This is a genomic window from Geobacillus sp. G4, assembly GCF_040327975.1.
GTDB classification, from domain to species: domain Bacteria; phylum Bacillota; class Bacilli; order Bacillales; family Anoxybacillaceae; genus Geobacillus; species Geobacillus thermoleovorans.
Genome location: NZ_JBEPJY010000009.1, coordinates 1 through 54,899, shown reverse-complemented (window position 1 = coordinate 54,899; position 54,899 = coordinate 1). Strand labels below are relative to the sequence as shown.

Annotated in this window: 61 protein-coding genes, 8 tRNA genes, 1 rRNA gene, 1 pseudogene and 1 riboswitch (1 of these 72 running past the window's edge); of the genes and pseudogenes, 58 read left to right on the top strand and 13 right to left on the bottom strand. The window is 54.1% G+C overall.

Annotation, left to right across the window (positions count from 1 at the left end):
• Positions 1-1,604, top strand: partial view of a DNA topoisomerase III gene (locus ABS784_RS12115; RefSeq protein ID WP_352512599.1) — the 3' portion only. The gene continues 553 nt to the left of window position 1, outside the view; the window shows 1,604 of its 2,157 coding nt (coding positions 554-2,157); its start codon lies beyond the left edge, outside the window; it ends in the stop codon at positions 1,602-1,604.
• Between the two features lie 74 nt (positions 1,605-1,678).
• Here ABS784_RS12115 and ABS784_RS12110 read toward each other — a convergent pair whose 3' ends face one another.
• Together ABS784_RS12110 and ABS784_RS12105 are read right to left on the bottom strand one after the other, a co-directional pair.
• On the bottom strand, positions 1,679-2,122 hold the full coding sequence (locus tag ABS784_RS12110; protein WP_014195907.1) for a GNAT family N-acetyltransferase: 444 nt from the start codon (positions 2,120-2,122) through the stop codon (positions 1,679-1,681).
• Between the two features lie 122 nt (positions 2,123-2,244).
• Complete coding sequence (locus ABS784_RS12105; RefSeq protein WP_025039122.1) at positions 2,245-3,126, bottom strand: glycerophosphodiester phosphodiesterase family protein; 882 nt, start codon at positions 3,124-3,126, stop codon at positions 2,245-2,247.
• A 176-nt stretch (positions 3,127-3,302) separates the two neighbouring features.
• On the opposite strand from ABS784_RS12105, the gene ABS784_RS12100 reads away from it, so the two are divergent.
• From ABS784_RS12100 to cobO, 21 genes and pseudogenes are all read left to right on the top strand, one after another.
• A tRNA-Gln gene (locus ABS784_RS12100) sits at positions 3,303-3,374 on the top strand.
• A 257-nt stretch (positions 3,375-3,631) separates the two neighbouring features.
• Positions 3,632-4,117: a ribonuclease E activity regulator RraA gene (gene rraA, locus ABS784_RS12095; protein WP_008880144.1), complete on the top strand. Its 486-nt coding sequence runs from the start codon at positions 3,632-3,634 to the stop codon at positions 4,115-4,117.
• 51 nt (positions 4,118-4,168) lie between these two features.
• Positions 4,169-4,423: a hypothetical protein gene (locus ABS784_RS12090; RefSeq protein ID WP_008880145.1), complete on the top strand. Its 255-nt coding sequence runs from the start codon at positions 4,169-4,171 to the stop codon at positions 4,421-4,423.
• The gene (locus ABS784_RS12085) at positions 4,413-4,793 is read left to right on the top strand and encodes a retropepsin-like aspartic protease (protein ID WP_008880146.1); all 381 of its coding nucleotides are present in this window, start codon (positions 4,413-4,415) and stop codon (positions 4,791-4,793) included. The genes ABS784_RS12090 and ABS784_RS12085 overlap by 11 nt, the downstream gene beginning before the upstream one ends.
• A gap of 17 nt (positions 4,794-4,810) precedes the next feature.
• Positions 4,811-4,951 (top strand): annotated as a pseudogene (locus ABS784_RS17360) (RraA family protein); the annotation flags it as partial.
• Positions 4,952-5,011: 60 nt separating this feature from the next.
• Positions 5,012-5,203, top strand: a riboswitch (cobalamin riboswitch).
• Positions 5,204-5,386: 183 nt separating this feature from the next.
• Positions 5,387-5,761, top strand: coding sequence for a (2Fe-2S) ferredoxin domain-containing protein (locus tag ABS784_RS12075; protein WP_025039121.1), 375 nt, complete (start codon positions 5,387-5,389; stop codon positions 5,759-5,761).
• Between the two features lie 2 nt (positions 5,762-5,763).
• Complete coding sequence (locus tag ABS784_RS12070) at positions 5,764-6,471, top strand: HoxN/HupN/NixA family nickel/cobalt transporter (RefSeq protein ID WP_236612559.1); 708 nt, start codon at positions 5,764-5,766, stop codon at positions 6,469-6,471.
• Between the two features lies 1 nt (position 6,472).
• Positions 6,473-8,260, top strand: coding sequence for a precorrin-3B C(17)-methyltransferase (cobJ, locus tag ABS784_RS12065; RefSeq protein ID WP_352512595.1), 1,788 nt, complete (start codon positions 6,473-6,475; stop codon positions 8,258-8,260).
• A gap of 212 nt (positions 8,261-8,472) precedes the next feature.
• Entirely contained in the window at positions 8,473-9,300 is an 828-nt protein-coding gene (locus tag ABS784_RS12060; protein WP_008880154.1) for a sirohydrochlorin chelatase, read from the top strand.
• 15 nt (positions 9,301-9,315) lie between these two features.
• Entirely contained in the window at positions 9,316-10,092 is a 777-nt protein-coding gene (gene cobK, locus ABS784_RS12055; RefSeq protein WP_008880155.1) for a precorrin-6A reductase, read from the top strand.
• Positions 10,093-10,150: 58 nt separating this feature from the next.
• Entirely contained in the window at positions 10,151-10,798 is a 648-nt protein-coding gene (locus ABS784_RS12050; RefSeq protein WP_014195898.1) for a precorrin-8X methylmutase, read from the top strand.
• Positions 10,799-10,804: 6 nt separating this feature from the next.
• Positions 10,805-11,923, top strand: a complete 1,119-nt coding sequence (locus ABS784_RS12045; protein ID WP_014195897.1) for a cobalt-precorrin-5B (C(1))-methyltransferase — start codon at positions 10,805-10,807, stop codon at positions 11,921-11,923.
• Positions 11,889-13,094 carry a bifunctional cobalt-precorrin-7 (C(5))-methyltransferase/cobalt-precorrin-6B (C(15))-methyltransferase gene (locus ABS784_RS12040; RefSeq protein WP_020754788.1) on the top strand — a complete coding sequence of 402 codons (1,206 nt, stop codon included), beginning with the start codon at positions 11,889-11,891 and terminating at the stop codon, positions 13,092-13,094. The genes ABS784_RS12045 and ABS784_RS12040 overlap by 35 nt, the downstream gene beginning before the upstream one ends.
• Positions 13,091-13,792, top strand: coding sequence for a precorrin-2 C(20)-methyltransferase (gene cobI, locus ABS784_RS12035; protein ID WP_008880159.1), 702 nt, complete (start codon positions 13,091-13,093; stop codon positions 13,790-13,792). The genes ABS784_RS12040 and cobI overlap by 4 nt, the downstream gene beginning before the upstream one ends.
• Positions 13,789-14,562 carry a precorrin-4 C(11)-methyltransferase gene (gene cobM, locus ABS784_RS12030; RefSeq protein WP_011231288.1) on the top strand — a complete coding sequence of 258 codons (774 nt, stop codon included), beginning with the start codon at positions 13,789-13,791 and terminating at the stop codon, positions 14,560-14,562. The genes cobI and cobM overlap by 4 nt, the downstream gene beginning before the upstream one ends.
• 1 nt (position 14,563) lies before the next feature.
• Positions 14,564-15,763 carry a cobalt-precorrin 5A hydrolase gene (locus tag ABS784_RS12025; protein ID WP_352512592.1) on the top strand — a complete coding sequence of 400 codons (1,200 nt, stop codon included), beginning with the start codon at positions 14,564-14,566 and terminating at the stop codon, positions 15,761-15,763.
• Positions 15,709-17,073 (top strand): cobyrinic acid a,c-diamide synthase CobB, encoded by a 1,365-nt coding sequence (locus ABS784_RS12020; protein WP_015374898.1) that lies wholly within the window; start codon positions 15,709-15,711, stop codon positions 17,071-17,073. The genes ABS784_RS12025 and ABS784_RS12020 overlap by 55 nt, the downstream gene beginning before the upstream one ends.
• Positions 17,066-18,577, top strand: a complete 1,512-nt coding sequence (locus tag ABS784_RS12015) for a cobyric acid synthase (RefSeq protein WP_015374897.1) — start codon at positions 17,066-17,068, stop codon at positions 18,575-18,577. The genes ABS784_RS12020 and ABS784_RS12015 overlap by 8 nt, the downstream gene beginning before the upstream one ends.
• 367 nt (positions 18,578-18,944) lie before the next feature.
• Entirely contained in the window at positions 18,945-20,003 is a 1,059-nt protein-coding gene (gene cobT, locus ABS784_RS12010) for a nicotinate-nucleotide--dimethylbenzimidazole phosphoribosyltransferase (protein ID WP_078172627.1), read from the top strand.
• The gene (cobA, locus tag ABS784_RS12005) at positions 20,000-20,770 is read left to right on the top strand and encodes a uroporphyrinogen-III C-methyltransferase (RefSeq protein ID WP_008880165.1); all 771 of its coding nucleotides are present in this window, start codon (positions 20,000-20,002) and stop codon (positions 20,768-20,770) included. Before cobT ends, cobA begins: the two co-directional genes overlap by 4 nt.
• The gene (gene cobO, locus ABS784_RS12000) at positions 20,751-21,296 is read left to right on the top strand and encodes a cob(I)yrinic acid a,c-diamide adenosyltransferase (RefSeq protein ID WP_044731379.1); all 546 of its coding nucleotides are present in this window, start codon (positions 20,751-20,753) and stop codon (positions 21,294-21,296) included. Before cobA ends, cobO begins: the two co-directional genes overlap by 20 nt.
• Before the next feature lie 40 nt (positions 21,297-21,336).
• Here the strand turns inward: cobO and ABS784_RS11995 are convergent, their stop codons facing one another.
• The 3 genes from ABS784_RS11995 to metA form a co-directional block, all read right to left on the bottom strand.
• Entirely contained in the window at positions 21,337-21,486 is a 150-nt protein-coding gene (locus ABS784_RS11995) for a hypothetical protein (RefSeq protein ID WP_011231282.1), read from the bottom strand.
• A 185-nt stretch (positions 21,487-21,671) separates the two neighbouring features.
• Complete coding sequence (locus tag ABS784_RS11990; protein WP_011231280.1) at positions 21,672-21,770, bottom strand: YjcZ family sporulation protein; 99 nt, start codon at positions 21,768-21,770, stop codon at positions 21,672-21,674.
• Between the two features lie 172 nt (positions 21,771-21,942).
• Positions 21,943-22,851 (bottom strand): homoserine O-acetyltransferase MetA, encoded by a 909-nt coding sequence (gene metA / locus ABS784_RS11985; protein WP_014195890.1) that lies wholly within the window; start codon positions 22,849-22,851, stop codon positions 21,943-21,945.
• Between the two features lie 119 nt (positions 22,852-22,970).
• On the opposite strand from metA, the gene ABS784_RS11980 reads away from it, so the two are divergent.
• The 3 genes from ABS784_RS11980 to ABS784_RS11970 are packed head-to-tail and all read left to right on the top strand — an operon-like array spanning position 22,971 to position 25,187.
• Positions 22,971-23,486 carry a hypothetical protein gene (locus ABS784_RS11980; RefSeq protein WP_014195889.1) on the top strand — a complete coding sequence of 172 codons (516 nt, stop codon included), beginning with the start codon at positions 22,971-22,973 and terminating at the stop codon, positions 23,484-23,486.
• A gap of 60 nt (positions 23,487-23,546) precedes the next feature.
• A complete protein-coding gene (locus ABS784_RS11975) occupies positions 23,547-24,023 on the top strand; it encodes a glutathione peroxidase (RefSeq protein WP_014195888.1) in 477 nt (158 codons plus the stop codon).
• A gap of 18 nt (positions 24,024-24,041) precedes the next feature.
• Positions 24,042-25,187: a conserved virulence factor C family protein gene (locus ABS784_RS11970; protein ID WP_015374895.1), complete on the top strand. Its 1,146-nt coding sequence runs from the start codon at positions 24,042-24,044 to the stop codon at positions 25,185-25,187.
• A 53-nt stretch (positions 25,188-25,240) separates the two neighbouring features.
• On the opposite strand, the gene ABS784_RS11965 is transcribed toward ABS784_RS11970, so the two are convergent.
• A complete protein-coding gene (locus ABS784_RS11965) occupies positions 25,241-25,624 on the bottom strand; it encodes a DUF4183 domain-containing protein (protein ID WP_011231275.1) in 384 nt (127 codons plus the stop codon).
• Between the two features lie 441 nt (positions 25,625-26,065).
• Here ABS784_RS11965 and ABS784_RS11960 point away from each other — a divergent pair, with 441 nt between their 5' ends.
• The gene (locus tag ABS784_RS11960) at positions 26,066-26,449 is read left to right on the top strand and encodes a DUF4183 domain-containing protein (protein ID WP_015374894.1); all 384 of its coding nucleotides are present in this window, start codon (positions 26,066-26,068) and stop codon (positions 26,447-26,449) included.
• A gap of 93 nt (positions 26,450-26,542) precedes the next feature.
• Here ABS784_RS11960 and ABS784_RS11955 read toward each other — a convergent pair whose 3' ends face one another.
• A complete protein-coding gene (locus ABS784_RS11955) occupies positions 26,543-26,989 on the bottom strand; it encodes an NUDIX hydrolase (protein ID WP_011231274.1) in 447 nt (148 codons plus the stop codon).
• 250 nt (positions 26,990-27,239) lie between these two features.
• Between ABS784_RS11955 and ABS784_RS11950 the strand changes: the two genes are divergently transcribed.
• The 15 genes from ABS784_RS11950 (at position 27,240) to ABS784_RS11880 (ending at position 37,374) form a co-directional block, all read left to right on the top strand.
• The gene (locus ABS784_RS11950; protein ID WP_011231273.1) at positions 27,240-27,677 is read left to right on the top strand and encodes a BrxA/BrxB family bacilliredoxin; all 438 of its coding nucleotides are present in this window, start codon (positions 27,240-27,242) and stop codon (positions 27,675-27,677) included.
• A gap of 98 nt (positions 27,678-27,775) precedes the next feature.
• Positions 27,776-27,907, top strand: a complete 132-nt coding sequence (locus tag ABS784_RS11945; protein WP_011231272.1) for a YuzL family protein — start codon at positions 27,776-27,778, stop codon at positions 27,905-27,907.
• Between the two features lie 307 nt (positions 27,908-28,214).
• On the top strand, positions 28,215-29,399 hold the full coding sequence (locus tag ABS784_RS11940) for an LL-diaminopimelate aminotransferase (RefSeq protein ID WP_352512586.1): 1,185 nt from the start codon (positions 28,215-28,217) through the stop codon (positions 29,397-29,399).
• 21 nt (positions 29,400-29,420) lie between these two features.
• Entirely contained in the window at positions 29,421-29,999 is a 579-nt protein-coding gene (locus ABS784_RS11935; RefSeq protein ID WP_031213148.1) for a YpjP family protein, read from the top strand.
• A 91-nt stretch (positions 30,000-30,090) separates the two neighbouring features.
• Complete coding sequence (locus ABS784_RS11930) at positions 30,091-30,795, top strand: anthrax toxin lethal factor-related metalloendopeptidase (protein ID WP_011231269.1); 705 nt, start codon at positions 30,091-30,093, stop codon at positions 30,793-30,795.
• A 74-nt stretch (positions 30,796-30,869) separates the two neighbouring features.
• Complete coding sequence (thyA, locus tag ABS784_RS11925) at positions 30,870-31,664, top strand: thymidylate synthase (protein ID WP_011231268.1); 795 nt, start codon at positions 30,870-30,872, stop codon at positions 31,662-31,664.
• A gap of 13 nt (positions 31,665-31,677) precedes the next feature.
• Positions 31,678-32,172, top strand: coding sequence for a dihydrofolate reductase (locus tag ABS784_RS11920; protein ID WP_033006160.1), 495 nt, complete (start codon positions 31,678-31,680; stop codon positions 32,170-32,172).
• 179 nt (positions 32,173-32,351) lie between these two features.
• Complete coding sequence (locus ABS784_RS11915) at positions 32,352-32,795, top strand: YndM family protein (RefSeq protein ID WP_011231266.1); 444 nt, start codon at positions 32,352-32,354, stop codon at positions 32,793-32,795.
• 315 nt (positions 32,796-33,110) lie between these two features.
• Positions 33,111-34,382: a threonine ammonia-lyase IlvA gene (ilvA, locus tag ABS784_RS11910; RefSeq protein WP_011231265.1), complete on the top strand. Its 1,272-nt coding sequence runs from the start codon at positions 33,111-33,113 to the stop codon at positions 34,380-34,382.
• Between the two features lie 106 nt (positions 34,383-34,488).
• On the top strand, positions 34,489-34,740 hold the full coding sequence (locus ABS784_RS11905) for a YpmP family protein (protein WP_011231264.1): 252 nt from the start codon (positions 34,489-34,491) through the stop codon (positions 34,738-34,740).
• A gap of 175 nt (positions 34,741-34,915) precedes the next feature.
• Positions 34,916-35,014: a DegV family protein gene (locus ABS784_RS11900; protein ID WP_231584432.1), complete on the top strand. Its 99-nt coding sequence runs from the start codon at positions 34,916-34,918 to the stop codon at positions 35,012-35,014.
• Positions 35,015-35,018: 4 nt separating this feature from the next.
• The gene (locus tag ABS784_RS11895; protein WP_255209653.1) at positions 35,019-35,318 is read left to right on the top strand and encodes a DegV family protein; all 300 of its coding nucleotides are present in this window, start codon (positions 35,019-35,021) and stop codon (positions 35,316-35,318) included.
• A 54-nt stretch (positions 35,319-35,372) separates the two neighbouring features.
• Positions 35,373-35,945, top strand: coding sequence for an SCO family protein (locus ABS784_RS11890; RefSeq protein ID WP_044731378.1), 573 nt, complete (start codon positions 35,373-35,375; stop codon positions 35,943-35,945).
• A gap of 74 nt (positions 35,946-36,019) precedes the next feature.
• Positions 36,020-36,802: an SGNH/GDSL hydrolase family protein gene (locus ABS784_RS11885; protein ID WP_020279612.1), complete on the top strand. Its 783-nt coding sequence runs from the start codon at positions 36,020-36,022 to the stop codon at positions 36,800-36,802.
• Positions 36,799-37,374 carry a YpmS family protein gene (locus tag ABS784_RS11880; RefSeq protein ID WP_044731377.1) on the top strand — a complete coding sequence of 192 codons (576 nt, stop codon included), beginning with the start codon at positions 36,799-36,801 and terminating at the stop codon, positions 37,372-37,374. Before ABS784_RS11885 ends, ABS784_RS11880 begins: the two co-directional genes overlap by 4 nt.
• Before the next feature lie 74 nt (positions 37,375-37,448).
• On the opposite strand, the gene ABS784_RS11875 is transcribed toward ABS784_RS11880, so the two are convergent.
• A complete protein-coding gene (locus tag ABS784_RS11875; protein ID WP_020279614.1) occupies positions 37,449-38,813 on the bottom strand; it encodes an RsmF rRNA methyltransferase first C-terminal domain-containing protein in 1,365 nt (454 codons plus the stop codon).
• A gap of 28 nt (positions 38,814-38,841) precedes the next feature.
• Positions 38,842-39,435: a glycerol-3-phosphate 1-O-acyltransferase PlsY gene (plsY, locus tag ABS784_RS11870; protein WP_011231258.1), complete on the bottom strand. Its 594-nt coding sequence runs from the start codon at positions 39,433-39,435 to the stop codon at positions 38,842-38,844.
• A 175-nt stretch (positions 39,436-39,610) separates the two neighbouring features.
• On the opposite strand from plsY, the gene ABS784_RS11865 reads away from it, so the two are divergent.
• The 3 genes from ABS784_RS11865 (at position 39,611) to ABS784_RS11855 (ending at position 42,543) form a co-directional block, all read left to right on the top strand.
• On the top strand, positions 39,611-40,036 hold the full coding sequence (locus tag ABS784_RS11865) for an OsmC family protein (protein WP_011231257.1): 426 nt from the start codon (positions 39,611-39,613) through the stop codon (positions 40,034-40,036).
• A gap of 310 nt (positions 40,037-40,346) precedes the next feature.
• Positions 40,347-40,655, top strand: coding sequence for an ammonium transporter (locus tag ABS784_RS11860; RefSeq protein ID WP_020279617.1), 309 nt, complete (start codon positions 40,347-40,349; stop codon positions 40,653-40,655).
• Between the two features lie 265 nt (positions 40,656-40,920).
• Complete coding sequence (locus ABS784_RS11855; RefSeq protein ID WP_352512580.1) at positions 40,921-42,543, top strand: bifunctional metallophosphatase/5'-nucleotidase; 1,623 nt, start codon at positions 40,921-40,923, stop codon at positions 42,541-42,543.
• A 169-nt stretch (positions 42,544-42,712) separates the two neighbouring features.
• Here the strand turns inward: ABS784_RS11855 and pepT are convergent, their stop codons facing one another.
• Positions 42,713-43,948, bottom strand: coding sequence for a peptidase T (pepT, locus tag ABS784_RS11850; RefSeq protein WP_011231254.1), 1,236 nt, complete (start codon positions 43,946-43,948; stop codon positions 42,713-42,715).
• 302 nt (positions 43,949-44,250) lie between these two features.
• On the opposite strand from pepT, the gene ABS784_RS11845 reads away from it, so the two are divergent.
• On the top strand, positions 44,251-45,471 hold the full coding sequence (locus ABS784_RS11845) for a threonine synthase (RefSeq protein WP_352512578.1): 1,221 nt from the start codon (positions 44,251-44,253) through the stop codon (positions 45,469-45,471).
• A 93-nt stretch (positions 45,472-45,564) separates the two neighbouring features.
• Here ABS784_RS11845 and ABS784_RS11840 read toward each other — a convergent pair whose 3' ends face one another.
• Positions 45,565-46,182, bottom strand: coding sequence for a sulfite oxidase-like oxidoreductase (locus ABS784_RS11840; RefSeq protein WP_044731374.1), 618 nt, complete (start codon positions 46,180-46,182; stop codon positions 45,565-45,567).
• A 199-nt stretch (positions 46,183-46,381) separates the two neighbouring features.
• Here ABS784_RS11840 and ABS784_RS11835 point away from each other — a divergent pair, with 199 nt between their 5' ends.
• Positions 46,382-48,052, top strand: a complete 1,671-nt coding sequence (locus ABS784_RS11835; protein ID WP_015374881.1) for a DUF6044 family protein — start codon at positions 46,382-46,384, stop codon at positions 48,050-48,052.
• 44 nt (positions 48,053-48,096) lie between these two features.
• Here ABS784_RS11835 and ABS784_RS11830 read toward each other — a convergent pair whose 3' ends face one another.
• A complete protein-coding gene (locus ABS784_RS11830) occupies positions 48,097-48,729 on the bottom strand; it encodes a DUF2238 domain-containing protein (protein ID WP_042381123.1) in 633 nt (210 codons plus the stop codon).
• A gap of 310 nt (positions 48,730-49,039) precedes the next feature.
• On the opposite strand from ABS784_RS11830, the gene ABS784_RS11825 reads away from it, so the two are divergent.
• The 9 genes from ABS784_RS11825 to ABS784_RS11785 all read left to right on the top strand — a co-directional run bounded on the left by ABS784_RS11825 (position 49,040) and on the right by ABS784_RS11785 (position 50,355).
• Complete coding sequence (locus tag ABS784_RS11825; protein WP_021322622.1) at positions 49,040-49,129, top strand: putative holin-like toxin; 90 nt, start codon at positions 49,040-49,042, stop codon at positions 49,127-49,129.
• 342 nt (positions 49,130-49,471) lie between these two features.
• Positions 49,472-49,588: ribosomal RNA gene (gene rrf / locus ABS784_RS11820) — 5S ribosomal RNA — on the top strand.
• Positions 49,589-49,597: 9 nt separating this feature from the next.
• Positions 49,598-49,672: transfer RNA gene (locus tag ABS784_RS11815), tRNA-Val, on the top strand.
• 4 nt (positions 49,673-49,676) lie between these two features.
• Positions 49,677-49,748, top strand: a tRNA-Ala gene (locus tag ABS784_RS11810).
• 6 nt (positions 49,749-49,754) lie between these two features.
• A tRNA-Leu gene (locus tag ABS784_RS11805) sits at positions 49,755-49,837 on the top strand.
• Positions 49,838-49,854: 17 nt separating this feature from the next.
• Positions 49,855-49,947 (top strand) — tRNA-Ser (locus tag ABS784_RS11800).
• 151 nt (positions 49,948-50,098) lie between these two features.
• A tRNA-Thr gene (locus ABS784_RS11795) sits at positions 50,099-50,171 on the top strand.
• 10 nt (positions 50,172-50,181) lie between these two features.
• Positions 50,182-50,263: transfer RNA gene (locus ABS784_RS11790), tRNA-Tyr, on the top strand.
• Positions 50,264-50,281: 18 nt separating this feature from the next.
• Positions 50,282-50,355 (top strand) — tRNA-Ile (locus tag ABS784_RS11785).
• Positions 50,356-50,584: 229 nt separating this feature from the next.
• Here the strand turns inward: ABS784_RS11785 and ABS784_RS11780 are convergent.
• Positions 50,585-51,433, bottom strand: coding sequence for an MBL fold metallo-hydrolase (locus ABS784_RS11780; protein ID WP_042381124.1), 849 nt, complete (start codon positions 51,431-51,433; stop codon positions 50,585-50,587).
• Between the two features lie 146 nt (positions 51,434-51,579).
• Between ABS784_RS11780 and ABS784_RS11775 the strand changes: the two genes are divergently transcribed.
• The 3 genes from ABS784_RS11775 (at position 51,580) to ABS784_RS11765 (ending at position 54,563) form a co-directional block, all read left to right on the top strand.
• Positions 51,580-51,879: a phasin family protein gene (locus ABS784_RS11775; RefSeq protein ID WP_011231247.1), complete on the top strand. Its 300-nt coding sequence runs from the start codon at positions 51,580-51,582 to the stop codon at positions 51,877-51,879.
• 51 nt (positions 51,880-51,930) lie between these two features.
• Positions 51,931-53,607 (top strand): ABC1 kinase family protein, encoded by a 1,677-nt coding sequence (locus ABS784_RS11770; RefSeq protein ID WP_011231246.1) that lies wholly within the window; start codon positions 51,931-51,933, stop codon positions 53,605-53,607.
• Positions 53,608-53,972: 365 nt separating this feature from the next.
• Positions 53,973-54,563 carry a CBO0543 family protein gene (locus tag ABS784_RS11765; RefSeq protein ID WP_033012734.1) on the top strand — a complete coding sequence of 197 codons (591 nt, stop codon included), beginning with the start codon at positions 53,973-53,975 and terminating at the stop codon, positions 54,561-54,563.
• Positions 54,564-54,899 lie beyond the last annotated feature (336 nt).

The following is a 54,899-nucleotide window of genomic DNA, read 5'->3' as shown; positions in this document are numbered from 1 at the left end:
TGCTGAAGGAGCGCGGGATGAACGATGTGTTTTCCGTCGGGCGCGTGCAGACGCCGACATTGGCGCTGATCGTCCGGCGTGAACGGGAAATTGAGCAGTTCCGCCCTGAACCGTTTTGGGAAGTCGTCGCCTCGTTTGTCATTGGCGACAAGCGTTATGAAGGAAAATGGACGGATAAAAACGGCCAAACGCGCCTCAAGGACGAGGAGATGGCGAAAAAGATCGCTGCCTTTTGCCAAGGAAAACGAGCGGAAGTCGCCGACGTCCGCACGGAGCGGAAAACGTATCAGCCGCCGTTGTTGTTCAACTTATCGACGCTGCAGGCGACAGCGAACAAGTTGTACCGCTTCTCGCCGAAAAAGACGCTTGATGTGCTGCAATCGCTCTACCAAAAAGGGATCGTTTCGTACCCGCGTTCCGATTCGATGCATGTGACGAAAGGGGAAGCGGAAACGTTCCCTGCCATTTTGCAAAAGTTGTCATCGTTTCCAGCGTACGCGCCGTATTTTCCGCTGCCGCAGCCGTCGATTTTACAGAATAAGCGTTATGTAAACGAGAAAAAAGTCACCGACCACTACGCGATCATCCCGACTGAACAAGTTGTTGCCCCGGAGAAGCTGTCGGACGACGAGCGGAAGGTGTACGATTTAGTCGTCCGCCGCTTGATTGCCGCCCACCACCGGGCGGCGGTCATCGATTATACGACCGTCACGACGCTCGTTGACGGTCGGGCTCGCTTCGTTTCGAAAGGAAGGCAGGTCGTCGAGGAAGGATGGCGCGCGGTCATCCGCCCGCATGAGGAGGAGAAAGATGCTGCGCTGCCTCCCCTTGAGCGAGGGGAGGCGGGGAAAGCGGCCGCTGTAAAGGTGAAAGAAGGGAAGACCGAGCCGCCGAAACGGTATACAGAAGGCGAACTCATCACCTTGATGAAAACGGCGGGAAAATTTTTGGACGATGAGGAACTGGAAAAAGTGCTCGCCAAAACGGAAGGGCTTGGCACGGAAGCAACAAGGGCGGCGATCATTACCATGCTGAAAGAGCGGAAGTATATTGAAGTGAAAAAGAACCTCGTGTACGCGACCGACAAGGCGAAAGTGTTGATCGAGGCGCTTGGCGGCACGATCCTCGCCTCGCCGGAAATGACGGCGAAATGGGAGCAGCGCTTAAGCGAAATCGGCGAAGGGAGCGCCTCGCCCGCCGCCTTTATGGAACAGGTGAAAAAGTTGGCGCAAAAAGTGGTCGCTGACGCCATCGCCGCCGCGCCGAATTGGAATTTCAGAGGGGTTGACACCGCCTCAATCCAGCGGACAAGGAAGAAAAAAACGATGGGCGAGAAGCTTGGGCCGTGCCCGCTTTGCGGCGGGACCGTCATCGACAAAGGAACGTTGTACGGTTGCGACCAGTACGCGAAAACAAAATGCTCGTTTACGATTTCCAAACGCATTCTCGGCAAATCGATTTCGGCGGCCAATGTGAAAAAACTGCTTTCTCAAGGAAAAACGAATGTCATCAAAGGATTCAAAAAAGGCGAGAAAACGTTTGACGCCATACTCGTTTGGGATGAAAACGAGAAGAAATTATCGTTTCAGTTTCCGAAGCGATGACGAAAGCAACACGAGTGGGGGACGGGAGGTTTGTCGAAAAAGCGGACCGATGGCGGACCGCCTTTTTTTGCCCTTTACTCCGTTCGCGGCTCTTGAATCCGCTCCATCAACCGCTCCGGCTCGCTCGGCGCGGCAAAGCCGAACTGCCTGTACAGCCCGTGCGCGTCTTTGGTCGCGAGCATCACCTTGCGGACAGCGGCGACATCAGGATGGGCGAGCACGCATGATAACAGCCATTTCCCGAGACCTTGCCCACGGTATGCTTCATCGATGAACACGTCGCACAGATAGGCGAACGTCGCCCGGTCGGTGATGACGCGCGCCATGCCAATTTGCCTGTCGCCGTGAAAAAGGGAAAAGCAGAGCGAATGGTCAAGCGATTTGAGGATCGTTTCGCGGCTGCGCTCATTCGCCCAATACGAGCGGGCAAGGAAGTCAAACACGCGCTCAAGCTGGACGCGGCGGCGGTCCGTCGTCACGGTAAATGGGCCGTTTTCGTAATCGATGATCGTCCACATGATCTGGCCTCCTTTTTCTCAAATGATACACCGAATCGGGTCAAATGGGAACGATTTTCGTTTTTATTAACCATAATAACATTATGTAAACAATAAGCTCCCCCTGGCTCCCTGAAGGCCGGTCAATGGCGGGGCAGACGACGGCAGGCGGCAATGCGGCCAGGGCGGTCTGGATAATCGGTGAACAGGCCGTCAACGCCCATGGCGCATAGGCGAGCGAGATCGTGTGGTTCATTGACGGTATAGACGTGAACAATGAGCCCGCGGCCATGGGCGGCGCGCACCCACTCTTCGGTGACGGCCGAAAGCGGCAAGCCGATGCCATCGGCATAGACGGCGATTTGTTGCAGCAGCTCGTCGCGGCCGCTGTGCGCTTCCTTCTCGCCGACCAATTGAATGAGCCGAATGCCGTGCGGGATGAGCGGCCGGAGCGCTTGCAAGCTTTCCGGGTGGAACGATTGAAACATGACGCGGCGCTGTTGCAGGAAACCGTGTTTTTTCAATAGATGGACGACCGCCTCTTCGATGCCGGGCTGTTTCGTTTCGATGTACAACGGGGCTTCCACACGCTCCGCTTTCAGCATCTGAATCACCTCATCAAGCGTCGGGATGCGCTCGCCGGCAAAGCGTGGATGAAACCACGACCCGGCATCCAGCCGCCTCAGTTCAGCGAACGAAAAATCATTTACCCGCCACGGAGCACGGCGCGGGTAGACCGTTTCGGCATTTGTCGTCCGGGCGAGCGTCGCATCATGCAGAGCAACGAGCTTCCCGTCTTTGGCTGCGCGCACATCGACTTCGATATAGTCCGCCTGCATGCGGGCGGCAAGGCGGTAGGATGAGAGCGTATGCTCCGGCGCGTATCCGGACGCGCCGCGGTGGGCGATGACGGCGGTTTTCGGCTGGCTGGATGGCTGCCAGGCAGCCGCGGCCGCTAAGACGATCGGCAACGATAACAAAAACAATGTGCAAAGATAGAAGCGAAAAACCGTGATCCGGCGCATATACATCTCTCCCCTTCCAGTTATCATATCGGGAAAACAAGTGCGAGGGAAAAACGAGGTGATATAGTGGGGAAAGGATGCTTGTACCGATAGTTTCGCACATCAAGCAAAGGGATATTCAGTTTGATGCATAAAGTGCGTTATCATGCCGCATACTGTAAACGACAACAAAACGTTGGGCTATAGCCAAGCGGTAAGGCAACGGACTTTGACTCCGTGATGCGCTGGTTCGAATCCAGCTAGCCCAGCTGAACGTCTGGTCAAACCGGAGGGGCTTTGAGCAGGTGAAAACGGTCTCCGCTATATATCGGCGCGGGGCCGTTTTTTATGGTTTCAATGCGATCGGTGGAATACATCGAAGCGATTGACGGCCACACAATGGTTTGGTTCACATCGCCGCGTTCGTGTCAGTCGTTCGAATGAAAGATCGTCGACAAAAAACTGCTGAGGCAGAAGGATTTTGGCGAATGACGGCGAATGCAAAACATGAAAGGGGAGAGCGACAATGAAAACAGCCGATTTATGCGATCAATTTTTAGACGAGTTGCAAGTATGCGAGTTGCCGTTCCAATCGTACGGCGGAAAGCGGGCGTTTTCCGGGCCGATTGCGACGGTCGATGTGTTTGAAGACAACGTCCTTGTCCGAGAAGCGCTGGAGACGGTGCCGCCGGGGACGGTGCTCGTGGTCGATGGAAAAGGCTCGCGCCGCGTCGCGCTATTAGGCGACCGGCTGGCGCAAATCGCTTGCGAGAGGGGGCTTGCTGGCGTCATCATCCACGGCTGCATCCGCGATTCAGCGGAAATTGGCGCCATGCCGATTGGCGTGATGGCGATCGGCACATGCCCGGTGAAAAGCAAAAAAGAGGGAAAAGGCTCACGCGACGTTGCGCTCGAGTTTGGCGGCGTCCGCTGGGAGCCAGGGGCGTACGTGTACGCTGATGCGGACGGCGTTGTCGTCGCCAACAAAGATTTGTTGGCGAAAAATGGTTGACGGCTGCGGTCGAGTCTCGTTCAATACAACGAACAGGTTGAGGCGATGGAGATGGAATGGCAGGAAGTGCGTTCATTGTATCCAAATCAATTTGTGAAATTACAAGTATTAAAGTCCCATTTAGAGGGAGATCAAGAAATCATTGAAGAGGTGGCTGTTATCGGAACGGTTTCGGACAAGGATGCAACTCGTGAGTTGCTGCAATCGAAAGGGAATCAGCTTGTTTATCATACTAGCCACAAGGAGATTGTTTTAAAAGTTCGGGGAGCGATTGGCCTGAGAGGGAAATTTCATTATGCAGATTGAATATCGTGAAGGCTTGCTGTTTGCATCGATCGAAATCGTTTATCAAGGAAGGTCTAAGTTGATTCATAATATGGTGATTGATACTGGTGCGGCGAAAACAGTGATTTCTCAAAATGCAGTAGAAGATATTCATTTGCGGGTAGAGCCGGGCGATCGTATTGTGGCTTATTACGGAATCGGTGGGAAAGAGTACGCGTTTACAAAAAAATTAGACTGTATTCAGCTAGATTCTTTCCAGCTAAGAGAGTATGAAATTGATTTTAGCGGGATGGACTATGAGGGGATTAACGGTTTGTTAGGATTGGATATATTGCTGGGCGCTGGATTTGTCTTAGACCTGGACAAGTTGGAGATGTATCGTTCTGGTTGAAATGGAACGCCCGCTCGAAATGCCAAAAAGAAGGAAAAGGCGCCCGCGACGTTGCGCTCGAGTTTGGCGGCGTCCGCTGGGAGCCAGGGGCGTACGTGTACGCTGATGCGGACGGCGTTGTCGTCGCCAACAAAGATTTGTCGGCAAAAAACGGTTGACGGCAACGCATTGGTTGTACTACGATGAAAACGGATGCTTGTTCCATGACAGCGCATATATGGCGGTAAGACAAACAAGGTGCCTAGCCCGCTTAGGGCTTGGGTGAAAAGGGAAGCTCGGTGAAAATCCGGCACGGTGCCCGCCACTGTGATGGAGAGCTTTGCGGCAACAAGTCACTGAAGGATGCTTCGGGAAGACGCCGCCAAGCGATGATCCTAAGTCAGGAGACCTGCCTTGTTTGGATCGGACGGATGCCTACGGGACTATAGGCAGACGTGCGGGAGAATGACGGCTTTAGGGGCCCTGTTTGGGCCGTTTACGGCTTTCGTATACATTTTTCTGCACCTCTGCTGTAGAGGTGCTTTTTCTTTTTTGTCGAAAAACCGTCCGTCTGCCGCATTTCATTCTACCATTCTAGCAAAAGGGGGGATTTGGTGGCGACGTGGGATTTGCGGGGAATGAAGCATCATGTGCTCATTTGCAACGGAGGGACGTGCCTCCGCCATGGCGGAGATGACGTGACAACCGCGGTGCGCGAGGAAATCGCCCGCCTTGGGCTTGACGACGCTGTCCATACAACAAGGACGCGCTGCAACGGACGCTGTCAAGATGCGTGTGTGATGATCGTCTACCCGGATGGCGTCTGGTACCGGTTGATGACACCGGAGAAGGCAAAAGAGGTCGTCCATCGCCATTTGCAAAACGGCGAGCCGCTTCGCGCGTGGGCGACGTATGAATACCGTGAAGACGGGTTGACCCGTCTTGGTGGGACGGAGTCGGTTATTGGCGTTCGAAAGAGGAGGACGTAATGATGGAATGGGCCAGTTATGTAATGTTAGCGATATTTCTCGGCATGCGTCATGGGATGGACAGCGACCATGTCGCGGCCATTGCGGATATGGTCGGAAGCGAGTCGCGGCGAAGACAGCAGTTGGCGCTCGGAATCATGTACGCTATTGGACACGGAGCAATCGTGTTTGTCATGGGGGTGGCGGCGCTCATGGTCGGCGCCCGGCTTCCCGAGTCGTCAGCCGCCGCCATTGAGCTCTTAGTTGGCGTTACGCTTGTGCTTCTTGGCGGGATGATGCTTTTTTCTCTTTTTCGGCGGGGTGAGGTGAAAAGCCGGTTTCAGCTCCTTTATGAGTTCGGCCATACGGTTACTCGATGGCTGCGGGGAAGGCGGGAAATGGACAGTTGCCGTTCTTTTTCGCATGTTGGTTGGGCTGGCGCCTTGATCATCGGCATCATTCATGGCATTGGCGTCGAAAGCCCGACCCAGCTAGCCATTATCACCCACGCGGTCGGAAAAGTGCGTGTGAGCGCCGCTGTCCTTCAGCTTGTGCTGTTTGTCGCCGGCTTGCTCATTGCGACGATTGCTACAGCGGCTGGATTATCGTGGGGATTTTGGAAAGCAAAGCAGCGGGAACGACTGTTTTATGTCCTTGGTGCGGTCACAGGGATTTACAGCATATGGTTAGGGATGTCGATGATAATCGAGATATGGAGAGGGGGGCTGTAAAGTGGGCGGCAAATTGCTCATTGTCGGCTTTGGCCCGGGAAGCGTCGACCATATGACGAAACGGGCTCGGGAAGCGATTGAAGAAAGCGATGTCATCATTGGCTACAAAACGTACATCGAACTTGTGCGCGATCTCATTACTGGAAAAGAGATCATCAGCACGGGCATGACGGAAGAGGTGAGCCGCGCCCAAGCGGCGGTGAAATGGGCGGAGCGCGGCAAAACGGTCGCCGTCATTTCAAGCGGTGACGCCGGGTTGTACGGCATGGCCGGGCTCGTGTATGAAGTGCTGATCGAAAAAGGGTGGACGAAAGACAGCTCGATTGAAGTCGAAGTCATCCCCGGCATTTCCGCGATCCATTCGTGCGCCGCGCTGCTTGGCGCACCGATTATGCACGATGCGTGCACGATCAGCTTGAGCGACCATTTGACGCCGTGGGAGCTGATTGAAAAGCGGATTGACGCCGCCGCCGCGGCCGATTTTGTCATCGCGCTTTACAACCCGAAAAGCGGACGGCGCACTAGACAGATTGTGGAAGCACAGCGCATCCTGCTCCGCCATCGGTCTCCGGAAACCCCGGTCGGTCTGGTGAAAAGCGCGTACCGCGAGCGGCAGCATATCGTCCTCACCGACTTGGCGCATATGCTTGACCATGAGATCGGCATGTTGACGACGGTGATTATCGGCAACTCAACGACATTCGTCCATGACGGCGTGATGATCACGCCGCGCGGCTACCAGCGCAAGTATCAACTAGCAGCCGCCGTCCAGCCGCTCAAACCGCATGAACGGCTGCGCAAAGAAGCGGAGCCGTGGGCGCTTGACCAGACGAAACCGCTGGAAGATGAGGACGAAGGAAGCACGGGGGCATCAGGACCGTCCGAAGCGGCTGTCCTCGCCGGGGACAACCAGAAGGATCGTGCTTTCACCGCCTTGGCCACCGCGGTTCGACCGCCGTCTGTTGCCGCGGCCACGAAGGAGGCCGAGCCAACGCCGCTGGCTGCCGTTTTGCTGCCGCTTGCTGCACCGCTGGCAAAAACAGCCAAACGGCAGCCGACCGCCGCGCCAAAACGGGTGAAAGAAACAGCCGAAGACGCGCTCGCCGCTTTAGAGAGACGGAAAACAAGAAAGACGGCGGCCGTGTTGTTGGAAGCGGCGGTGAGCCCGGGCGTGGCCAATAAACAGTTCACCCCGGAACAGCTCATCGTGCTTGCGGAAGTGGTAGGGATGGATGGAAAAATGACCTACACACCGGATCATTATATGAAAATCGAACGGTTGACAGAGGACCCAGATGGGCTTGTGGCCCGTCTCGTTGACGCCGGACTGATCGTGATGCCGGTCGGTGATGTGCTGACGGTGAAGGCATGTGATTTTTGCGATGGAGAGAAAAAAGACGCCATTCCATACGCGGAGGAATTGGCGCGCCGGTTTGGCGGCATGGCGCTGCCGAAAGAGTTGAAGCTTGGCATCAACGGCTGCGGGATGGCGTGCTACGGCGCGGTGCACGAAGACATCGGGCTTGTGTACCGGAAAGGGAAATTTGATTTGTTTTTGGGCGGGAAAACGGTCGGCCGCAACGCCCATCCCGGCCAGCTCGTCGCGGAAGGCATTCCGCCGGAAGAAATTGTGGCGGTTATGGCAGAAATCATCGAACAGTATCAAGAACAAGCACATCCAAATGAACGGTTTCATAAGTTTTTCCGCCGCGTGAAGCAAGTCGGACGTTTTTCACACGAAGAGGCAAAACCGGCCGCGTCCATCGAAATGCCGGCTTGCGGTGAGTGACGGAAGCATGCGTTATATAAGTGCAGCTTGAACGTCTGCAGATGTCGTTGGTGTCGAAGCGACGCATCTTTTTCCGACAGTCGATCGAATAACCGGCTGGTTCCATAAAAGAGCATAGATGGGCGCCTCGCATTTGGATGAAGCGCCCATCGAGTCATTGCGCTTATAGGGAACGGCGGAAGACGTCCGCTAACAAAAGGGGGAAAACAAGGATGAGAGCCATTTTATTTGTCGGCCATGGCAGCCGCGACCCGGAAGGGAACGAGCAAGTGCGGCAGTTTGTCGACCGCCTGCGGCCGCGTTTGCGCGATTCGTTTCATATTGAAACAAGTTTTTTAGAATTTGGCCGTCCGTCGATCGGCGAAGGAATCGAACGCTGCGCCGAAGCCGGGGCAATGGAAGTGGCGGTCATTCCGCTCATTTTATTGCCGGCCGGGCATTCGAAGCTGCATATCCCGGCGGAAATCGATGAGGCCAAAGCGCGCTATCCGCATATGGTGTTCCGCTACGGCCGCCCCATCGGCGTCCATGAGCAGACATTTGCTATTTTGCGCGAACGATTGCAAGAAATCGGCGAGCGGCCGGAGCAGCCGGATGACGGAACAGCGGTCATTTTGCTTGGCCGCGGCGGGAGCGATCCGGATGCGAACAGCGACTTGTATAAAATCGCCCGCCTCTTTTGGGAACAGACCGGCTATGCGCTCATCGAGCCGGCGTTTATGGGCGTGACGACGCCGTCGCTTGATGATGCTGTCCGCCGCTGTCTCATGCTCGGAGCTAGGCGGATCGTTGTTCTTCCGTATTTTTTATTCACCGGCATCCTGATTAAGCGGCTTGAGCAGCAAATGGCGCAATACCAAGCTGAGCACTCGCATATCTCGTTTGCGCTTGCCGGCTATTTTGGATTTCATCCGAAGCTTGAGGAGATCGTGCTTGACCGCCTCAACGAGGTGCTCGGCCAAACGGTGGCGATGAATTGCGACATCTGTCAATATCGGCTGCACGCCGCCCATCATCACCATCATCATCACCATCATTGAAGGAGGAAGCGTCCGATGATTTTATTGTTAGCTGGAACAAGCGATGCCCGCGAATTGGCGGTGATGATCCAACAAGCCGGCTATAACGTAACCGCGACGGTCGTCACCGATCACGCGGCCGAACAGCTCCGATCGGCCGGCATTCGCGCCTATGTCGGCCGCTTGGATGCGTCCCAGCTTGCCGATCTGGCCAAAGCCGAGGGGGCCAAAGCGATTGTGGACGCGAGCCATCCATTTGCTGAAGAGGCGTCAAAAAACGCCATGCAAGCGGCAGCAGACGCCGGGTTGCCCTACATTCGCTACGAGCGGCAGGCGTCTTCGTTTTCATCCGAGAAGGTGACATTTGTCGACAGCTATGAAGAAGCGGCTGACTTGGCGGCGGAAAAAGGCGGCGTCGTGATGCTGACGACCGGCAGCAAAACGCTCGACATTTTCGCCGCGAGGCTCATCGGTCGCCCGGACGTCAAGGTGATTGCGCGGATGCTGCCGCGGAAAGACAATCTCGACAAATGCGAGCGGCTCGGGTTTTCCCAAGAGCAGATCGTCATGATGCAAGGGCCGTTTACGAAAGAGCTCGATCGGGCGCTATACCGCCATTTTGGCGTCACGGTCGTCGTCACGAAAGAAAGCGGCAAAGTCGGGTTTGTCGATGAGAAAATCGCTGCCGCCGAGGAGCTCGGCATTGATGTCATCGTCATCCGCCGCCCACGGTTGTCATACGGCATCGTGCATCACGATTTTGCCGGCGTGCTCGAGGCGTTGAAGCAGCATGCGCCGCTTCCGGCCGTGTAAAGAATGGGATTCTAGCGGCCGCTCATGCAAGCGATCATGAAGAAAGGAGAGAATTGTCATGGACTTCCATACAACATTTCGTCCGGCGACGGTGCAGCCGGAACAAATTGAAGCGCGCAGCTTTCAAATCATTGATGAAGAGATCGGCGAGCATTCATTTACAGAAGAACAATACCGAATCGTTCAGCGCGTCATCCATGCATCGGCTGATTTTGAGCTGGGCAAAAGCCTCATTTTCCACCCGGATGCGATCCGCTCAGGCATTGATGCCATTCGCAGCGGCAAGCTCGTCGTCGCCGATGTGCAAATGGTGCAAGCCGGCGTCAATCAAGCGCGGCTTGCGAAGTTCGGCAGCGCGGTGCGCGTCTATATTTCTGATGAAGACGTGATCGCTGAAGCGAAACGGTTGAATACGACGAGGGCGATTGTGGCTATGCGCAAAGCGGTGAAAGAAGCGGAAGGCGGCATTTTTGCCATCGGCAACGCTCCGACAGCGTTATTGGAGCTCATTCGCCTCATCAAAGAAGGAGAGGCGCGGCCGGGATTGGTGATCGGCTTGCCGGTCGGATTCGTCTCGGCGGCGGAATCGAAAGAAGAATTGGCGAAGCTCGATGTGCCGTTCATCACCAACCGCGGCCGCAAAGGAGGAAGCACCGTGACCGTCGCTGCCTTGAATGCTTTATCGCTGCTCGCCGAGCGAGCGTGACGAACGATGGAAACGAAAAAAACGCTGCGTGAAGGGTATACGACCGGATCGTGCGCGACAGCGGCAACGAAAGCCGCGCTCACGGCGCTCATCACTGGCCAAGTGCAGGCGGAGGCGACGATTCGGATTCCGATCGGGCGGGTGGTGACCTTTTCGCTCGCCTCTTGTTCGTTCGATGGCGAAACGGCGACGGCCTCGGTCGTGAAGGATGGCGGCGATGACCCAGATGCGACGCACGGCGCGCTCATCGTTTCCACTGTCTCGTGGGCCTCGTCGCCGGGCGTTCATATCGACGGCGGTGAAGGGGTCGGACGCGTCACCAAACCCGGCTTGCCGGTGCCGGTCGGGGAAGCGGCGATCAATCCAGTGCCGCGGCAAATGATCCGCGAAGCCGTCAATGAAGTGCTGGCGCAATACGGTCTACATCGCGGGGTGAAGGTCGTCATTTCTGTGCCCGGCGGCGAGGAAATCGCCAAAAAAACGTTGAACCCGAGACTAGGCATCATTGGCGGCATTTCGATTTTGGGGACGCGCGGCATCGTCGTTCCGTTCTCCACCGCCGCCTACCGGGCGAGCATCGTGCAGGCGCTTCAAGTGGCGAAAGCGAACGGCTGCCGCCATGTTGTCATCACGACCGGGGGGCGGAGTGAGAAATACGCCATGCAAGAATATCCACATTTGCCGGAAGAAGCGTTTATCGAAATGGGCGATTTTGTCGGCTTTACGCTGAAACAATGCAAACGGCTTGGCATCAAGATGGTGTCGATGGTCGGGATGATGGGGAAATTTTCGAAAGTCGCTCAAGGAGTGATGATGGTGCACTCGAAAAGCGCCCCGGTCGACTTTGGCTTTTTGGCTGCCATCGCCGAGCAGGCAGGTGCTGGCCCAGAACTGGTGGCTGCGGTGCGCGGCGCGAATACGGCGGCGCAAGTCGGCGACATGATGCAAGAGGCCGGTTGCATGAAGTTTTTCGAGCTTTTGTGCGAAGCGTGCTGCCAGGCGGCGCTTCACGAAGTGGGAGGCGGTCTGACGGTGGCGACGTCCATTTACACAATGAACGGACAACAATTAGGAAAGGCGGTGCAGACCGATGGGGACGATGAAGTTGATCGGTGTGGGTGCTGATGGGCAAGCAAGTCTTCCTGAGCTGTATCGACGCTGGATTGATGAAAGCGAGCTGCTTGTCGGCGGCGAACGGCAGCTGGCGATGTTTCCTGAATACAAAGGAGAAACGATCATCATCCGCCGCGGACTGGCGGAGCTGGTGGAGCGGCTCCGCCATGAGACGCGCAACACGGTCGTGCTTGCTTCCGGCGATCCGCTCTTTTACGGCATCGGCAGCTATTTGGCCGGCAAATTGCCGATCGACGTGTATCCGGCCGTCAGCTCAGTGCAATGGGCGTTTGCGAAAATGGGCGAGTCTTGGCAAGACGCGGCGTTTGTCAGCGTCCATGGCCGGCCGCTCACCGGTTTGGCTCAGCGGGTCGACGGGCGGCGCAAAGTCGCCATCTTAACCGATGAGACGAACTCGCCGGCCGCCATCGCCCGCTATTTGCTCGAGTACGGCATGACGGAATATGAGGCGTTTGTCGGCGAGGAGCTCGGCGGGCCGAATGAGCGATGCCGGTTTTTCAAGCTAGAAGAAATGGCAGAAACCGAGTTTCTTCCATTAAATATAGTCATTTTGCGGCAAACCGCTCCTGGTCCGATTTGGCCGCTCGGCATTGACGATGATGAATTTTTCCAACGCAAGCCGGACAAAGGGCTGATTACAAAGAAAGAAATTCGCGTCTTAAGTGTAAGCGCCTTGCGCTTGCGCCCGGACAGCGTCGTCTGGGACATTGGGACGTGCACCGGTTCGGTCGCGATTGAAGCGGCGAAAATCGCCCGCGACGGGGCGGTGTTTGCGATTGAAAAAAATGAATACGACCTCGAGATTTGCCGGCAAAACTTGCGCAAATTCCGCGTTGACATCACGCTTGTGCACGGCAGGGCGCCCGATCGGCTCGATGAGTTTGCCGACCCGGATGCCATCTTTATCGGCGGCACGTCAGGCGCGATGTCGCCGTTGTTGGACGTCTGTGCGAAACGGCTGAAGAAAAATGGACGCATCGTGATCAACGCGGCAACGGTTGAGACGCTTGCTGAAGCGGGCCGCGAGCTGCGCAGCCGTGGATTTCATGTTGACATCACGCTCGCGCAAGTGTCGCGAAGCAAGCCCATTTTAGAGTTGACGCGCTTTGAGGCGCTCAATCCGGTGTATATCATGACAGCCAAGCGGGAGGGAGACGAATGACCGGCACGTTGTACGGCATCGGTGTTGGCCCGGGCGATCCAGAGCTCATGACGGTGAAAGCATACCGCCGCCTAAAAGAAGCGGATGTCATCGCCTATCCAAAAAAAGGGCGGCAAAGCAAAAGCTATGCGGAACAAATTATTGATGCGTATTTTGCGCCAGAGGAAAAACGGCGGCTCGGCCTGCATTTTCCGATGACAAAAGACCGAGCCTTGCTTGAGCCGAAGTGGAACGAGGCGGCGGACGCCATTTGGGCGGAGCTGTCGGCCGGGCGCGATGTCGCGTTTGTGACCGAAGGCGATCCGCTGTTGTACAGCACGTTCATCCATTTGATGCACGTAATGGAGCGCCGCTATCCGGAAGCGCCGATTGAAGTCGTCCCCGGCGTCAGTTCGGCCAACGCTGCTGCCGCTAGGCTTCGTCTGCCGCTGGCGGATGGTGATGAAACCGTGGCGATCGTGCCCGCCCGCGACGATGTTGAGGCGATGAAAGCAGTGCTTCTTGAGCACGATTGCGTTGTCTTTTTTAAAGTGGCGAAAGTGATCGATTTGCTGGTTCGTCTGTTGCGGGAACTCGATTTGCTTCATCGCGCCGCTGTTGTGACGAAAGTGACGTCCGGCGAGGAAGTCGTGTGGAAGGTCGAGGAGCTCGACGGAGCGGAACTCGAATATTTGACATTGATGGTGGTGAGAAAGTGAAGCTGTATATCGTAGGGGCGGGGCCGGGAGCGCCGGATTTGATCACGGTTCGCGGTGCCGAGCTTCTCGCTGCTGCCGACGCCATTTTTTACACCGACTCGCTAGTGAGCGCGGAATTGATCGAGCGCTACCGGAAGCCGGATGCTGACGTTTTCCATACCGCCGGCATGCATTTAGAAGAAATGGTCGCGGCAATGGCGGAGCAAGTGAAACAAGGACGGCTTGTCGTGCGCGTCCATACCGGTGATCCATCGATTTACGGGGCGACGCTTGAGCAAATCGCCTTGTTGAAAGAAGAAGGAATTGAAGTGGAAATCGTCCCCGGCGTCAGTTCGGCGTTTGCCGCCGCGGCCGCCGTGCAGGCGGAGCTCACCGTTCCGGAATTGACGCAGACGGTCATTTTCACCCGCGCCGAGGGGCGGACGCCGATGCCGCCGCGTGAGAAATTGCAGGAGCTGGCGCAGCATCATTGTACGCTCGTTCTTTTTTTAAGCGCGACGCTTGCCAAAAAAGTAAGCGCGGCGCTCCTTGAAGCGGGCTGGAGCGGTGATACGCCTGTCGCGATCGTCTATAAGGCGACATGGCCGGATGAAGTCGTGATTCGTTCCACCGTTGCCACAATGGCTGACGATATGCGGCGCCATGGTGTGACGAAACACGCGATCATGTTGGCCGGTTGGGCGCTCGATCCCCATATTCATGAGCGCGGCTACCGTTCGAAGCTGTACGACCGCACGTTTACGCACGGATATCGAAAGGGGGAGAAGTAAGGTGGGAGTTGCTGCCGCGAACAACAAAAGACACGGCGCCTATGCTGTCGTGGCCATTACGAAACACGGGGTCGAGATCGCCCGACGCCTTGGAGGCGCTCTTGCGGGAGCGGACGTTTATTATACGGATAAATTCGCCCGCGGCGATGAAGCCAAGCACGGGATCCGCTTGTTTTCCGGCAACGTCAGGGCCTTGTTGCCGGAGTTGTTCGCCTGCTATGACGGACTCATTTGCATCATTTCGCTCGGCGCTGTCGTACGGATGATCGCTCCGCTGTTAAAAGACAAAAAGACCGATCCTGCGGTCGTGGTGATCGATGATAAGGCTGAACATGTGATCAGTGTTCTTTCCGGCCATTTGGGCGGAGCGAACGAACTGACGCGGCGCGTTGCTGCCATTTTAAGCGCCCGCCCGGTTATTACGACCGCTTCTGACGTGCAGCAGACAATCGCCGTCGATCTGTTCGGTCGCCAGTTCGGCTGGGAATGGGAATCAGCTGACAAGCTGACGCCGGTGAGCGCCGCGGTCGTGAATGAAGAGCCTGTCGCGATCGTGCAAGAGTCGGGGGAAACCGGCTGGTGGCCGGAAGGGCGGCCATTGCCCAAAAACATTGCCGTGTACGGCTCGATCGCGGAAGCGCTCGCTGCCCGCCCGGCGGCCGCGCTTGTGGTCACTCATCGCCTGCTTGCGCCGGAAGAAGAGGCCATTTTGCAAAACGGCGTTTTGTATCGCCCGAAAGTAATCGCGCTTGGCATCGGCTGCAACCGCGGCACATCGGCTGACGAAATCGAAGCGGTCATCCATGAGACGCTCAATGAGCTGCGCTTTTCGATGAAAAGCGTCAAAGCGGTGTGCACCATTGATTTGAAAAAGGATGAACAAGGACTTTTGGAGGTAGTCAACAAATATAGATGGGAATTGGTTGCATATACGCCAGAAGAGCTGAACACGGTGCCGATCGAAGCGCCGTCGGAAACGGTGTACCGCTACACCGGCGCGTATGGGGTGAGCGAGCCGGCGGCGAAATTGTACAGCGGGGCCGATCGGCTGGCGCTGGTGAAAAAGAAGTCCGGCAATGTGACGATTTCCGTGGCGCTCATCGATCATCAAAAGAAAGCGACCATGCAGGGAAAGGGGAAAGAGGCATGCGACGGCTTGTCATCGCCGCACCGGGAAGCGGCGCCGGCAAAACGACCGTGACGCTTGGATTGATGGCGGCCATGAGGCAGCAAGGATATACGGTGCAAGGGTTTAAATGCGGCCCGGACTACATCGACCCGACTTACCATACGGCTGTGACCGGCCGGCCGGCGCGCAACTTGGACAGTTGGATGATGGGAAGCGAAGCGGTCAAAACGGTGCTCGCCAACGGTTGTCAAGGGGCTGATATCGCCATCATCGAGGGGGTGATGGGGCTGTTTGACGGGAAACAGCCGCTTTCTGACGAGGGGGCGACGGCTGAAATCGCCGTGTTGACCGAAAGCCCGGTGCTGCTTGTCGTCGATTGTTCCGGCATGGCCCGCAGCGCCGCCGCCATCGTCCATGGGTTTCAAACGTTTCGCCCCGATGTGCGCCTCGCCGGCGTATTTGCCAACCGCGTCGGCAGCGAAGGGCATTTTCGGCTCGTCAAAGCGGCAGTCGAGCAAACGTGCGGGGTGCCGGTCGTCGGGTTTCTCACGCAAGACGAAGCGTTGGCGCTGCCAGAGCGCCATTTAGGGCTCGTGCCGTCGGTGGAGCGCGGCGAACTGGATTCGTTTTTTGCCGATCTGGGGAGAAAGGTGGCGCGCACGATCGATTGGGAGACGCTCCTTTCGATTGCAGAAGCGCCAGCCCTTTGTTCTCCGGCGCCGCTCATTCGCCCTTCGCGGCCGTATCGCGTGCGCGTGGCGGTTGCCAAAGATGCCGCCTTTCATTTTTACTATCCGGAGAATCTGGAGATGCTTTCTGCCTGCGGCGCGGAGCTTGTCTACTTTTCTCCGCTCGCCGGCGAGCCGCTTCCGGATGGGGTGAACGGATTGTATATCGGCGGCGGGTTTCCGGAAGAGTTTGCCGCCGAGCTCGCCAGGCAAGCCGCTGTCAAACAGTCGATCCGCGCCGCCATCGAACATGGGTTGCCGACGTTGGCCGAGTGCGGCGGGTTTATGTTTCTCACCGAACAGCTTGTTGCGACGGACGGTTCGGCCTATGAGATGGCGGGCGTCATCCCGGGGAAGGTCGTGATGAAGACGAAGCTCGCGGCGCTTGGCTACCGCGAAGTGCGCGGTCGAAATGGAAATTTTCTATTGCCGGAAGGAGAAACAGCGCGCGGCCATGAGTTTCACTACTCCGTTTATGAGCCGCGCGGCGAGACGCCGTTTGCCTACGAAACGAGCGGCCGGAAAGGAACGAAGCCTGACGGTTATTTGGCGCACCGGCTTGTCGCTGGCTATGTCCATTTTCATTTCGCGTCCGCCCCGGCGATGGTTGAGCGGTGGCTCGCCGAATGCGAGAAGGTGACCATCAATGGCTAAGGCGCTGCCGATTATGTTTCAAGGCACCCATTCTGATGCCGGCAAAAGCGTCATCGCCACCGCGTTTTGCCGCATGTTCGCCCAAGACGGCTGGAAGACGGCGCCGTTCAAGTCGCAAAACATGTCGTTAAACTCCTACGTGACGCCGGACGGAAACGAAATCGGACGGGCGCAAGGAATTCAGGCCGAAGCGGCCGGAGTGGCGGCGCGCGCTGAGATGAATCCGATTTTGATTAAGCCAAGCCGCGAGCATGAATCGCAAATCGTTGTGCTTGGCAAACCGTACGGCAATATGCAGGCGTTCGCTTACCGGAACGAGTTTTTCCACCAAGGGCTGGCCGTCATCCGTCAGTCGCTCGAAACGTTGATGAACGAGTATGACCGTATTGTCATTGAAGGAGCGGGAAGCCCGGCGGAAGTAAACTTAAACGACCGCGAGTTGGTCAACATGCGCATCGCCCGTCTCGCTAACGCCCCGGTCGTGTTGATCGGCGATATTGAGCGGGGCGGGGTGTTCGCGAGCCTCGTTGGAACGCTGTCGCTGCTTGAGCCTGAGGACCGAAAGCGGGTCATTGGGGTCATCATTAACAAGTTTCGCGGCGATGTGGCGCTGCTTAAGCCGGGGCTCGATTGGTTTGAGCAGCACACCGGCGTGCCGGTGCTTGGCGTCGTTCCATATTTGCCTGATTTGGCGATCGATGCTGAAGATTCGCTGTCGCTTGAGCGGTTTGCTTCATCTGTCGGGGGAGAGGAAGCGATTGATGTCGCTGTCATCCGCTGTCCGAAAATCGCCAATTTCACCGACATCGACCCGCTGCTGGCAGAACCGGACTGCCGCGTCCGGTTGGTGACGCACGTCGACGAGCTTGGAGCGCCGGATGTGATCGTGCTTCCCGGCAGCAAAAACACGATCGAAGACTTGATTTATATGAAGAAAAGAGGACTCGCTTCCCGCATTGTGTCGCTTGTCAATGAAGGAAAAGCGAGAGTCGTCGGCTTATGCGGCGGCTACCAAATGCTTGGCGCCGTCATCCGCGATCCGTATGGAGTCGAGACGCCGCTCCCCGAAGTAAAAGGACTTGGTTTGCTGCCGATTGAAACGACGCTTGAGCGGACGAAAATCACGATCCGTACGGAAGGGATGCTTACGTGGGCGGGCGAGCGGTTTTCGGTGCAAGGATACGAGATTCATATGGGCCGCTCGGCGCCGCTTCCTGGCTATGCGCCGCTTATTGAGGCGGACGGCCGCCATGAAGGGGCGAAGCACAGTGATGAGCGGGTGCTGGGCACGTACATGCACGATTTGTTTCATAACGATGCGTTCCGCACCGCGTTTTTCAACAACATTCGCCGCCAAAAAGGAATCGCTCCTTCTGGCGTCCGACTCTTTCGCTCGCTCAAAGAAAAGGCGTTCGACCGGCTTGCCGCTCATGTCCGCCAGCACGTGGCGGTCGAGCGGATCGAACAGATGATGCGTCAATTTGGCTGTCGCGATCACAGTTGAAGTCCAACAACGGGAAGACACCAAGGCAATGGGCGTTGATTTGGGACTTCGTTATATCGCCGTTGCCAGCATTGGAACGAAATCGTTGTTTTTCAAGGACAGCCAATGCGCTTTCATTCGCCGACGATATGCGGCTTTGCGGCGAACGTTGGGCAAAGCGAAGAAGCTCCATATGATTCGCACAATCGGCCGTAAAGAGTCCTGCTGGATGAAGGATATAAACCATAAAATCAGCCGTCAAATCGTCCGTTTTGCCCTCGCCAACGGTGTTGGCATGATTCGGATGGAAAAGTTGACGCGTTCCCTCAATCATAGACGAGAAAGGAGGAAGCGCATATTCCCGCTTGATGGGGGATATTGTGCGCCCATGATGAATGTTTCCATCCCACCGATCCACCGTGAAATGGTTGAACAAGCGCGTGCCTATATCGATCAATTGACCAAACCGCCCGGCAGCCTCGGCCGTCTTGAAGAAGTGGCGACAACGCTTGCCGGCATGACCGGGGAGCTGCTTCCACGCGTCACTCCGCCCGGAGTGCTCGTGTTTGCGGCCGATCATGGCGTCACGGAAGAAGGGGTGTCTGCCTATCCGGCCGAAGTGACGGCGCAAATGGTGTACAACTTTGCCAACGGCGGAGCGGCGATCAACGCCTTCAGCCGTCAAATCGGCGCGTTGCTTCAGGTGATTGATGTCGGTGTCGCCGTGCCGATTGCTGATGAGCGCGTCATTCAGAAAAAGGTGCGCCCGGGAACGAACAATTTCGCGGAAACGGAAGCGATGACGCCGTCCGAGGCCGAACAGGCGCTTCATGTCGGTTACGAACAGGCGGCGTCCATCATTGAACAAGGCGTCCGCACGCTCATTGTCGGCGAAATGGGCATCGGCAATACGACCGCCGCGAGCGCCTTATTGGCCACGTTGACCGATGAGCCGCTTGAGCGCATCGTTGGCAAAGGAAGCGGCATTAAGGAGGAAATGCTTGCCCATAAACAGGACGTGATCCGACGGGCGCTCTTGCTTCATCGGCCGGATCCGGCGAAGCCGCTTGAATGGCTTTCGAAAATCGGCGGGTTGGAGATCGCTGCTATGGCCGGGGCGATGCTGGCAGCCGCCGAACGGCGCATCCCGATTTTGCTTGACGGTTTTATTTGCACGGTGGCTGCCCTTGTGGCCCGCCAGTTTGCCGTGAACGTCACAGACTATATGATTGCCGGCCATCGTTCGCAAGAGCCGGGGCACAGTATAGCCCTTCGTTTGCTAGAGAAGGATCCGCTTTTGGATCTCGGCATGCGCCTTGGCGAAGGAAGCGGCGCGGCGGTAGCGTTTCCGCTCTTGATTTCAGCAATGGCGATGGTGAACGAAATGGCGACGTTCGCCTCGGCGGGCATTTCCACGGCCAATGCGAAAGGGGAGAAGGGGCGATGACCGTCGGCAAAGTGTATTTAGTCGGCGCTGGGCCGGGTGATGAAAAGCTCATCACGGTTTACGGCCGCGAATGCCTAGAACGGGCGGATGTCATTATTTACGACCGGCTCATCAACCGTAAGCTGCTGCGCTACGCGAAGCCGGACGCTGAGCTTCTTTACTGCGGCAAAGAGCCGGGAAAACATGACACGGTTCAAGAACAAATTCATGAGCTGCTCGTTTGGCATGCGCAACAAGGAAAAACGGTCGTCCGCTTAAAAGGCGGCGATCCGTGCATTTTTGGCCGCGTTGGTGAAGAGGCGGAAGTGTTGGTGAAAGCCGGAATTCCGTTTGAAATCGTTCCAGGGGTGACATCCGGCATCGCTGTGCCGGCGTACGCCGGCATTCCGGTCACCCACCGTGATTACGCCGCCTCGGTGGCGATGGTCAGCGGGCATCGGAGTGAGCGGATCGATTGGGAGGCGCTGACTCGAGGATGCGATACGATCATTGTCTACATGGGAGCGGCCAACTTGTCGGATATTTGCGGCCGTTTGATGGCGGCCGGAAAGCCGTCGGATACGCCGGCGGCCATCATTGAATGGGGGACGACCGAGCGGCAGCGCACGGTGGCGGCGACGCTTTCGACGCTGTCAGACGAGGCGGAACAGGCGGGCATTTCCCATCCGGCCATCATCATCATCGGCGATGTCGTTCGTCTGCGTGAGACGCTCCAATGGTTTCCGGAGCGGCAAGGGGGCGTGGTCGATGCCGACGCCTCGTCGTAGCGGGCGTGTCATCGTTTATACGGGCGACGGAAAAGGAAAAACGACGGCCGCATTGGGGCTTGCCCTGCGTGCCGTCGGCCGGGGAATGAACGTCGCGGTTTTGCAGTTTTTGAAATCGCCGGAACGAACATACGGCGAGCAGTTGGCCCTAGAGCGCCTTGGCGTCGACGTCCGTCAGCTCGGCGCCGGCTTCACATGGACGAAAACGCCGGACATCCACCGGGAAGCATTGAAGCGTGCCTGGGCGGTGGCCAAAGAATATGTGTATTCCGGACGGTATGATATGATTGTGCTCGATGAACTGAACAATGTGTTGGTCATTGACCGCTTTCCCGTTGAAGATATCGTATCAGTCAGCGAGGTGCTCGAGCTGATCCGCACGCGCCCGCCGTCGCTCCATCTTGTCATCACGGGGCGCGCGGCGCGCCCTGAGCTGATGGCGGCTGCCGATATCGTTACGGAAATGAAGCTCATCAAGCATGACTATGAACAAGGAAGGACCGCGATGAAAGGGATTGAATTTTAGAAGCAAAAAAGCGGCTAAAAAACGGCCGCTTTTTTGCAGGTTAGGCATTTTCATCGGTTTTGTCATTTTGGATTTTGTTTTGCCGACGTCCTTTGCTGTTATCGCCGGAAACCGGGCCGCGAAGCAAGGCCATCGGATCTTGCGTTGGCGCGTTTTGATTGCGGCTGCCGTTGTTTGGGCGTTTCGTCATGAGCTCCACCTCCTTTGGCTGCCGTTGTCATACGTTTAGCATGGACGATGCCTTCATTCCTATGCATGGTTGTCTACAGCCCAGCATAAAAAAAGCGGGAAGCGTTCGTGTTCCCGCTTTCCCGCTGCAAGCCGGCCGGATGCTGGCAAACACGGCGGCCGGATGAAGGCAATCAGTGATTTCGGTTAGTAGGCATATCCGCCCAAGCAGGCACATCCAACAATAATCAACAAAATAAACAGAACGACAATCAACGCAAAGCTGTTTCCATGCCAAGCGCCCATCATGTTCACCTCCTGGTGGAATCTATCGTATTGTATGTCAAAAAAAACTAAAAGAACAGGGCGATTGTCGAAACACGAAAACAATCGGCCAAAATGAGAAAAACGCCTTGCATATGTTTCAGCAAGGCGTTTTTTCGGGATGGTTCAAGTGAAATGATTGCATATATTGATTTCATTCCCATTCATAAGGCGTTTCTTGATACACGTAATAGTTCAGCCAGTTGACAAACAGTAAATTGGCATGCGAGCGCCATGTGTTCAGCGGCGGCTGGCTTGGGTCATCATTGGGAAAGTATGATTCTGGGATGTGAATCGGCAGCCCTTTCGCCAAGTCGCGTTCATATTCTTCTTTGAGCGTTGTCGCATCATATTCTGGATGACCCGTTAAGAAAATGCGGCGCCCGTCGTTCGATGCAACGAGGCAAACGCCGGCTTTGTCGGACATGGACAAAATTGTGAGATCTGGCACTTTTTCGATGTCTTCGCGCTTGACGTCGGTATGGCGGGAGTGCGGCATGCGGAACACATCGTCAAAACCGCGCAATAGTTTCACGTTTTTCGCTTCCACCGTATGGTTGAACACACCGAAGCATTTTTCCGGCAATGGGTATTTCGGAATGCCGTAGTGATAGTATAAGCCAGCTTGTGCTCCCCAACAAATGTGCAACGTTGACGTGACGTTCGTTTTCGTCCATTCCATGATATCGGTCAGCTCATCCCAATACGTAACTTCTTCGAACGGCAATTGCTCGACCGGGGCTCCGGTGATGATCATTCCGTCGAACTTGCGATGGCGGATGTGCGGGAAAATCGTGTAAAATTGTTCTAAATGATGTTTGCTTGTCGTTTTCGGCTCATGGGTCGCCGGGCGCAAAAAGGTGACGTTCACTTGCAGCGGCGAGTTGCCAAGCAGCCGCAGCAACTGTGTCTCTGCTTTTTCTTTTTCGGGCATCAAGTTTAAAATGATGATGTTGAGCGGCCGGATGTCTTGGGAGTAAGCCCGTTCTTCGTCCATCACGAAAATGTTTTCCTGTTCGAGTATTTCTTTCGCCGGCAAGTCTTTTGGAATGTTGATTGGCAATGGTGTCCCCTCCGTTTCTGTCTCGTTACTAAATACCTTAATTATAAAAACTTTGTCAACATTCTTCAATTGATTTTTTTGACCTTAAACAGCTGGTGAACAAAAAGGGGGAATTCCGATTGGATCCGACAGCCTTTGACAATTTAAAAACGGTGTTGGAAGGGGCGGTATATGACGCGGATTTGCAAGGGCGCATTGCCGTGGTCGAGCGCCGCGACCTTGTCGATTTGGCCCGTTTGTTTCGGGAGTACGCCATTTCATTTCGGCTGAATGATGCGCCCGATCCGCTCGTCGTCTGCACCGCGCGGCTTTCGCTTGATTTTGCTGAGCTGGTCAATGAGCGGCTCTATCACGGCCGGGCCGGCTGTCGGCTCGCTCTTCTGTTTACCCTTCCGGTTCGCCGCTCGTCCGTTTGTGCGCTCATTGAAGGAACGCTGCGGACGATTTGGGGGGAGGAGCGAATCATCCGGCAAACGCTCCGCTTTCCATTTCCACATGAACGCGGCCCGTATGAAAATGAAGCCGTGGTCGAATTTGCACGCCTCATTTATGAGGAAAACGCCGCCGATTTGCCGGAGATGGTGCCGTATATGGTTTCATCACTTGAACAATTGCAGCTGTTCGCCGGGCAGTAACGATGCAAAAAGTAGAAACAAACCATGAAATCCGCTATGATGGAGATGAGGTGAAAAATCATGAGTGTATATGAATTCAGCGCCAAAACCATTCGCGGAGAGGAACAACCGCTTTCCGTCTATCGAGGCAACGTGCTGTTGATTGTCAACACGGCGAGCCGTTGCGGCTTCACCCCGCAGTATAAAGAACTGCAGGAGCTGTATGACGAATATCGCGATCGCGGGTTTGTTGTGCTCGGCTTTCCGTGCAACCAGTTCGGCGGCCAAGAGCCGGGGACGGAAGAGGAAATCGAGCAATTTTGCCAGTTGAATTATGGTGTGACGTTCCCGCTGTTTGCGAAAGTGGATGTGAATGGCGATCACGCCCATCCGCTGTTTCAATATTTGAAAGAAGAGGCGCCGGGGGCATTGGGAACAAAGGCGATCAAATGGAATTTCACGAAGTTTTTGGTCGACCGCAACGGCAAGGTTGTAGCTCGTTTCGCACCGCAAACAAAGCCAAGCGAGCTGAGAAAGGAAATTGAAAAGCTGCTGTAAGGCAAGGAGGGGTAACGCTTGCGCATTCAAGCGATTGAGCCGACGCCAAGCCCGAACACGATGAAAATATTGCTTGATGAAGAATTGCCTTCCGGCACGCGCCATAACTACAAACCGGACAACATCAGCGAAGCGCCGCCGCTTATTCAAGCATTGATGCGCATTGACGGAGTGAAAGGCATTTACCATGTCGCTGATTTTTTGGCTATTGAACGCCATCCGAAATACGACTGGCGCGACATTTTGGCGAAAGTGCGCGAAGTGTTCGGCGAGAAAGTGGATGACGGCGCCGAGACAAAGCCGAAAGGAAACGAACATTTCGGCGAAGTGAAAGTGTTCGTGCAAATGCTGTACGGTCTGCCGATGCAAGTGAAGCTTGTCGATGGGGAGCGCGAACACCGCGTCGGGCTGCCGAAACCGTTTATGGACGCGGTCATTGAGGCGCAAAAATACGCAGGAAATGTTGTGCTTGAGCGCAAATGGGTCGAAAAAGGAGTGCGCTACGGCACGTTTGAGGAAATCGGCCGCGAAATAGTCGATGAGCTGTCGGCAGCCTATCCGCCCGAGCGGCTGGAGCGGATCGTCAACATGTTCCGCCGCGGCGAGCAGGAAAAAACGGTGCAAAAGCGTCCAAGCCTCAAAGTGACGAGCGAGATGCTCGATGACCCGGATTGGCGCAAACGGTATGCCGCGCTCGAACAGATGGCCGAGCCGACCGAGGACGATATCCCGGTGTTGGCCAAGGCGCTCAAGGATGAAAAAATGGCGATTCGCCGCCTGGCGACGGCGTATCTCGGCATGATCGGCGGCAAAAAGGTGCTTCCGTATTTGTATGAAGCGTTAAAAGATCCTGCTGTCGCTGTCCGCCGCACCGCCGGCGACTGTTTGTCCGACATCGGCGATCCGGAGGCCATTCCGGCCATGATCGAAGCGCTAAAGGACGAAAGCAAGCTCGTCCGTTGGCGCGCGGCCATGTTTTTGTACGAAGTCGGCGACGAATCGGCGCTGCCAGCGTTGAAAGCGGCGGAAAACGATCCGGAGTTTGAAGTGAGCTTGCAAGTGAAAATGGCCATTGAACGGATCGAAGGCGGCGAAGAAGCGAAAGGGTCTGTGTGGAAGCAAATGACGGAGAGCCGGAAGAAAGAAAACGAAACAGAACAGTAAACCAGGCGCGCCCATCGGTGCGCCTGGTTTTATGATCGAAAAGAGTACGGCTGTTACGTCGTCACAGTAGTGTTGGAGCTTGGAGCGAATTGGACAATTTCGAGCACAACCGGGGTATTAGCTGGAATCGAGCCGCTTCCGGTCGGGACGGTAATGGACAGTGACCCGACGCCGGTAGCTCCTGGGGTGTACGTCGATATCCCTTCCATTTGCAAAACGCCGTTAATGTACACGTTAAAGTAGCTATTGTTAGTTGCCAATGCTGGCAGCTGTGTCGCTTGGCTGCCGTCGTCTTGCAAAAAGCTGGCTGCGTCGATCGTTAAGGTTGCTCCTTCTGCTGTTTCAGCTGTTGTGATGTAAAAAAATCTTGCGACGTCTGGTGCAACCTCTGTCGTGGTAGTAGCGGCGACAAACAATTTAATTAATTGCAAAGCCATACAATCTCCCCTTCTCCATTTTGTGTTTAACATGCTGTGGCCCCGAAGCTGAGCCAATTATCATCCGTTCTTTTTAGTATCTGGAACTCTGTTGGCAATCAGCCGGTGCCATAGGTTCATTTTATTGTATGGATTAATTACAGAGGATGGCTCGGCGATTGCCGTAATGGGAGAAAAATGATGTTTTTGCCCTGCTATACCAGCCTGTTTTACCAGTGAATTTGAATTATGAAACAAACATTTTAAACGAATTTGGTCGTTTTATGATCCTGTTATAATAGACGGAATTAAGTGGAATATAGTGATTTTTTACTACCGTTCATTAACCTGCCATTTTGTTTGCTATTCACTTTGAAGATGGGAGGTGAATATACTAATGCAAAATATCTTGCGGAGTGAAATGATCACGAAACAATATGGTGTGTTTGGGTGAGCAAACGAATGAAACGGACATCTTCAACAGCAAAACATGTGATTGCTGCTTCCAAAGTATACGATTGGACCCATGCTGTACTGACCATTCCCCTCCGTGTGGCGCTCCACTTCCCTCCGCGTGTCTTGCAGGCGGAAACGTACCAGTATAACACCATATCAGACGGAGTGAAAACCGTCTATACAGACGGCGATGAACTGAGAGAGTACGGCGACCGCGGTATTTTAGATCCGAAACATGTATCATGGATCAACTTGTTTATTAATGGGGTGCTGCAACCGGAAAAACTGTATGAGGTGGAAAAGGGGAAACTGACGTTGAAAACAGCCGAGCCGCCGCCAAAAGGTGCGCCGATTATTCTTCAATTTATTACCATTAAAATGGGCTTCTAAATTTTTTTGCCCCTCCAGCTGCGGATTTGGTTCTTAGAAAAGAGTGTTTTCAACAATGGTGAAGCCTTGGAGAGAGCTCCAAGGCTTGGCTCGTCATCCCCTGAAATATTGTTCGATAAAATCTTTAACAAGAGGAGAGAGTTCGTTTGGCAATTCATGAAAAGGGAAGAATTTCACTTCCAGCGATTCTTCCCCGTCTTCTTTCAGTTCTCCACCGCGGATATCACGGGTGAGATAAACAACAGTGACTGGGTAATATTGATCTCCATTAGGCAGCCGAACAAAATATTTTTTTCCAGAAAACACATCGACTAGTTCCAGTTTGCCGATTTCCAGCCCTGTTTCTTCCCACACTTCCCGCCGGGCTGCTTCTTCTGCGGACTCCCCCAACTCCAACAAACCGCCGGGCAGTCCCCATAAGCCGTCGCGGCGTTTCTGCAATAAAATCCGCCCGCATTCATCGGTGACAGCGACCCCGGCTCCCGCCAAGATGATCGGCCGGGTTCCAATGATTTTTCGCAGTTCTTCAATGTATCCCATGTGCACGCTCCTTTCATGGCCATCGATGGCATAGTATATGTTTGGTCGCTGACAATGGCCGCGGCGGTTGATAGAAAGCGAAACGAAATCGCTCGTTTGATGGCGGCCAAACGGGTGCGTTTAGCCCCGTTTGTTCTGAATGATGCCGTTTAGAGACATGCGGCCGTGGACGGTTCTCTTCATTGATTTTTCAAACGAAAATATAGTATGCTGATAGCGCAGCGATGATGAATGTGGAGGGATGAGGGCAATGTCAATGGCTTACGAAGACTATATGCGCCAACTCGTGCAGCCGATGCGCGATGAACTTGTCCGCGCCGGTTTCCGCGAATTGCGCACAAGCGAAGAAGTCGAGCAGTTTATGAAACAAGTGGAAGGAACGACGTTTGTTTTTGTCAACTCAGTGTGCGGCTGCGCCGCTGGATTGGCGCGCCCCGCGGCGACGCAGGCGGTGTTGCGGAGCGAGAAAAAGCCGGACCATTTGGTGACGGTGTTCGCTGGCCAGGATAAGGAAGCGACAGCGAAAATGCGCGAGTACTTTGTCGGTTATCCGCCGTCTTCGCCGTCGATGGCGCTCTTAAAGGGGAAAGAAGTCGTTCACTTCATTCCGCGCGAAGACATCGAGTTTCACTCGATGGAGGACGTGATGGAAAATATTTTGGCTGCGTTTGACAAATATTGCGGCTGATGCGGTGCGAGCGAGGAGCGAACCGCTTGCGTTGATTCGCTTTCGTTCCGCATACAACGGCGCGTTGGCGGGAACGATAAGGGCGGAGGTGATCGGGCGTGCCGAAGCGGAAAAAAGATCGTTCGAAAACGGGCGTCAGCGCCCCAGATGTTCGAGGGCAAGGCACGACGGAGACGGAGACAGGCGCGTTCGAGCTTGACTCTGCCCGCAAAAAAACAAAAATCGATTAAAAAGGAGCTCCCGATGCGGGGCTCCTTTTGTCGTTTTCATGCGCAAACTCCCTTCGCATCCAACAGAATGCCAAGGGAGCTGGATGGATCGCCAAGAGCGTTTAGGCGTTGGCGATACAACTATAAATAAAGTAAAGCAATGTAATGAGGCTGGCCGCAAAAAAGATGGTTGTCATCGCTGTTTTCCCGCCTTTCTGTCTATGTTTTCCCCTTGAACATATGATACACTATTCATGTAATCATAGTATATACCAACAAAAGTGAAAAGGAAAAGCGGTTTTTGTTTTGGCAAGGGAGAGGAAAGACGATGAAAAGGGCGAAACGAATGAACGCGTTTTCGGCATCGATTTTCGCCGAGTTGACGGCGTATCGTCAAAAGCAGCGCCACCTTCATGACGAGTGGATCGACTTGAGCGTTGGCAGCCCGGATTTGCCCCCGGCGCCGTTTGTGCGTGAGGCGATCGCCCGCTACGCCAACGAGCCGAATGCGTACGGCTACACATTAAAGGGCATTCGCGAGTTTCATGAAGCGGTCGCCGATTATTATCGGACGGCGCATGGCGTTGTGCTCGATCCAGAGACGGAAGTGACGTACGTGATCGGGTCACAAGACGGGCTCGTTCATTTGCCGATGGTGTTCGCTGACCCGGGGGATGTCATTCTATTGCCGGATCCCGGGTACCCGGCGTATGCGGCGGGGGTGGCGATGGCGGAAGCGATGCCGTATTTTCTGCCGCTGAGGGAGGAAAACAGCTTTTTGCCGGATTTGCGTGCGATCCCGGAGGACATCGCCAAACGGGCGGCGATCATGTTTCTTAACTTTCCAGGGAATCCGGTGCCCGCCGTAGCGACAGAATCATTTTATCGCGAAGTGGTTGAGTTTGCGAAGCGGTACGATATCCTCGTTGTTTCCGATTTTGCTTACGGCGAGCTGTATTATGACGGAAACAAACCGGTGAGTTTTCTTTCTGTTCCAGGCGCAAAGGACGTTGGCGTGGAGATCAATTCGTTGTCAAAAAGCTACAACATGGCCGGCTGCCGGGTCGGCTACTTATGCGGAAATGCCGAGGTGATTCGTGCGTTTGCCGAGTTCAAGTCCAATTTGGATTACGGCATTTTTTGGCCGCTGCAAAAAGCGGCCGCGGAAGTGCTCCGCCATGGCGCCGGCTTTTGCGCCCAGAGCCGCATGATGTATCAAGCGCGCCGCGATGTGCTCGTGGATGGACTCGCTGACATCGGTTGGACGGTTGACCGTCCGCAAGCCGGCATGTTCGTGTGGGCGAAAATTCCGGACGGATGGACGTCGCTTTCGTTTGCGAAGGCGCTCATCGACCAAGCCGGCGTCGTTGTGACGCCTGGGCACGCGTTTGGGCCGAGCGGCGAAGGGTATGTGCGCATCGCCCTTGTCCAGCCGGAAGAAGTGTTGCGCCGGGCGGTCGCAAAATTAAAAGCGACCGGCTTGTTCGCGTCTCCGGCCGCTGATCGGCGGTAGCGGGAGGTGAAGGCGATGAAGCTGCCGTCTTGGCTTCGAAAAACGCTTGTTGCCGCCATTACCGTCTGCACGTTTGGACTCGTCACACCGCCCGCTTCGCTGCTCGCGGCCAAAGATCCGCCGTCAGATGATGCATCGTCTTCCGACTGGCAGCACAGTCCAACAAGTCGTGCCGAGGAAGCGGTTTCGTTGACGCGAGCTCAATTCATTGAGCGGACGATGGAAAAGGCCGTTGCCCAGTCCCATGAAAAATTCGGCCGCAAAATCGCTCCGGTCATTGAAGATGAGTTTCGCGCCGTCATTTTGCCGCGCATGGAAGAAGTGATCGCCGAGCTTGCTGATCGTTATCCGGAAGAGGAGCTCCGCTATTTGGCTGTTTCGGAAAATCCGTCTGGCGGGCAAGGAGAACGCATTTTTCATTTGTATCGGGCGGATACGGGAGAGGATTTGATCCGCTTTCACGTCCGCCGCGAGCATCCGCCGCAAGACGGATATTGGTTTCAGTTTCACTATCATACATGCGATGATGGGTTTCAAGCCCATCATGAACTCGGGAAAATCTACTGGTCAAAAAATACGCCGCCGAACTGGCGGACGTAGCAGGCCGCGGTTCTTTCCTTATTTTGCGCGTTTTTTCCCGCTTCGTTCTATGATATGATTTTCATAGATTGAAAGAAGCGGGGGAACCACGATGAAACGGCTGTTCACTAGTTTGTTGGCGGCGCTGTTCGCCGTTCCGCTTCTATCGTTCTCACCGTATCCGGCTGCCCATGGCGTGCTGCTTGAAGAAAGCAGCCTTGGTCTTAGGGGTGTTCCGTCTCATGATGTGCTTGGCCGCATCATCATCGTGCCGGAGACGGAGTTTTCCGCCTCTGAAGCGAATGAAATGATCCGGACGCTCGCCCGCATTGATCGCACGATTTTAGAGCAGGCGGCGGACCACCATATTTACATCCAACTGTTGACCGGCCCGATCACCGATGAGCCGACGGCCCGCCATTTGCGCGGAAAAACGCCGCGCGGTTATATGCCGGGTTCGAAAACATGGGATGACGTGCCGGGCATCGGTGGGTCGCATTTAGTGCTTGTCCGCCTCGGCCATAGCGAAAAAGGAAAAGGGCATGGCTCGGTCAATTTGGAGCTGCATGAGTTTGCTCATTCGCTCGATTACATCGTATTTGACCGCATTCATGAAACGGACGAATTTCAAGCGATTTGGCGGGAGGAGGCGCCGCGGCTCTTTCCTGGCGAATATTATTTTTTGACTTATCCGGAAGAGTATTTTGCCGAGTCGTTTGCCTATTATTATGCAAGCGACAAGACGCGGCAAACGTTGCGGGCGGCAGCGCCGAGAACATATGCGTTGATCCGCGGATTGGCGGAACGGGCCTCGTAAAAGGCTCGTTTTTTTATGGACAAGTGGTTCACCATGCGTTGCTTTATGGTATGATAGAGCGTGAGGTGAGAACATTGCGGCAATATTTGCAGCTTTTGGAGGATATTTTGGAAAACGGCGTCGAAAAAGAAGACCGCACGGGCGTCGGCACGCTGTCGGTGTTCGGCCGCCAGCTCCGCTTCAACTTGCAAGATGGATTTCCGCTCGTGACAACGAAAAAATTGCATATCCGCTCCATCATTTATGAACTGCTTTGGTTTTTAAAAGGCGATACGAACGTCCGCTATTTGCAGGAGAATGGCGTGACGATTTGGGACGAGTGGGCGGACGAAAACGGCGATCTCGGCCCGATTTACGGCGCGCAATGGCGCTCATGGAAAGGGGCGGACGGGAAAACAATCGACCAGATCGCGTGGGTCGTCGAGGAGATCAAACGAAATCCGAATTCACGCCGGCTGCTTGTGAGCGCTTGGAACGTGGCGGAATTAGACGAGATGAAGCTGCCGCCGTGCCATTATGCCTTTCAGTTTTATGTCGCGAACGGTCGGTTGTCGTGCATGTGGCAGCAGCGCTCCGTTGATACGTTTTTAGGGCTGCCGTTTAACATTGCCAGCTACGCGCTGTTGACGCATATGATCGCCCAGCAATGCGATCTCGATGTCGGCGAACTCATTTTCACCGGCGGTGATGTCCATTTGTACAAAAACCATCTCGAACAGGCGAAACTGCAGCTGACGCGCGAGCCGCGCCCGCTGCCGAAGCTCGTGATCAAACGGAAGCCGCCGTCCATTTTCGATTACGAATACGACGATTTTGAAATTGTCGGCTACAACCCGCATCCGACGATTAAAGCACCGGTGGCTGTGTAAAGGAGAGGACGCGATGATTTCGCACATTGTGGCAATGGATGAAAACCGGGTGATCGGCAAAGACAACCGCTTGCCTTGGCATTTGCCGGCCGATTTGGCGTATTTTAAACGGGTGACAATGGGCCATGCCATCGTGATGGGGCGCAAGACGTTTGAAGCGATCGGTCGGCCGCTTCCCGGCCGCGATAACGTCGTTGTCACGCGCAACCGCTCGTTTCGCCCGGAAGGCTGCCTTGTGCTTCATTCGCTCGAGGCAGTCAAGCAATGGATCGCATCGCGCGCTGATGAAGTGTTTATCATCGGCGGGGCCGAACTGTTTCGGGCGACGATGCCGATTGTCGACCGGCTGTATGTGACAAAAATTTTTGCTTCCTTCCCCGGCGATACGTTTTATCCGCCCATTTCTGACGATGAATGGGAAATCGTTTCCTATACGCCAGGAGGGAAAGATGAAAAGAATCCGTATGAACACGCCTTTATCATTTATGAGCGGAAAAAGGCGAAATAGATGGGACACGGGCATGGATATGCGTTTGTCGTTGGCGTACGAAACGTTTGCGAAGACGACCCCAAAACGGGGCGTCTTTTTGTTTGAGATCCGAACATTTTGAAAACGTGTTTCTGCATAGAAGCGGGGCGAAAAAGGAACGATAATCAATAGAACCACAATGGAAATGGAGGAAGACGATGAAACATATCGTTCCGTTTGTCGTCAAGCTCGCTGCTTGGAGCGTCGTCTTGTTTTCGATGTTTACGATCTTCGATGCCCCGCTTTCCTTGATTTCACTCATGACGATCGTGACGGCGCTTGTTTCTTATATGATCGGCGATCTGTTCGTGTTGCCGCGCGTCGGCCATTTTGTCGCTGCCGCTCTTGACGTGCCGCTTTCCTTTTTGCTTATTTGGCCGGTCAGCTTTGCCCTCATTGCCCCGTCCGTCAACATGGCATACGGCGCGTTTTTCAGCGCCTTGGCGATCGGGGCGGTTGAAGCGTTTTTCCATTTGTATATGGAAAACCATGTGCACGAAGAAGCAAGACGGGAAGAAGCGCACCGCTGGTATGATGAAGGAAGATGGGCGACGGAATTTGCCGAGGAAGAAGAGTTCAAAAAAGAGGACGACCGGGCATAGCGCCGGTCGTTTTTTCTGTCCGCTTGCGCATGAAGAAGTAGTTCGCCGTACATATGCTGCACAATTCGCCGCGTTGCCGTCTGGCAGGACGGCTAGAGAGAGGTTTCGAGCAGGAAGGACGGCGCTCATCGGATGGCGTCAGTCCAAAAGCGTGAATCCGGTCGGCGGAAGCGTCCGGTAAAGCGGGATAATCGCGATGATCGCGAGCCAGCCCATCTTCACTCAAAAACTTTTCGAAAATTCCCTTTTCTTTTTGCGGATTTGTGATATAATCTACAAATCAAAGACAACTTAGAAAAGAAAGGGAACGAGAGCATGGAACAACAGCTGAAACGGAAGCAAGGGGCGGTATACGTCGAGGACATTTTGATCGCGTATCATACGCTGAAGGATGTTGTTTTCCATACGCCGCTGCAAAAAAATCCGCTGTTATCCGAGCGCTACGAGTGCAATGTCTACTTAAAGCGCGAGGATTTGCAAGTCGTGCGTTCGTTTAAGTTGCGCGGGGCGTACAACCGGATGAAGCATTTAACCGATGAGGAGCGGAGAAACGGGGTGGTATGCGCCAGCGCCGGCAACCATGCCCAAGGGGTGGCCTATTCATGCCGGGCGCTTGGCGTGCACGGGAAAATTTATATGCCGGCGACGACGCCTCGGCAAAAAGTGTCGCAAGTGCAGCTGTTTGGCAAAGACATGGTCGAGATCGTGCTTGTCGGCGACACGTTTGACGATTCATACAACGAAGCGGTGAAGTGCGCCGAGGCGGAAGGGCGGACGTTCATCCATCCGTTTGATGATGAATACGTCATTGCCGGACAGGGGACGATTGGCGTCGAGGTGTTAAACGACTGTGATGAACCGATCGACTTTTTGTTCGCCAGCATCGGCGGCGGGGGATTGATGGCCGGACTAGGGACGTATGTGAAAAGCATTTCTCCGTCCACCAAAGTCATCGGGGTCGAGCCGGCTGGCGCCCCATCGATGAAAGCGGCGCTCGAGCGCGGACATGTGGTGACGCTCGATGAAATCGACAAGTTCGTTGACGGCGCTGCCGTCAAGACGGTCGGGGAAAAGACATTCGCCTTATGCCGCGGGGTGCTTGATGACATCGTCGTCGTTCCGGAAGGAAAAGTATGCACGACGATTTTGGAGCTGTACAACGAAAACGCCATTGTCGCTGAACCGGCAGGGGCGCTGCCGATCGCCGCGCTTGATTTTTACAAGGAACAAATCCGAGGCAAAACAGTCGTCTGCGTCATAAGCGGCGGCAACAACGACATCGACCGGATGCAGGAAATCAAAGAGCGTTCGATGATTTACGAAGGACTGCAGCACTATTTCATCGTCAACTTCCCGCAGCGGGCTGGGGCGTTGCGTGAGTTTTTGGATGAAGTGCTTGGGCCGACCGATGACATCACCCGGTTTGAATACACGAAGAAAAACAACAAAGAAAGCGGACCGGCGCTCGTCGGCATCGAACTGAAACGGCGCGAAGACTACGCGCCGCTCATCGAGCGGATGAAGAAAAAAGGCTTCCCGTTCCAAGAAGTGAACAAAGACCCGAACTTGTTCCATTTATTGATCTAACGAAAAAAGACGAAAAAAGTCGGAACAAATTCGCCGCATTCCGACATACTTTTTCACCGGATTGGTGTATAATAAAAGTAAATCGGTGAAAAAGAGGATTGATATTTTGCTATTCAAAAGCCTCGAGTTTCAAAACGCGTATGGGCAGAAGGTCAAGATTATCGAAATTCCAGTATTGGAGGAAGAGAATACGTACCGATTCATGGTCCAACTGCGCTTGGAGGCGTTTATTGCAAAAGTGTATCGGTCGAGAACAAACCGTTCCGTTTACTCGTTCCGCGAACATTTGAAGAAAGTGCTGAAATGGCCGGTATATGAACAGATCTTTAAAGAAACGGCGTTAAAGCATAATGCATGACTGTTGTTGTTTTGCCCTTGGCGGCAAAACAACTTTTTTTCTGCCGGTATCGTTCATAATGGGCGATGTTCCTGCTTGGGGATGAGCCAAGCTTGCTCATGGACGTTTTTAGGTAGGATTTTTGCCGGTTTCATTATATAATGGAAACGAGATCATCAGTATTAGGAGTGAGCGAATGAAACCAATCAAAATTGTAACCGACTCAACGGTCGATGTGCTGTTTTCGGTGCTTGCCGAGCACGGCGTTGAAGTCGTTCCGCTTCATTTGACATAAGCCGATCGCCGCTCTGGTTGACGGGCTGTATACGCCGGTTGCCCAGGTTCGCAGCTTTTCGCAAGCGGTGTCCCATTTGGCGGGCCGTCTTGTCGAGGAACAAGGGGCCAAACGGGTAGAGAAAATCGCCATCGACCATGCCGATGCTCCTCGGTGGGCGGAGCGGCTCAAGGAAGCGGTGACAGACATCATCGGCTATTCACCGATTGACATCGTTGAAACAACGACGGTCATTTCCATTCACACCGATCCTGGGGCGTTGGCGCTCATGTACTACACGGAGGAAGCGGCGCTTGATGAATAAACGCCGTTGTTGTGCGGCATCAACATATTTTTGTCGAAAAGGAAGGATCCATCGATGTGGAAACGAATCGCGCTTTTTCTCGTTGTTCTTTTGCTGGCGGCGTGCGGAAAAACGATTCCGGACGCCAAAAACTGGCCGGTGGAGGACTTTACGTTTGTCGATCAGACGGGCAAGCCGTTTGGGCTTCGCGACTTAAAAGGAAAAGTGTGGGTCGCCGATTTTATTTTTACAAACTGCGAGACCGTTTGTCCGCCGATGACGGCCCATATGGCGAAATTAAAACAAATGGCAAAGAAAGAAGGACTGGATGTCGAGTTTGTCTCCTTCAGCGTTGATCCGGAAGTCGATACGCCCGAAAAACTGGCGGCGTATGCGAAACAATTTACAGACGACCTATCAAACTGGCATTTGCTGACCGGATACAGCCCGTCTGAAATCAGCGAGCTGGCGCAAAAAAGCTTTAAAACGATCGTGCAAAAGCCGGCCAATGGCGATCAAGTCGTGCATGGCACCAGCTTTTATTTGGTCGGGCCGGACGGAAAAGTGGTTCAGACGTACAGCGGCGTGCAAGATGTGCCGTACGAAACGATTTTAGAGCATATCAAAATCGTGCAGTCGTCGCAATGAGGCAAAAACGGCTACCGCCTTTTTGCCTTCTTTTCGTCTTTCCCCTTGTTGCGGCAAAAGGCAGGTGTCAAACAATGAGACGGTGGGGATGGTTGTTGTGCTGCTGGCTGCTCGCCGGATGCGTGTCGCTTTCGGCGGGCGGAAAGCCGGAGCGCCCGCATGAAGCCGCCGTCAAGCAGACGGAAGCAAAGCCGCTTCCGAAAGATATACATTTGGTCGCTTTGGGCGATTCGTTGACGGAAGGAGTCGGGGATGGCGAAGGGAAAGGGGGCTATGTTGGCCGCCTTGTCCCGCTCCTTTCGGCAGAAGACGGAGTGCGGACGGTCACCGTGACGAATTTAGGAAAACGCGGCCGGCGCATTGTGGAGCTCAAGCCAGTCATCAAGGCGCATGAAAGGGAAATCAGCCAAGCGGATCTCGTCCTTGTCACGATCGGCGGCAATGATGTGATGAATGTCGTCCGTTCACATTTTTTTGATTTGTCGCACGAACGGTTTGTGAAAGAGGCAAAGGCATTTGCCTCTCGATTGGACCATCTCATTCTATCATTGCGCACGGTGAACCCCGATGCCGTCGTTGTGCTCGTCGGCTTATACAACCCGTTTTCGAGCACGTTGCCGAACATTCCGGAAATCGATGATGTCATCGCTGAGTGGAACAGCGCCAGCCTGGCAGTGCTTTCACGGTATGAGCGAACGATTTTTGTCGATATCCAAGACATTTTTGCTGACCGCGATGATTTGCTCTACCGCGATGAGTTTCATCCGAATGCCGCAGGATACGAACAGATGGCCATACGGGTGTATGAAGCGTTAAAGGAACGAAAAGAATGGTGGATAGGGAGATTGCTGCAATGAATTGGAAACGAGCGTTTTGGATGTTGGCGGCTGTCAACGCGGCGGTCATTGTTTTAGCCGCCGCCTGGCTGCTTAAGCCGTCTCCGCCGGTGAAACGGCCGGCGCATCCGGATGTCGAAGGAGCCTCATTTACTGTTTACTCGAAGAAAGCGCATTTGAACGCCATCATGAACGACTATTTGGCAGAAAAAACGAAAGGCCATCCGCTGCAATACCGCGTTTGGCTCGCCGATCGCGTCTATGTTTCAAGCGAAATCCCCATTTTAGGCCGCTCGGTCGAACTTGTCGTCTCGTTTGTGCCCAAAGTAATCAAAGGAGGGAATGTCGAGCTCACGGAGCCGACGATTTCGCTCGGCGACTGGAAGCTGCCAGTGACGTATGTGCTTCGCTACTTACAAAAGCACGCCCCGCTGCCGGATGAAGTGGCGATTGACCCGGAGCACACCCGCGTCTACGTCGCGCTCACGGACATTCGCTTTGGCAACGGTTATCAGGTGGCGGCAAAAAAAATCGATTTGGCCGCCGATGAGATCGTGTTTACCTTAACAATTCCGACGAAGCAGCACCAGTAAAAAAGACTGTCCGCGTGTGCAGGACAGTCTTTTTTGCGGTTAGGAGCTTCTTTGTCACCCGCTTTTCCGATGCTTCAGATGAGACGGAGCCCTTTTGGATAAAAGTTTTTCACCGTTCCTTTCACTTCTTTCCCCCAGGCGAACGGAAATCCATCCACGGCCACAAGCAGCCAACCGCGGTCGCCGCCGGTGGAAAGCGTCTCGCCGCGCCAATATTGGACGATTTCGCGGCTCGCGCTCGATAGGTCAAGCACATGTTTCGCTTCCTCTGTCCGCAACGCCAAGGCAAGGGCATGGTTCGGCTCAAACCGCTCTTTTTTCACATCCCCTAAGTGCAACCCGGCGCGGACGATTTTCAAACCGGACAAATCCGGGCAACGCTCGGGCAACACAGTCAAATGGGCGCCAAATGACACGAACGTGCCGTCTCGCTCTGTCCGCAATGCCTCTTGTTCAAACTGGCGATACAGGCGGATAGCGGCTTTTGGCGCGCTCGATTTCGCCCACCGCCCTCGCCAAGGTGAGGTGGGCCGCTGTTTTTGCAGTTTGGCGACAAAATGCCCTTCCCCTTTCAGACGGTGCGGCCAAAGGCGGGCGGTGTGTACGAGATCGGATCGATTGGTTTTCGTCCATTCCGGCCGCCCTGGCTCGATGCCGCCGATTTTCGCAATGGGCAACAACTGCAAATCCTCGTACGTCTCAAGCAGCCATTCAATCGTTTGTTCGTTTTCCTCCGGAGAGAACGTGCACGTGGAATAGACGAGAATGCCGCCTTCTTTCAGCATCGCATAGGCGCTTTCCAAAATGCGCCGCTGTCTGGCCGCACATTCTTCCACATAAGCCGGGCTCCAAAACGAAGCGGCCTCTTCATCCTTGCGAAACATTCCTTCGCCGGAACAGGGGGCGTCGACTAAAATTTTGTCAAAAAAGCCCGGAAACTGCTCGGCAAGCGCCTCGGGAGTTTCATTGACGACAACGGTGTTCGTCAAGCCGAACCGTTCGACGTTCTCTGCGAGCGCTTTGACCCGTTTCGGGTGGATTTCGTTGGCGACAAGCAGCCCTTTGTTTTCCATCATCGCTCCAAGCTGGGTCGTTTTCCCGCCAGGGGCGGCGCACAAGTCAAGGACCCTCTCCCCAGGGGCGGGACGCAGCGCTTCGGCGACCGCCATCGCGCTCGGTTCTTGAATGTAATACAGGCCGGCCGCATGGTACGGATGCTTTCCCGGCTGTTCGTCCGGCTCATAATAAAACCCGGTCGGGCAAAACGGCACCGGGGAAAGGGAAAAGGGCGCCGTTTTTGCCCATGCGCCCGGGTCGGTTTTCAACGGATTGACGCGCAAGCCGTTGATTTTTTCATTTTCATAAACAGCGAAAAACTCGTCTGCTTCTTCATCAAGCAGCTTCTTCATTTTCGCGACAAATGCTTCCGGCAATCTCAACGCAGCAAACTCCTTTCTCCGTCCGTCGTCATGAGCGTTTGCCTGGCCATTTCACTTTTGGCTCCGTTTTGTTCAAGATGCGTTGAATGTTGGCGCGATGACGATAAAAGATAAACGAAGCGAGCAACAATACCGCCACCGTCAATGGAATGTCGTCCGTGAAAAAGACGGTGTACACGACCGCATACAGCGCCGCGGCCATCGATGACAGGGAGACGTAGCGTGAAACAGCCAAGACGACAAGAAACACGGCGATGAGCGACAAAAAGAACAACGGCGAATAAAACAGCATCACCCCGCCTGATGTCGCCACCGCCTTGCCGCCGCGGAATTTGGCGAACACCGGATACATATGGCCGACCACGGCGATCGCCCCGGCCAAAAGCGGATGCACGGGGACGGAAAAAAGCATCGGCAAGCTCGCCGCCAGCGTCCCTTTTAGCATATCGCCGACAATGACGATCGTTCCCGCTTTCGCCCCAAGCACGCGGAACGTGTTTGTTCCCCCAAGATTGCCGCTCCCGTGTTCGCGGATGTCGATCCCGTAGCCGATTTTCCCGACAAGAAGGCCAAACGGAATCGAGCCGAGAAGATAAGCAAGAAGCAAAATGAGTGCGGTCATCGAATCAAACACCCTTTACTCAACAAGTTTGTGCATGTTTCTATTTTAACATGCATGAGCGAAAACGGTAGACAGGAATTTTGCATTTCAAGGACATAGCCGCTAAACTGAAAAGAAGAAACGGGCTGTCGGAAAGTCCGTCCGACCCCGGACAGATGAGAAAGGAGCGACCATGATGAAAACGACGGTTGTATGGAACGGAAACATGTCATTCAGCGGCCAAAGCGCTTCCGGTGTGGTGATTCCGATCGACGCCGCGAAAGACGTCGGCGGCAACGATTCAGGCGCTCGGCCGATGGAGCTTTTGCTTCACGCCTTAGCCGGCTGCACCGGCATTGACATCGTTTTGATCTTGCGGAAAATGCGGCTTGATGTCCGCGCGTTTTCGATGGAAGTCGAAGGAACGCGCGCCGATGACCACCCAAAGCGGTTTACAGAGATTCATATTCATTACGCGCTCGAAGGCGATTTGCCGGAAGACAAGGTCGTCCGCGCCATTCGGTTGTCAAAAGAAAAATATTGTTCCGTTTCCCATTCGTTAAATGCCGCCATTACAGCGAGCTATTCGATCAACGGCGTGCGCGGGAAGGAGACGATCTAACAAGGAGAAGGGCTTGACGTTCATGGCCGTTTCGCGTGGCATAGCGTCGAATGACAATACGATGAAAAAGGTGTTCCGATCGTTTGCGGAACACCTTTTTTGTGTTAGAACGGATAACGGCGATCAGTCGTTTGGATGGACACCCTGCCGATCCGCTTTCCTTCGAGTTATGCCCGATAGGCGGCGCGCAAAAAAACTTTGTCCTCATACTTGACACATCTCTTTTAGTTGTTATAATTTTTAACATAAATACGTTATGTTTTATTACACAAGAAACGGTTGAGGGGGGCGGCGGGAAACATGAAAAAAATTGAAGCGATCATCCGGCCGGAAAACGACCGGTCATGCGTCGTTGTTCATCACCCAACTGCTTGGCGCGTTGACAGTCATCGTTTGGGGCTTCGTCAGCGGTGCGCTCATCGCGAATGTGTGCGACAGCACGGTCGGGCTCCGGGCGACAGAGCGTGAGGAAGAAGAAGGTCTCGATATGGCGTACCACGGCATTCCGGCTTACAATGAACTCGAGCGGTTTGCCGATCTCCCGGGCGGGTTGTACGATTTTGAGGAGACGACCGGCATTCGCGTTGCTCCGTTAAACAAGAAAAACGCGGTCGGTTGAACGCTCTCCCACCTACGCTTGTGCTTCGAGGTGGGAGATTCTTGGGAACACCCGCCCCACGGCAGGCTGTCCACCGAGCTAAAAGGGAAAGGCTGTCCGATCAACAGACTCTATCGGGCGGTCTTTTTTGTTTCTGTTGTTCTCAACAGTCAGTTGTGAATTTACAAAATATTTACGAGAAATCATCCTTTCTGCTCTATCATTGTACTGACTCGCAAGGATATAATGGGAGTGAACGAGAAGGCGAGAGAAAGGGGAACCGGGAATGAAGAATTCCAAACGATGGGGAAGACGGGTGCTATCCGCATTGGCTGCTGCAGCGGTGCTGGCCGCGGCTCCAGTTGGGGCGGCAGGGAACGGGAAAAGCAAGGGGAAGCCGCCTGCTTCTTCGCACCGTTATATTGAGGTGCAGCTGTTAGGCATTAACGACTTCCACGGCCAGTTGAATGTGACGAGAAAAGTCGGCGGGCGGGAAGTTGGACGGGCTGATTATTTAGCCGCTTATTTGAAACAGCGGGAGGCGGAAAACAAAAATACGCTGCTCGTCCATGCCGGCGATGCGGTTGGCGCCAGCCCGCCGGTATCGGCGCTGCTAGAGGACGAGCCGACGATCGAAGTGCTCAATAAGCTCGGCTTTGACGTCGGCACCCTTGGCAACCATGAGTTTGATGAAGGAGTAGCGGAAATGCTCCGCTTGATCCATGGCGGATATCACCCGGCGACCGGCGATTTCGCCGGAGCAGATTTTCCGTACGTGAGCGCCAACGTCGTTGATGCGCAAACGGGAAAGCCGATTCTCCCGCCATATGTGATTAAGCGGGTCAACGGCATGCCGATCGGATTGATCGGCGTCACGCTCACGGAAACACCAACGATTGTGACGCCAAGCGGCGTCGCGGGAGTCAAGTTCATCGATGAAGCAACAGCGATTAACAAAGCGGTCCGGGAACTGAAGAAAAAAGGGGTGCAAACGATCGTCGTTCTCGCCCATAACCCAGGCGTATCCAATCCGGATGGGACAAACGCAAGCGGGGAAATTGTCGATATCGCCAAAAATGTCGATGATGAAGTCGATGTGATTTTCGCCGGTCATAACCATGCCTATTTAAATGCGGTTGTGGACGGCAAGCTGCTCGTTCAGTCGTATTCGTACGGCACGGCGTTTTCTGATGTCGATTTGAAAATCGACCCGCGTACGAAAGACGTCGTCGCCAAAAAAGCGGAGATCGTGACGACCTATCATGACGGCATCACTCCGGACCCGGAAATCCGTGCCCTCGTCGAAAAATATGAAGCGAAAGTGGCGCCGCTTGTCAATCAAGTCGTCGGCACAGCGACCGAAACGATCACCGATGAACAAAACGAAAGCGGCGAGTCCGCCTTGGGCAATTTGATCGCCGATGCCCAGCGGGCGGCGATGAAAACCGATTTTGCCTTTATGAACCCGGGCGGCATTCGCGCCGATATTGAACAAGGCGAAGTGACGTGGGGCGAATTGTACAACGTTCAGCCGTTCAACAACCAGCTCGTGAAAATGACGCTCACCGGCGCGCAAATCCGCCAGCTTTTGAATCAACAATGGCAGCCAACCCAAACGCGCATGCTGCAAATCTCCGGCCTCCGCTATACATGGAGCGCCAGCAAGCCGGTCGGAGAAAAAGTCATTGACATTCAGCTTCCTGACGGCACACCGCTAAAACCGGACGCCGAGTACACGGTGACAGTCAACAGCTTCCTCGCCGACGGCGGCGATGGGTTCACGGTGTTGACGCATGGGACAAACCGCGAGGTCGGCTCGGTCGATTTGGATGCCCTTGTCTCGTATATTCGCGGTCTTGAGCAACCGTTCTCAGCACGGATCGAGGGGCGGATCAACCGGCTTCCGTAACAGGTGTTGACCGAGGAAAAAGGATGGAAGGGCGAACGGTCGCTTATCTAATGAAGAAGGTGTCCCCAAAAGACTCGGGACACCTTTTCTTTACTCCTAATGGGCGGGCTTGCAGCCGCTTGTGCTTGGACGATCGAAAAAAGATCGTTCAAGAGAGTTTTTCCGCAGATCAAGATGCTTTTTGCTCGAACAGCTTGATGATCTCCACGATCACTTCGGCCGCTTTCACCATATTGTCGGCGGAAATGTATTCGTAGCGGCCGTGGAAGTTTTCGCCGCCGGCGAAAAGGTTCGGCGTCGGCAGCCCCATGTAGGAGAGCTGCGACCCGTCTGTACCGCCGCGGATCGGTTTCACCTTTGGTTCAATGCCCAAGTTCGTCATCGCTTCGTGGGCGATGTCAACAATGTGGCGCACCGGCTCGATTTTTTCGCGCATGTTGTAATATTGGTCGTTGATTTCGAGAGTGATTCGGTCGTTTCCATATTTTTGCGCAAGCGAAGCCGCGATCTCTTTCATTTTCGCTTTGCGAGCCTCAAACTGTTCGCGGTCAAAGTCGCGGATGATGTAATGAAGCTTCGTTTCCTCTACACTGCCTTGGAACGAAAGCAAATGGTAAAACCCTTCATATCCTTCCGTATGCTCAGGCGCCTCATGGGCTGGCAACTGCTGCTCGAACTCCATGGCGATTTTGATCGAGTTGATCATTTTTCCTTTCGCTGTGCCCGGATGGACGTTTTTGCCTTTGATCGTGATTTTCGCTTCGGCAGCGTTAAAGCTTTCATACTCCAATTCGCCAAGCGGCCCGCCGTCGACCGTGTAGGCAAATTGGGCGCCGAATTTGGCAACGTCAAATTTATGCGGCCCGCGGCCAATTTCCTCATCCGGCGTAAAGGCGACGCGCACTTTGCCGTGCTTGATTTCCGGGTGTTGAATGAGATAGTTCATCGCGGTCATAATTTCGGCGATTCCGGCTTTATCGTCAGCACCAAGCAGCGTCGTCCCATCGGTCGTGATGAGCGTATGCCCTTTGTAGTGAGCGAGCTCCGGGAAATCGTTTGGCGACAAGATGATGCCTTGTTCTTTGTTTAACACGATGTCCCCGCCGTCGTACGAGTCAATCAATTGCGGGTTGACGTTGGCTCCGGTAAATTCCGGCGCGGTGTCCATATGAGCCAAAAAGCCGATCACTGGCACGTTTTTGTCCGTATTGGCCGGCAACGTCGCCATCACGTAGCCGTTGTCATCGATCGTCACATCTTCCATCCCGATCGCCTTCAGCTCTTCGACGAGCATTCTCGCCAGCTCCCACTGTCCCGAAGTCGATGGGCACGTATGGCTGTTTGGATCGGATTGAGTGTTGACTTTCGCGTAGCGGATGAAGCGTTCGATGAGTTCCTGTTTCATTGGTTCATCTCCTTATGTATAAGTTTTTCTGGATCAGCGAATCATTCCGCCGATGCAGTGAGAAAAAAGAGGCGGTTTCCGTTTTATTTTACCATATGCGGCTTCAAACGGTAAAAAAGAGGGGACCATTTCCTACTTGGCGCTATGATGCCCCAAAGTTGGCGTACGGACGCTGCCATTACAGGCGCCGGCGGCAGAGGACGGTTATGGTATAATGAAAAGGCCAGTGTCTCGTCAGAAACGCGAAAGTAGGTGCTTCCTGCCTCGTGCGGATGAAACAAATGGAAAGGAGAAGCCAAACCATGTCATTCAGCTACGTGTCTCATCTGTATTGTCCGAAGTGTGAACGTACATACGATGTCGACCAAATCCATCAACTTTGCGAATGCGGTTCGCCGCTTCTTGTCGCTTACGACTTGGAGGCGATGCGCCAAAAAGTCAAGAGGGATGTGCTGAGGGAACGTGAAGCGAATTTATGGCGTTATCATGAGTTGCTGCCGGTAAAGCATCCTGAACATATCGTGTCGCTCGGCGAAGGGATGACGCCGCTTGTGCCGATGCCGCGCTTAGGACGGGAAATCGGCATTGAAGCGCTCTACATGAAAGACGAAGGGGTTATTCCAACAGGGACGTTTAAAGCCCGCGGCGCGGCGGTTGGGATTTCTAAAGCAAAGGAATTGGGCGTCAAACAGCTCGCGATGCCGACAAACGGCAACGCGGGAGCGGCGTGGTCGCTATACGCGGCGCGGGCGGGCATTCAGGCGACAGTCGTCATGCCGGTTGAGGCGCCGGAACTGACGCGAAAGGAATGCGCCATCGCTGGGGCGGAATTGTATTTCGTCAACGGCCTCATTAGCGATGCCGGGCAAATCGTCGCCAAAGCGATCCGCGAATACGGCTGGTACGATGCGTCGACGTTGAAAGAACCGTACCGGATTGAAGGGAAGAAAACGATGGGGCTGGAGATCGCCGAACAATTCTCGTGGCAGCTCCCGGATGTCATTTTGTATCCGACCGGCGGCGGCGTCGGGTTGATCGGCATTTACAAGGCGATCAAAGAACTGCAGGCGCTCGGCTGGGTGGACGGCCGCATGCCGCGGCTGGTCGCTGTGCAGGCCGAGCATTGCGCGCCGATCGTCAAGGCGTGGAAGGAGAAAAAACGTGAATCGGAGTTTTGGCCGAACGCCCATACAGTGGCGTTTGGCATCAATGTGCCGAAAGCGCTTGGCGACTTTCTTGTTCTTGAGGCGGTGTATGAGACGAACGGCTGCGCCATTGCGATCAGCGATGAGGCGATTTTGGCCCAACAGCAGATGGTGGCGAAACTGGAAGGGGCGTTCATTTGCCCGGAAGGAGCGGCGGCGTTTGCGGCGGCACGAACGTTGCGCGAGAGCGGTTGGATTCGTGATGGGGAGAAGGTCGTCGTATTAAATACCGGAACCGGGCTGAAATACGCCGATACAGTGGACGTCCATCCGCCGGTGCTCGAGCCGGGGGATGAGCTGCTAAGGAGCGGACGATAACGGAAATATGGCACTGAAAAACGAGGGTTCTTGATCAAAGAGCCCTCGTTTTTGTTAGTCCGTTCAGAAAAGCAGTAAGGCGATGCCGAGTGGTTACCAAAAGCGGAATCGCGCCGCCGATTCGGCAAACCGCTCCTCTTTAAACGGATTGGCGGTCATCGAATAACCGCGCTCTTCCCAGTAGCCCGGCTCATCTTCCTTCATAAAGCGGATGCCGGACGCCCATTTCGCCCCTTTCCATAAGTAAAACGTCGCCGGCGGAATGAAACGGAGCGGATAGCCGTGCTTCGGCGAGATGTCCTGCCAGTCGTGATGCTTGTCTTTCCATCGATAGACAAACAAGGCATCATCGCCCATCAGCGCTTCAAGCGGCAAGTTCGCCGAATAGCCGAACCGGTCGCCGTTTAAATATCCGTAAATTTTCACGTATTTCACATCAGGATCTAGCTCCACAAAGCGCAAAAACTCGCGGAAGGCGATGCCTTCAAACGTCGTATCAAATTTCGACCATGTCGTGACGCAATGCATATCGACGGTGGAAATCGTTTTCGGCAGCGCCATCACTTCTTGATAGGAGAAGGAGACCTCCTTTTTGACCTCGCCGAACAATCGAAATTCCCATGTCGCCTCATCAAATTCGTACACGTCCCCTTCATGCAAAATCGGCCATTTTTCGGTTTCAAATTGGCCGGGAGGGAGTTGTTTCGGCATGGTGTGCTCCCCTTTCTATGTATTCGTTTATGTATACCATGATAAGGGGAAAATAAAGCGTGTGCAACTTGGCTATGGTTTTAATGCATCACAATATTGAGGACAGTCATGTAAGAATGGAATAATTTTCTTCTTATTGCACATCGTATTCAATAGGGATTTCATGGCCAAGAACAGCTATGGCGGGAGCGTGATGCCGATGGCCGAACAAAGAGAACGATGGCTCTTCCTTTTGGCACTTTGCCTCATCGCCCTTTACGTGTCCCCGCTCTTTCTCCTTGGCGAGAACGCCCATATTCGCGTCCACGATAATTTGGATTCCAATATCGCTTGGTATAAGGTGCTCTCCGAAAGCGGAAAAATCACCGGGCCGCTTGACGCGAAGATTCCGCAAATCGCCAACGGCAAGTTGTCAAGAAATGCCCTCGGTTCGGAGTTGACCGGCATCGTCTGGCTGCACGCGTTATTTCCCACGATGACTGCTTATGCGCTCAGCCAAACGATCACAAGGGTGGTGGCATTTTTGGGCATGTATTTGTTGTTGAAAACGCATTTCCTGCCCGAGCCGCGTTGGATGGCTGTTCGCATCGGCGTGGCGCTCGCATTTGCGCTGACGCTGTTTTGGCCGTCGGGGATGTTAAGCACGCTCGGCATGCCGCTTGCGCTCTGGGCGTTTTTGAGCATCCGGAAAGGCGAGGGGGAGTGGAAACATTACGTCGCGCTCACGCTTCTCCCGTTTTATTCCAGCTTTGTGCTCGGGTTCTTTTTCTTTCTTGCCGCCATGGGCACTCTTTGGCTTTTGGATGTGCTGCGCGGGAAGGGGTGGAACATCCGCTTTTTGACTTCCATCGCTTACATGACGCTGTTGTATTTGCTTGTCGAGTACCGGCTTGTGTACTCGTTTTTATGGGAAGACGAGCCGACAAGCCGGGATGAGTACTTCCATGCCCGGTTGTCGTTTTGGCATTGCGTCCGCTTGACGTGGAAAAACTTTATCCTCGGCCACCATCACGTCATGACCGAGCATACCTTTTTTATTTTGCCGGCCTGGTTGATGGCCTTGTATCTCGTTTTCATGAAAAAACGATGGAAGCAAGAACGGTTATTTCTTTTCCTATTCGGACTGAATTTCGCCCTGTCGGCGTGGTACGCCTTTTGGTTTTATAAAGGGTGGCTGCCGCTTACCGAGCGGTTTCATTTTTTGGACACGTTTAACTTTGCCCGCTTTCATTTTTTGCGCCCGCTTGTCATTTATGTGCAGTTTGCGCTGGCGCTGAAAATCGTATGGCAATACAGCGAAAAAGGAGAAAAGTGGGCGAAGCGGCTGCTAGCGGCCCAAGTGATCTTGGTGTTTTTGATTAACGAAGAAATCGTCTTCCGCTACGAGCCGACGGTGAAGCAATTTTACGCGGAAAAACAGTTCCAAGAAATCAAGCAATACATCGGGCTCCCGGTGTCCGACTACCGCGTCGTCAGCATCGGCATTCACCCCGCCATCGCCCAATACAACGGGTTTTACACGCTCGATACGTACAACAACTTTTATCCGCTGTCATACAAATACGAGTTCCGCAAAATCATTGAACGTGAACTGGAAAAAAGCAAAACGATCCGCACATATTTTGACGAATGGGGCGGGCGCTGCTATATTTTTACAGCAGAACTTGGAAAACGGTATATGTTTACAAAACAGTCGAAAAAACGGCTGAAGAACTTGCAGCTGAATACAGAACAGTTGAAAAAAATGGGCGGCCGCTATATTTTCTCGGCGGTTCCGATTGACAATGCGGCGGAAAATGGACTCGTGTTGGACCGTGTATTCACGTCCGATGAGTCGGCGTGGACGATTTATTTGTATAAGGTGAATTGAAAACAGCGGCTTCTCTTGAAAAGAGAAGCCGCTGTTTTACGAGCCTAGCTACGGGGCTGATCCAACCGCGCAAGTTGCCGGTCGTGCCACCTTGAGAGCAGCCATAGGGCAATCAGTGTCCCAATCAATGTGCATACCATATCCCATTGGGTGTCCCAAATATCGCCTTGTGTGCCCAAAAAGTCTTTCGATGCCTTTCCTCCTTTGGAGATGATGGAGACGAGCCATTCGATGATTTCATACAGGGCGGCGATGGCGAGCGACATGCTTGTGACGATCGTGAAAAGCCAAGGGCCGCGCGACAGCGGCGTTTTCCGCAGTACAATCTCCCTTAGGACGATGGCGAACGTCCCTTTGAGGAAATGGCCAAACCGGTCGTAATGGTTGCGTTCGAAATGGAACGCATCTTTGATCCAGTTAAAAAAAGGAACTTTGGAGTAAATATAATGGCCGCCGATCAACATGAGGACCGCCAGCATGGCGATGATGACATACGACATCGTTGTCAGCCGGAAGCGTTGATACAGGGCCATCACGATCACAAGCCCCACAAGCGCTGGGGCGACCTCAAGCGCCCACACCGCATAGCTGGTTGGACGAATGGCCGACCAAACGAACACAGCAGCGACGATCAGCAACAACAGCCCATGAATGCGGGTTTGCCTTGCTTGTTCCACCTTTTTTCCTCCTTGGAACAGCGAGATTCGTCTATGATCATTATTCGGAAAAACGCGGATTTTATGCGCTTGATGAAAACGTCGGAGTTTCAGCGGGCTATAAGAACCAGAGAGGAAGGGGCCGTGAAGATGCGGCGCGAAGTAACAGGCAAGGTGGGGGGGGGATACCTCGGGTAGGGAAACATTCCTAATTTTCAACGAGGACGCGAATGTATATTCGCATTTGTTTGATTTGATGGTATAATGAAACATGCACAGCCATATGCAGGGTGGGCAGTGGCCACTCCCTGAACGAAAGGGGGTGGTGCTGATGATGTCGATTGCCGACGCGCTGACGCTCATGATTGCGTTTGCGTCACTCATCGTCGCGGTGATCGCCGTATCCAAAGACAAAAAGTAACCCACCCTGCTAGGCCGAGGCGAGGGTAGGTTACGATGCCCGAGGCTTGGGCCACTGCGCTTCTTGCAGCGGCTGTGTATGGACAGGGCATTGGTGGCCGCCAATGCCCTGCTTTATTGTACGTTCCTTCTTCTTTATTATACGCGTATAAAGAAGGGGATGACAAGAACTTTAGAGAAAGGGACAGTGAAGATCGAAAAAAATGAAAAAGAGGGTTGACTCTTTCATTTTTTTATAGTAAATTTTACATTGTCGTTCCGATTCTGAAGGAACTGAAATATAAAGATACAAAAAAACTTGACAAACTTTTGGATTGCTTTATAATAGAAATCGTCGCCATTGCCTAGAGGTGATAGCGGAGGGGAAACACCCGTTCCCATCCCGAACACGGAAGTTAAGCCCTCCAGCGCCGATGGTAGTTGGGGCCAGCGCCCCTGCAAGAGTAGGTCGCTGCTAGGCAAACAACGTGGAGTATTAGCTCAGCGGGAGAGCACCACGTTGACAGCGTGGGGGTCACTGGTTCGATCCCAGTATACTCCACCATCATGGGGCGTTAGTTCAGGGGGAGAACGCTTCGCTGGCAGCGAAGAGGTCAGGGGTTCAAATCCCCTACGCTCCATTGTATGCGGTCGTGGCGGAATGGCAGACGCGCTAGGTTGAGGGCCTAGTGGGGGCAACCCCGTGGAGGTTCAAGTCCTCTCGACCGCATCGCTCCAAACAGCTATGGAGGAGTACCCAAGTCTGGCTGAAGGGGTCGGTTTCGAAAACCGATAGGGGTGTCACAGCCCGCGGGGGTTCGAATCCCTCCTCCTCCGCCATAAATATTGACTTAGCTCAATTGGTAGAGACGAGCACCTGCTTCGTCGAGTCGGCTTCGAGTTGCCTCGACGCATCCTGCTTCCTCGAAACAGCTTGTAGAGGAAGAGGCACAGAGCACAACAATGAGCCACCTTCTTGCATTTATTTTATGCCGACTTAGCTCAATTGGTAGAGCAACTGAATCGTAATCAGTAGGTTGCGGGTTCGAGTCCTGCAGTCGGCATCACGATTACGGAGGGGTAGCGAAGTGGCTAAACGCGGCGGACTGTAAATCCGCTCCCTTTGGGTTCGGCGGTTCGAATCCGTCCCCCTCCATTTTTATTTCTTATAAGCGGGCCTATAGCTCAGCTGGTTAGAGCGCACGCCTGATAAGCGTGAGGTCGGTGGTTCAAGTCCACTTAGGCCCATCTCTTATGTTGGACGACAAGAATGATTCTTGTCGTCTTTTTTGCGTTGTCGCTAAAGGCATAATGTGCTCTACCATCTCCATGGAGAATCCTCTGACTTTTACATGTCAACGAAAGGGTGCCCCCGTTCAGACACCCTCCCTTGGTTTTTACTTGAAAGTGGTTTTAGCAGAGAAACTTCCGCTTCAAACAAAACTAGAAGCCGTTCACGGAACGATAGTCCGTTTGCCTAATGGACGTACTTCCCATAATCAGGGGTAGCGATACGGTCAAAATCACGGGCGAGTTTTGTCAACCCTTCACGCAGCTCTTTGCCGGCGACAGGAGCACCGTGTCCGGTGATGGCGACTGACGGAAAGAGTGCGGCTAACTTGCGCACCGACTCGCGGGCGGCGCGCCAATCGATGGTATAATAGCGCGGCGGGCCGCTGATTTCGATTTGTTGGGTCAACACTTTATACAGTGAATCTTGGCGGACGGTGACGAACGCGTCGCCGGCGATTAAAGCGGCGTCGCGCGGCCGAAATAACGAAATGTGGCCTGGCGTGTGCCCCGGTGTGTGGATCCAGCGAAATTCCGGCAAGTGCGGAACGGTGCCGTCCGCAGGGAGCGGCTGGACGCGGTTGCCTAATTGAATCGGCTCGTTCGGAAAAAACGGCGAGATTTTGGCGATGAAGCCGCCCTCGACGGAAGCGTCAGGTTCAGGATAGCTCGCCTTTCCAGTCAAATACGGCAGTTCAGCCGGATGGGCATACACCGGGACATTCCAATGCTTGACAAGCTCAACAATCGCTCCAACGTGGTCAAAATGGCCGTGGGTTAAAACAATGGCTTGCGGGCGGCTGCCCTCTCCAAACCGTTGTTCCACAACGGAAATAATGTCATCAGCCGATCCCGGCATGCCAGCGTCGACCAATACAAACGCGTGGTCGTCCGGGCGGCCGACAAGACAAATGTTCACGATTTGGATCGTATGGCAGTACAAATCGGGCAGCACGCTGACGCCGACACCGCTTGCCACAGACGTCGCGTGAATAAAATGATAGTCTTCTCCGTAATGCAATGGTTCGTCGGCCATCAAACCCCTCCTTTGAATCGTTGTCCAACGATAGCATGCCGCATCGACCTGTCTCCTATACAAAAGAGCTGCCGTCTAGCTCGACATGGATCGCCAAAGAATGGTACAATAAGGAAAACACAATGGCACAAGGAGGCTACAAACGAATGAGCATTTTGAAGAAAGGATTGGCATTCGGGCTGGGATTGGCGATTGCAAGCAAAGAACAAGTGGAAAAAATCATTGACGAGTTAGTCAAAAAAGGGGAATTGTCGCTTGACGAATCGAAGGAAGTGATCGATCAATGGAAACAGCAGACCGAAGCGCGGAAAACGGAAGTGCAGCGGCTTGTACGCGAGCAAATCAAGCAGGTGATCGATAAACTCGACTTGGCGACGAAAGAAGACGTGCGGCAACTCGAGGAGCGAATCCGCCGTCTTGAAGAAAAGGAACAAAGCGGGCAGTAAACCGATGCGGCCTGTCCGCTCGCTTTTTGCCGCCTTAGGAGAGATGTCTCGATGATCGGAAAACGGATGCGCCATATAGGAAGGTATCACGAAATCGCCGCCTCCTTGCTTCGGCACGGATTCGGGATGATCGTCGATGAACTCGGCTTTTCGTCGTTTCTTTCGTTGCCGCCGCGATGGAAAGCGGAGCAAGGGAAAAAGGAAGGAAAAACGGTTGGGGAGCGGCTCCGCCTTGTGCTTGAGGAGCTCGGCCCGACGTTCGTGAAGCTCGGGCAAATTGCCAGCACACGGCCGGATTTGATTCCCGCTCCGATCATCAGTGAGCTCGAAAAGCTGCAAGACCAAGTTCCGCCGTTTCCGTTTGCCGATGTCCGCCGGATTGTCGAAGCGGAGTTTGGAAGTTCGCTGGAAACACTCTTTCGTTCATTTGAGGAAATGCCGCTCGCTGCCGCTTCGCTTGGACAAGTGCACCGGGCGGTTCTTCCTTCCGGACAGGCCGTGGCGGTGAAAGTGCAGCGCCCGCACATCGCTGCGCGGGTGGAGACGGATCTGGAAATTTTGCAAGATTTGGCCGTGCTGGCGGAACGCCGTCTCGATTGGGCGGCAACCTACCAATTGTCTGAGATTGTCGATGAACTGGCGCGTTCATTACGGCAGGAGCTGGATTATACAGTCGAGGCGCGCCATGCGGAACGGTTTGCACGGCAGTTTGCCGGCGATTCGTCGGTGTATGTCCCGAAGGTGTTTTGGGATTATACGACGAAAACAGTGCTCACGATGGAATATGTCGAAGGGATCAAACTCGGGGAGATCGAGCGGTTGAAAGCGAACGGCCACTCCTTAAAAACGATCGCCGAGCGTTTGGCTGAAGCAACCTTTCAACAAATGTTTGAGCATGGATTTTTTCATGGCGACCCTCATCCTGGCAATGTATTTGTTCTTGACGATGGAACGCTTTCCTTCATTGACTTTGGCTTGATGGGCCGCCTTCGACCTCATGTCAAACATCATCTTTCTTCACTCATCATCGCCTTAATGCGGCAAAACACGGATGGGGTGTTGGGTGCGATTTACGGTTTAGGAATTGTTCCTGACGGAGTCGATGAAGGAAAATTGCGCGATGATATTGACGAGTTGCGGGAGAAATACTACCGCGTCCCGCTCGGTGAGATCAGTCTTGGGGAAGCCGTCGAGGATTTGCTTTCGGTGGCGTTTCGCCATGGCATTCGCATCCCAAGCGATTTGACGCTGTTAGGGAAAGCGCTGTTGACGGTCGAAGGGGTCGTGGAGACGCTTGATCCGCAGTTTCGCATCATGGATGTGGCCGAACCGTTTGGGAGAAAGCTGATGAAAGAGCGTCTTCGGCCTGACCGTGTAGCGGAAACGGCGTGGAAACGGATTTTCGACTACGGTGAATGGCTGCTTCGCTTGCCGGACAGCGTAAAGGAATGGACGAAAATGATGCGGCACGGCAAGCTTCGGCTGGAAATCACGGCGCCTGATTTGGAAACGCTGCTAAAGAAGCTCGATCAGATTACGAACCGGCTGTCGTTTAGCATCGTTCTTCTTTCGCTGAGCATCGTCCTTGCCGGGCTGATGATCGCTTCCTCGCTCGGGCGGCCGTCGACGCTGCTGTGGAAGATTCCCGCTGTTGAAATCGGATTAGGCGCGTCCGCTTTTCTGTTCGGTTGGCTGCTTTACTCGATTTTTCGTTCGGGAAAATTTTAGCGTTTGTTGCGCAATGATTTCTTTTTTCGGAGATTCTTGAAAGTTTGATGCAGTCCGATCCATGAAAGGGGCTGACCCAAAAGGCGATCTCTCCTCAAGAAAGACACAATATATAGTGTGACAGAGAAGCGGATGGTGCTTATATATAGCGATGAGAGAGGGTGTCCCAGTCCTTTTGGGACACCCCCTTTTTTCATCAATAATAATAAATTTGCACGAAGCACGTTTGTTAAGCCATGCTAGACAGCTTGATGGGGTGGAAAGCCGGTGGGGGCGCCGGAATAAATTCCACACTTTGAATTATACTAACAGTGCTGTCTGAGACTGCGTTTAGGGAGTGGGAAATGGGTTAGGGAGGATCGATGATGACGGTTTCTCTTCCTGTTGTTTGGATGGTGGAACTGGCAGCGGTCATGTTGAGTATAGCGGGAAGTTTTTGGATCGCCAAACGGCATATACGGAGATATGCGGTTTTGTATGCATTCAGTGCGGTGACAGGCATCGTTCTTTGCCTTGCGTTTGTCTATGCAGGCTTTTACTCCTTCCCTGTTAAGCTCGTTCCTTATACACCGATTCCGCTCGTTGAAATGGCAACCGTCATTCCGTTTTTCGTTTTGTTTGGAGTCAAGTACAGTCCGGAAAGCTGGGCATGGAAGTTGCCGTTTTACTTTGCGATGGTGCAGTTGATTATGTTGTTCGAGTTGGTTGCTCTTGTATCGCCGCACCCTCTGATTGATTATAAGGAACAGTGGGATGTGTGGGATTCATACACCGCCTGGTGGCTGTATTTGCTTTTCTTTGAGTGGATGGGCGGAAAAATCGTCCCCCAAAAAGCGCGCTCTCCGCTTGCGGCTTCCTCTTTCCGCTACGGCCGGTGGGGATGGATGATCGTCCATGCGATTGCCATGACTACCGTTTTTTTAGCTGGGGTGTACGCCGGGTGGAACATAAAATAACTGGCAGCAGGCCATCCATGTTCGGACAGCCAGCAAACAGAATGTCTGGATGCGGACGAGAAAGCGGATCGATGCGTAGGCGATGAATATGATGTTCAAGTTTGCGTCTGTTGTGGCCGGCCTAGGGTGTGTGGGCGCTGTGCAAAAAAGATCGATGATTTTTTCCTTTTTCTATTGGCTGGGCAGGATTTTGATCTGGCTGGAGCGAAACTATATAGATGCAACGAAATCGTTTCACATATCCTTGACGGAAAAGTGGCTCATCCATTTTTGACTGTCGAAGGCAAGCCATAGGCTTGCCTCCGTCACGCTAAGGCGTGACGGAAGACCGAACAA

Coding starts and splice junctions, on each gene's coding strand:
- ABS784_RS11955 (WP_011231274.1), bottom strand. CDS start 26,989: ATGGGATACATTGAAGAACTGCGAAAAATCATTGGAACCCGGCCGATC.
- ABS784_RS11775 (WP_011231247.1), top strand. CDS start 51,580: ATGAGCATTTTGAAGAAAGGATTGGCATTCGGGCTGGGATTGGCGATT.
- ABS784_RS11770 (WP_011231246.1), top strand. CDS start 51,931: ATGATCGGAAAACGGATGCGCCATATAGGAAGGTATCACGAAATCGCC.
- ABS784_RS12110 (WP_014195907.1), bottom strand. CDS start 2,122: ATGTGGACGATCATCGATTACGAAAACGGCCCATTTACCGTGACGACG.
- ABS784_RS12020 (WP_015374898.1), top strand. CDS start 15,709: ATGCGACGGCTTGTCATCGCCGCACCGGGAAGCGGCGCCGGCAAAACG.
- ABS784_RS11840 (WP_044731374.1), bottom strand. CDS start 46,182: ATGCCGAAACAACTCCCTCCCGGCCAATTTGAAACCGAAAAATGGCCG.
- plsY (WP_011231258.1), bottom strand. CDS start 39,435: ATGACCGCACTCATTTTGCTTCTTGCTTATCTTCTCGGCTCGATTCCG.
- ABS784_RS11780 (WP_042381124.1), bottom strand. CDS start 51,433: ATGGCCGACGAACCATTGCATTACGGAGAAGACTATCATTTTATTCAC.
- ABS784_RS11965 (WP_011231275.1), bottom strand. CDS start 25,624: ATGGCTTTGCAATTAATTAAATTGTTTGTCGCCGCTACTACCACGACA.
- ABS784_RS11845 (WP_352512578.1), top strand. CDS start 44,251: ATGTCATTCAGCTACGTGTCTCATCTGTATTGTCCGAAGTGTGAACGT.
- ABS784_RS11890 (WP_044731378.1), top strand. CDS start 35,373: ATGTGGAAACGAATCGCGCTTTTTCTCGTTGTTCTTTTGCTGGCGGCG.
- ABS784_RS11865 (WP_011231257.1), top strand. CDS start 39,611: ATGAAAACGACGGTTGTATGGAACGGAAACATGTCATTCAGCGGCCAA.
- cobO (WP_044731379.1), top strand. CDS start 20,751: ATGCCGACGCCTCGTCGTAGCGGGCGTGTCATCGTTTATACGGGCGAC.
- ABS784_RS11835 (WP_015374881.1), top strand. CDS start 46,382: ATGGCCGAACAAAGAGAACGATGGCTCTTCCTTTTGGCACTTTGCCTC.
- ABS784_RS11855 (WP_352512580.1), top strand. CDS start 40,921: ATGAAGAATTCCAAACGATGGGGAAGACGGGTGCTATCCGCATTGGCT.
- ABS784_RS11915 (WP_011231266.1), top strand. CDS start 32,352: ATGAAACATATCGTTCCGTTTGTCGTCAAGCTCGCTGCTTGGAGCGTC.
- ABS784_RS11900 (WP_231584432.1), top strand. CDS start 34,916: ATGAAACCAATCAAAATTGTAACCGACTCAACGGTCGATGTGCTGTTT.
- ABS784_RS12040 (WP_020754788.1), top strand. CDS start 11,889: ATGGGGACGATGAAGTTGATCGGTGTGGGTGCTGATGGGCAAGCAAGT.
- ABS784_RS11930 (WP_011231269.1), top strand. CDS start 30,091: ATGAAACGGCTGTTCACTAGTTTGTTGGCGGCGCTGTTCGCCGTTCCG.
- ABS784_RS11825 (WP_021322622.1), top strand. CDS start 49,040: ATGATGTCGATTGCCGACGCGCTGACGCTCATGATTGCGTTTGCGTCA.
- pepT (WP_011231254.1), bottom strand. CDS start 43,948: ATGAAACAGGAACTCATCGAACGCTTCATCCGCTACGCGAAAGTCAAC.
- cobK (WP_008880155.1), top strand. CDS start 9,316: ATGATTTTATTGTTAGCTGGAACAAGCGATGCCCGCGAATTGGCGGTG.
- ABS784_RS11880 (WP_044731377.1), top strand. CDS start 36,799: ATGAATTGGAAACGAGCGTTTTGGATGTTGGCGGCTGTCAACGCGGCG.
- ABS784_RS12045 (WP_014195897.1), top strand. CDS start 10,805: ATGGAAACGAAAAAAACGCTGCGTGAAGGGTATACGACCGGATCGTGC.
- ABS784_RS12090 (WP_008880145.1), top strand. CDS start 4,169: ATGGAATGGCAGGAAGTGCGTTCATTGTATCCAAATCAATTTGTGAAA.
- ABS784_RS11990 (WP_011231280.1), bottom strand. CDS start 21,770: ATGGGCGCTTGGCATGGAAACAGCTTTGCGTTGATTGTCGTTCTGTTT.
- ABS784_RS11940 (WP_352512586.1), top strand. CDS start 28,215: ATGAAAAGGGCGAAACGAATGAACGCGTTTTCGGCATCGATTTTCGCC.
- ABS784_RS11975 (WP_014195888.1), top strand. CDS start 23,547: ATGAGTGTATATGAATTCAGCGCCAAAACCATTCGCGGAGAGGAACAA.
- cobI (WP_008880159.1), top strand. CDS start 13,091: ATGACCGGCACGTTGTACGGCATCGGTGTTGGCCCGGGCGATCCAGAG.
- ABS784_RS11950 (WP_011231273.1), top strand. CDS start 27,240: ATGTCAATGGCTTACGAAGACTATATGCGCCAACTCGTGCAGCCGATG.
- ABS784_RS11960 (WP_015374894.1), top strand. CDS start 26,066: ATGAAACGGACATCTTCAACAGCAAAACATGTGATTGCTGCTTCCAAA.
- ABS784_RS11885 (WP_020279612.1), top strand. CDS start 36,020: ATGAGACGGTGGGGATGGTTGTTGTGCTGCTGGCTGCTCGCCGGATGC.
- ABS784_RS11920 (WP_033006160.1), top strand. CDS start 31,678: ATGATTTCGCACATTGTGGCAATGGATGAAAACCGGGTGATCGGCAAA.
- ABS784_RS12085 (WP_008880146.1), top strand. CDS start 4,413: ATGCAGATTGAATATCGTGAAGGCTTGCTGTTTGCATCGATCGAAATC.
- ABS784_RS12015 (WP_015374897.1), top strand. CDS start 17,066: ATGGCTAAGGCGCTGCCGATTATGTTTCAAGGCACCCATTCTGATGCC.
- ABS784_RS12050 (WP_014195898.1), top strand. CDS start 10,151: ATGGACTTCCATACAACATTTCGTCCGGCGACGGTGCAGCCGGAACAA.
- ABS784_RS11765 (WP_033012734.1), top strand. CDS start 53,973: ATGACGGTTTCTCTTCCTGTTGTTTGGATGGTGGAACTGGCAGCGGTC.
- ABS784_RS12060 (WP_008880154.1), top strand. CDS start 8,473: ATGAGAGCCATTTTATTTGTCGGCCATGGCAGCCGCGACCCGGAAGGG.
- ABS784_RS12105 (WP_025039122.1), bottom strand. CDS start 3,126: ATGCGCCGGATCACGGTTTTTCGCTTCTATCTTTGCACATTGTTTTTG.
- ilvA (WP_011231265.1), top strand. CDS start 33,111: ATGGAACAACAGCTGAAACGGAAGCAAGGGGCGGTATACGTCGAGGAC.
- rraA (WP_008880144.1), top strand. CDS start 3,632: ATGAAAACAGCCGATTTATGCGATCAATTTTTAGACGAGTTGCAAGTA.
- cobA (WP_008880165.1), top strand. CDS start 20,000: ATGACCGTCGGCAAAGTGTATTTAGTCGGCGCTGGGCCGGGTGATGAA.
- ABS784_RS11995 (WP_011231282.1), bottom strand. CDS start 21,486: ATGACGAAACGCCCAAACAACGGCAGCCGCAATCAAAACGCGCCAACG.
- ABS784_RS12070 (WP_236612559.1), top strand. CDS start 5,764: ATGGAATGGGCCAGTTATGTAATGTTAGCGATATTTCTCGGCATGCGT.
- cobT (WP_078172627.1), top strand. CDS start 18,945: ATGATGAATGTTTCCATCCCACCGATCCACCGTGAAATGGTTGAACAA.